At 67.4% G+C, this 44,152-nt stretch carries 41 protein-coding genes and 5 pseudogenes; 35 read left to right on the top strand and 11 right to left on the bottom strand.

Annotated features, from left to right (window positions below; translation table 11 throughout):
• A pseudogene (locus ACO1BU_RS25575) lies at positions 1-230 on the bottom strand (IS110 family transposase); the annotation flags it as partial.
• A gap of 130 nt (positions 231-360) precedes the next feature.
• Here ACO1BU_RS25575 and ACO1BU_RS25570 point away from each other — a divergent pair.
• Complete coding sequence (locus tag ACO1BU_RS25570) at positions 361-951, top strand: transposase (protein ID WP_424138802.1); 591 nt, start codon at positions 361-363, stop codon at positions 949-951.
• 108 nt (positions 952-1,059) lie between these two features.
• On the opposite strand, the gene ACO1BU_RS25565 is transcribed toward ACO1BU_RS25570, so the two are convergent.
• From ACO1BU_RS25565 to ACO1BU_RS25545, 5 genes and pseudogenes are all read right to left on the bottom strand, one after another.
• Positions 1,060-2,190 (bottom strand): zinc-binding metallopeptidase family protein, encoded by a 1,131-nt coding sequence (locus ACO1BU_RS25565; RefSeq protein ID WP_424138801.1) that lies wholly within the window; start codon positions 2,188-2,190, stop codon positions 1,060-1,062.
• A 218-nt stretch (positions 2,191-2,408) separates the two neighbouring features.
• The gene (locus tag ACO1BU_RS25560; protein WP_424138800.1) at positions 2,409-3,218 is read right to left on the bottom strand and encodes a transglutaminase-like domain-containing protein; all 810 of its coding nucleotides are present in this window, start codon (positions 3,216-3,218) and stop codon (positions 2,409-2,411) included.
• A gap of 912 nt (positions 3,219-4,130) precedes the next feature.
• Positions 4,131-4,798 (bottom strand): annotated as a pseudogene (locus tag ACO1BU_RS25555) (IS6 family transposase).
• 247 nt (positions 4,799-5,045) lie between these two features.
• Positions 5,046-6,020: a Bug family tripartite tricarboxylate transporter substrate binding protein gene (locus ACO1BU_RS25550; protein ID WP_424138799.1), complete on the bottom strand. Its 975-nt coding sequence runs from the start codon at positions 6,018-6,020 to the stop codon at positions 5,046-5,048.
• Complete coding sequence (locus tag ACO1BU_RS25545) at positions 6,017-7,615, bottom strand: class I adenylate-forming enzyme family protein (protein WP_424138798.1); 1,599 nt, start codon at positions 7,613-7,615, stop codon at positions 6,017-6,019. The genes ACO1BU_RS25550 and ACO1BU_RS25545 overlap by 4 nt, the downstream gene beginning before the upstream one ends.
• Positions 7,616-7,745: 130 nt before the next feature.
• Between ACO1BU_RS25545 and ACO1BU_RS25540 the strand changes: the two genes are divergently transcribed.
• The 20 genes from ACO1BU_RS25540 (at position 7,746) to ACO1BU_RS25445 (ending at position 27,366) form a co-directional block, all read left to right on the top strand.
• Positions 7,746-9,893 (top strand): acetate--CoA ligase family protein, encoded by a 2,148-nt coding sequence (locus ACO1BU_RS25540; protein WP_424138797.1) that lies wholly within the window; start codon positions 7,746-7,748, stop codon positions 9,891-9,893.
• A 72-nt stretch (positions 9,894-9,965) separates the two neighbouring features.
• Positions 9,966-10,406, top strand: a complete 441-nt coding sequence (locus tag ACO1BU_RS25535; protein ID WP_424138796.1) for a hypothetical protein — start codon at positions 9,966-9,968, stop codon at positions 10,404-10,406.
• Positions 10,403-10,804 carry a MaoC family dehydratase gene (locus ACO1BU_RS25530; RefSeq protein ID WP_424138795.1) on the top strand — a complete coding sequence of 134 codons (402 nt, stop codon included), beginning with the start codon at positions 10,403-10,405 and terminating at the stop codon, positions 10,802-10,804. Before ACO1BU_RS25535 ends, ACO1BU_RS25530 begins: the two co-directional genes overlap by 4 nt.
• Positions 10,801-11,640 carry an enoyl-CoA hydratase/isomerase family protein gene (locus tag ACO1BU_RS25525; protein WP_424138794.1) on the top strand — a complete coding sequence of 280 codons (840 nt, stop codon included), beginning with the start codon at positions 10,801-10,803 and terminating at the stop codon, positions 11,638-11,640. The genes ACO1BU_RS25530 and ACO1BU_RS25525 overlap by 4 nt, the downstream gene beginning before the upstream one ends.
• Positions 11,637-12,794: a thiolase family protein gene (locus tag ACO1BU_RS25520; RefSeq protein ID WP_424138793.1), complete on the top strand. Its 1,158-nt coding sequence runs from the start codon at positions 11,637-11,639 to the stop codon at positions 12,792-12,794. The genes ACO1BU_RS25525 and ACO1BU_RS25520 overlap by 4 nt, the downstream gene beginning before the upstream one ends.
• 1 nt (position 12,795) lies before the next feature.
• Positions 12,796-13,230 carry a Zn-ribbon domain-containing OB-fold protein gene (locus ACO1BU_RS25515; RefSeq protein ID WP_424138792.1) on the top strand — a complete coding sequence of 145 codons (435 nt, stop codon included), beginning with the start codon at positions 12,796-12,798 and terminating at the stop codon, positions 13,228-13,230.
• An 80-nt stretch (positions 13,231-13,310) separates the two neighbouring features.
• Positions 13,311-14,297 carry a Bug family tripartite tricarboxylate transporter substrate binding protein gene (locus ACO1BU_RS25510; protein ID WP_424138791.1) on the top strand — a complete coding sequence of 329 codons (987 nt, stop codon included), beginning with the start codon at positions 13,311-13,313 and terminating at the stop codon, positions 14,295-14,297.
• Positions 14,298-14,439: 142 nt separating this feature from the next.
• Positions 14,440-15,156, top strand: coding sequence for a TetR/AcrR family transcriptional regulator (locus ACO1BU_RS25505; RefSeq protein ID WP_424138790.1), 717 nt, complete (start codon positions 14,440-14,442; stop codon positions 15,154-15,156).
• A gap of 111 nt (positions 15,157-15,267) precedes the next feature.
• Entirely contained in the window at positions 15,268-16,533 is a 1,266-nt protein-coding gene (locus tag ACO1BU_RS25500) for an ABC transporter substrate-binding protein (RefSeq protein ID WP_424138789.1), read from the top strand.
• Between the two features lie 61 nt (positions 16,534-16,594).
• A complete protein-coding gene (locus ACO1BU_RS25495; RefSeq protein WP_424138788.1) occupies positions 16,595-17,497 on the top strand; it encodes a branched-chain amino acid ABC transporter permease in 903 nt (300 codons plus the stop codon).
• The gene (locus tag ACO1BU_RS25490; protein ID WP_424138787.1) at positions 17,494-18,462 is read left to right on the top strand and encodes a branched-chain amino acid ABC transporter permease; all 969 of its coding nucleotides are present in this window, start codon (positions 17,494-17,496) and stop codon (positions 18,460-18,462) included. Before ACO1BU_RS25495 ends, ACO1BU_RS25490 begins: the two co-directional genes overlap by 4 nt.
• Positions 18,459-19,274: an SDR family NAD(P)-dependent oxidoreductase gene (locus ACO1BU_RS25485; RefSeq protein WP_424138786.1), complete on the top strand. Its 816-nt coding sequence runs from the start codon at positions 18,459-18,461 to the stop codon at positions 19,272-19,274. The genes ACO1BU_RS25490 and ACO1BU_RS25485 overlap by 4 nt, the downstream gene beginning before the upstream one ends.
• Entirely contained in the window at positions 19,271-20,041 is a 771-nt protein-coding gene (locus ACO1BU_RS25480) for an ABC transporter ATP-binding protein (RefSeq protein WP_424138785.1), read from the top strand. The genes ACO1BU_RS25485 and ACO1BU_RS25480 overlap by 4 nt, the downstream gene beginning before the upstream one ends.
• Positions 20,038-20,757 carry an ABC transporter ATP-binding protein gene (locus ACO1BU_RS25475; protein ID WP_424138784.1) on the top strand — a complete coding sequence of 240 codons (720 nt, stop codon included), beginning with the start codon at positions 20,038-20,040 and terminating at the stop codon, positions 20,755-20,757. The genes ACO1BU_RS25480 and ACO1BU_RS25475 overlap by 4 nt, the downstream gene beginning before the upstream one ends.
• A 7-nt stretch (positions 20,758-20,764) precedes the next feature.
• On the top strand, positions 20,765-21,718 hold the full coding sequence (locus ACO1BU_RS25470; protein WP_424138783.1) for a thiamine pyrophosphate-dependent dehydrogenase E1 component subunit alpha: 954 nt from the start codon (positions 20,765-20,767) through the stop codon (positions 21,716-21,718).
• Between the two features lie 3 nt (positions 21,719-21,721).
• Positions 21,722-22,696 (top strand): alpha-ketoacid dehydrogenase subunit beta, encoded by a 975-nt coding sequence (locus ACO1BU_RS25465; protein ID WP_424138782.1) that lies wholly within the window; start codon positions 21,722-21,724, stop codon positions 22,694-22,696.
• Positions 22,697-22,705: 9 nt separating this feature from the next.
• Positions 22,706-23,491 (top strand): enoyl-CoA hydratase/isomerase family protein, encoded by a 786-nt coding sequence (locus tag ACO1BU_RS25460; protein ID WP_424138781.1) that lies wholly within the window; start codon positions 22,706-22,708, stop codon positions 23,489-23,491.
• Between the two features lie 4 nt (positions 23,492-23,495).
• Positions 23,496-24,668 (top strand): dihydrolipoamide acetyltransferase family protein, encoded by a 1,173-nt coding sequence (locus ACO1BU_RS25455; RefSeq protein WP_424138780.1) that lies wholly within the window; start codon positions 23,496-23,498, stop codon positions 24,666-24,668.
• Between the two features lie 2 nt (positions 24,669-24,670).
• Positions 24,671-25,843 carry an acyl-CoA dehydrogenase family protein gene (locus ACO1BU_RS25450; RefSeq protein ID WP_424138779.1) on the top strand — a complete coding sequence of 391 codons (1,173 nt, stop codon included), beginning with the start codon at positions 24,671-24,673 and terminating at the stop codon, positions 25,841-25,843.
• Positions 25,844-25,857: 14 nt separating this feature from the next.
• Positions 25,858-27,366, top strand: coding sequence for an AMP-binding protein (locus ACO1BU_RS25445; protein WP_424138778.1), 1,509 nt, complete (start codon positions 25,858-25,860; stop codon positions 27,364-27,366).
• A gap of 3 nt (positions 27,367-27,369) precedes the next feature.
• On the opposite strand, the gene ACO1BU_RS25440 is transcribed toward ACO1BU_RS25445, so the two are convergent.
• Both ACO1BU_RS25440 and ACO1BU_RS25435 read right to left on the bottom strand, forming a co-directional pair.
• Entirely contained in the window at positions 27,370-28,314 is a 945-nt protein-coding gene (locus ACO1BU_RS25440) for an alpha/beta hydrolase (RefSeq protein ID WP_424138777.1), read from the bottom strand.
• A 6-nt stretch (positions 28,315-28,320) separates the two neighbouring features.
• On the bottom strand, positions 28,321-29,985 hold the full coding sequence (locus ACO1BU_RS25435) for a flavin-containing monooxygenase (protein ID WP_424138776.1): 1,665 nt from the start codon (positions 29,983-29,985) through the stop codon (positions 28,321-28,323).
• A gap of 136 nt (positions 29,986-30,121) precedes the next feature.
• Here ACO1BU_RS25435 and ACO1BU_RS25430 point away from each other — a divergent pair, with 136 nt between their 5' ends.
• The 8 genes and pseudogenes from ACO1BU_RS25430 to ACO1BU_RS25395 all read left to right on the top strand — a co-directional run bounded on the left by ACO1BU_RS25430 (position 30,122) and on the right by ACO1BU_RS25395 (position 37,776).
• Positions 30,122-31,042 carry a LysR family transcriptional regulator gene (locus ACO1BU_RS25430; RefSeq protein ID WP_424138775.1) on the top strand — a complete coding sequence of 307 codons (921 nt, stop codon included), beginning with the start codon at positions 30,122-30,124 and terminating at the stop codon, positions 31,040-31,042.
• A 56-nt stretch (positions 31,043-31,098) separates the two neighbouring features.
• Positions 31,099-31,917 carry an IclR family transcriptional regulator gene (locus tag ACO1BU_RS25425; RefSeq protein WP_424138774.1) on the top strand — a complete coding sequence of 273 codons (819 nt, stop codon included), beginning with the start codon at positions 31,099-31,101 and terminating at the stop codon, positions 31,915-31,917.
• A gap of 167 nt (positions 31,918-32,084) precedes the next feature.
• Complete coding sequence (locus ACO1BU_RS25420; RefSeq protein ID WP_424138773.1) at positions 32,085-33,242, top strand: acyl-CoA dehydrogenase family protein; 1,158 nt, start codon at positions 32,085-32,087, stop codon at positions 33,240-33,242.
• Positions 33,243-33,272: 30 nt separating this feature from the next.
• Positions 33,273-34,409 (top strand): acyl-CoA dehydrogenase family protein, encoded by a 1,137-nt coding sequence (locus tag ACO1BU_RS25415; protein WP_424138772.1) that lies wholly within the window; start codon positions 33,273-33,275, stop codon positions 34,407-34,409.
• Positions 34,406-35,209, top strand: coding sequence for an enoyl-CoA hydratase/isomerase family protein (locus tag ACO1BU_RS25410; protein WP_424138771.1), 804 nt, complete (start codon positions 34,406-34,408; stop codon positions 35,207-35,209). Before ACO1BU_RS25415 ends, ACO1BU_RS25410 begins: the two co-directional genes overlap by 4 nt.
• Before the next feature lie 287 nt (positions 35,210-35,496).
• Positions 35,497-35,748 (top strand): annotated as a pseudogene (locus tag ACO1BU_RS25405) (transposase); the annotation flags it as partial.
• A 74-nt stretch (positions 35,749-35,822) separates the two neighbouring features.
• A pseudogene (locus tag ACO1BU_RS25400) lies at positions 35,823-36,768 on the top strand (IS630 family transposase).
• A 213-nt stretch (positions 36,769-36,981) separates the two neighbouring features.
• Complete coding sequence (locus ACO1BU_RS25395; RefSeq protein ID WP_424138770.1) at positions 36,982-37,776, top strand: DUF2272 domain-containing protein; 795 nt, start codon at positions 36,982-36,984, stop codon at positions 37,774-37,776.
• Between the two features lie 205 nt (positions 37,777-37,981).
• On the opposite strand, the gene ACO1BU_RS25390 is transcribed toward ACO1BU_RS25395, so the two are convergent.
• The 3 genes from ACO1BU_RS25390 to ACO1BU_RS25380 form a co-directional block, all read right to left on the bottom strand.
• On the bottom strand, positions 37,982-38,230 hold the full coding sequence (locus ACO1BU_RS25390; RefSeq protein ID WP_424138769.1) for a hypothetical protein: 249 nt from the start codon (positions 38,228-38,230) through the stop codon (positions 37,982-37,984).
• Positions 38,227-39,351 (bottom strand): IS5 family transposase, encoded by a 1,125-nt coding sequence (locus ACO1BU_RS25385; protein ID WP_424138768.1) that lies wholly within the window; start codon positions 39,349-39,351, stop codon positions 38,227-38,229. Before ACO1BU_RS25385 ends, ACO1BU_RS25390 begins: the two co-directional genes overlap by 4 nt.
• 64 nt (positions 39,352-39,415) lie before the next feature.
• On the bottom strand, positions 39,416-39,757 hold the full coding sequence (locus ACO1BU_RS25380; protein ID WP_424138767.1) for a transposase: 342 nt from the start codon (positions 39,755-39,757) through the stop codon (positions 39,416-39,418).
• 539 nt (positions 39,758-40,296) lie between these two features.
• Between ACO1BU_RS25380 and ACO1BU_RS25375 the strand changes: the two are divergent.
• The 6 genes and pseudogenes from ACO1BU_RS25375 to groEL form a co-directional block, all read left to right on the top strand.
• Positions 40,297-40,566: pseudogene (locus tag ACO1BU_RS25375) on the top strand (transposase); the annotation flags it as partial.
• 503 nt (positions 40,567-41,069) lie between these two features.
• The gene (locus ACO1BU_RS25370; protein ID WP_424138766.1) at positions 41,070-41,468 is read left to right on the top strand and encodes a phasin family protein; all 399 of its coding nucleotides are present in this window, start codon (positions 41,070-41,072) and stop codon (positions 41,466-41,468) included.
• A 332-nt stretch (positions 41,469-41,800) separates the two neighbouring features.
• Positions 41,801-42,178 (top strand): DNA-binding transcriptional response regulator, encoded by a 378-nt coding sequence (locus ACO1BU_RS25365; protein WP_424138765.1) that lies wholly within the window; start codon positions 41,801-41,803, stop codon positions 42,176-42,178.
• 69 nt (positions 42,179-42,247) lie between these two features.
• On the top strand, positions 42,248-42,496 hold the full coding sequence (locus tag ACO1BU_RS25360) for a hypothetical protein (protein WP_424138764.1): 249 nt from the start codon (positions 42,248-42,250) through the stop codon (positions 42,494-42,496).
• Between the two features lie 305 nt (positions 42,497-42,801).
• Positions 42,802-43,116 (top strand): co-chaperone GroES, encoded by a 315-nt coding sequence (gene groES / locus ACO1BU_RS25355; protein WP_424138763.1) that lies wholly within the window; start codon positions 42,802-42,804, stop codon positions 43,114-43,116.
• A 52-nt stretch (positions 43,117-43,168) separates the two neighbouring features.
• A partial coding sequence (groEL, locus tag ACO1BU_RS25350; RefSeq protein ID WP_424138762.1) for a chaperonin GroEL occupies positions 43,169-44,152 on the top strand: 984 nt, incomplete at its 3' end.

Raw genomic sequence — 44,152 nt, 5'->3', positions numbered from 1 at the left:
GGAGCGATCAGCCTCGTCTCATGCCCGCATGCCGCGATGAGACGTGCCCAATGGTGGGCTGCCCCGCAGGCCTCCAGGACCACGATGCACCTCCCCTGCTGCTCAAAGAAGGGTAGGAGCTCGCGGCGGCCCAACTTGCGCTTGAGGACAGCTTTGCCAGATTTATCCACAGCATGGATCTGAAAAACAGACTTCGCCGTGTCCAGTCCAATCATGGTGATCGGCATCATGGGGACCCCCTCTCGCCGGATTACGAAGGCCCACAGATTGGCACACCGGTGCCGCTCAGGCCGTCCACCCCATCTGAGCCGCCGCGCCGAGGCGCTGGACGTGCCACGGCCCAGCCGCGGGCGAGAGCCCGTGCACTTGCTGGTGGACAGCACCGGCCTGCGGCTGTGTGGACCTGGCGAGTGGCTGGTTGAGAAGCATGGGACACGGAGGCGTCGGTCGTGGCGGAAGCTCCACCTCGCCACGGACGCCGACACCGGCCGGATCGTCGCGTCATTGCTGACAGACCTGGATGCCGACGATGGTTCGCAGGCTGGCCCGCTGCTTGAGCGGGCCGACGTTCCCGTTGCTTCATTCACCGCCGACGGCGCGTTCGACCGTGATGACGTTTACGCCGAGGTGGCGGCGCGGCACCCCGACCCGGACGTCATTGTGCCGCCACGCTCGAGTGCCGTGCCGAGCGGCACTGCCGAGATCGACCCGACCCGGCGTGACCGTCATCTACAGGCGATCGCTGAGCGCGGGTGCATGGACGGGCAGAGGACGTCCGAATACATCTGGCGCGCTCTGGTTGAGGCCGATGCCTCGCGCTGGAAGCGCGTCATTGGTGACGGGCTGCGCTGTCAGCGCAAGGGACGTCAAACCACCGAGGTGGCCATCGCCACGAATGGCCTGAACCGGATGCTGGACCTGGGACGCGCAGAGTACGTCCGCATTGCATGAGCCTGGATGAGGGCAAGGGCGTCATGCGATTGCACCTCCGATCCATGCACCAAGGTCCCGCCGCATCAGACACTGCCACCGGCCGGCCCGGTGCGGAGGCCGGCGGCTTCAACTCGACCGGTGCTCCTGTACGAGCCCGTGAATAAAGCAAAGCTTCTCGACGGCCAGCGGGGACAGGACGAAGGGATACAGGTCCGGCTGTCCCATGGAGCGGTTCAGGCTGTTGGCGGCTTGGGACAGGGGCAGCCAGTTCTCGATCATCAGATCGAAGGCCGGGGGCCGGTAAGGGTCGAACTCGGTGACTGCCCGGAAGCGTCTGGCGCCGTTGCGCGGATGGATCTCCATGCCATGTGCCGCTGCGGTTTCCAGCGTATCGACCATATGAAGGTAGTGCGCCCAGGACTCCGCGAAGTCCTCCCAGGGGTGGGCCGTGGCGTATGCGGTGATGCAGCACGACTGCCAGCCGGCAGGGGGCCCGTCGGCGTAGTAGGTCCGCAGAGCCTGGCTGTAGTCCACACCTTCGTCGCCGAACACCGCGCGGCAGGCCTCCACTTTGTCTCCGTCGCGGACCAGCCGGTCCCAGAAGTAGTGCCCGGTCTCGTGCCGTAGATGTCCAAGCAAAGTGCGGTAGCGCTCACCTAGAACCTTCCGCATTCGCTCGCGCTCGACATCGTCGGCCTCGCGCAGCGCGATGGTGATCAGGCCGTTGCTGTGGCCTGTCACGACGCGCGGCGCATCAGGGTCGGGTGGGTCATCCAGGAAATCGAATGCCAGGCCATCCCGCTGTTTGTCTCGGGTGAGCAAAGGTAGCTGGAGCTTCACCATAGAATAGAAGAGCCGGTGTTTGGCGCCCTCGAGCTTCCGCCAGCGAGCAAGGTTTTCTCTTTGCGTCGGGTCGGAAATGCAGCGGTTGTGGCGGCATGCCAAGCAGAAGCTGTCCTTACTCTCGGCGGGAACCATCCAGTTGCAGACCTGAAGCTGGGCATTGCTGCAGAACCGGTAGCGCCGCCCAGGCCAGACACGAGCGAGCCAGACCTCCGCTTCGCTATGCAGCGCTTTGGCCGCATCCTGAAGCCCCACCTGCTGCAAGGCCTCGACGAGTTCGGGGCTCACCTCGGGCTCCAGGGCGGACATGAGACCGACCTCGGGCAGATAGCCCACATGCGAGGAGCAGGTTCCGCAGCGGGTATTCTCAAAGTAGACCGTCTCACCGCAAGCCTGGCACCTGAACAGTCTCATTCAATCCCCCAAAAGGGCGCCATCCAGAGGCGATAGTGCTCCTGGGATGCTTCGGCTCCGCCTCGTCCGGCTCGGCCAGAGCGTTCTCCCGGAGGCTGATGATCCTCCGGATCATGAGCATAGATCAGTGGGCACTCCTGGACCGGGGCCTTCCCCCGACTTTCGAGGGCGCGGCGTTCGGGCAGCTGAGGAGCCCTTCCGGAGGAGTGGGGCGCGGATCAGCCGGGAACCTCGTCCGTCTGCACAGCGAAGCTGATCAGGATGTTCGGGCCGAAGGTGGTCGTGATCGCCACATCCGTCGCATCTTGCCCGCGCGCCAAGAGGACGCGACCAATCCGCGGTGTGTTGTTACGCGCGTCGAAGACATGCCAGGCTCCACCAAGATAGACCTCAAACCATGCGGCGAAGTCAGGAACCCCCCAGGGTTGTGGCGTTCCCATGTCCCCCAGGTATCCGGTGCAGTAGCGTGCAGGAATGTTCAGGCAGCGGCAGAACGTGATGGCGAGATGGGCGTAGTCTCGGCACACGCCTGTTCCCTCACGGAAAACTTCGGCAGCAGTGCGCGTGGACCGGGCGGCTTGGTAGTCAAAGGAGATATGGGCATGAACGTAATCGCAAATCGCCTGCACGCGCGCCCAGCCTGGGGTCAGTTCACCGAAAAGCCGAAAGGCCGTATCGGACATCAGATCCGTTTCGCAGTACCGGCTGCCGAGTAGGAAACCGATTGCCTCGTCGGGCAGGTCTTCGATGCGGTGTTCCATTGCGGAAGGAGCCAGTACATCCGGCAGGCCACTGTCCTGTACCAGCGCGCTGTTGGACAGGGTGAAGCGCCCGGGAGGTGCGACCAGGCGGGTTCCAATATTTCCGAACTTGTCCGTATACGAGAAGGCCGGAACCGGTGGATCGAAAACCGGCCTCTCGGGAACAAGAATGTCACTTGCTCGACTTGGATGAACACTGAGCATCATCACCATCGGCGTGGCTTGCTGAAGCTCGTAGACGAGTTTGTATCCGACCTGGATATGCATGCGGCTTCCCTCGATGAATGGCAGCGCGCAAGTTCAGCAAGGCCCCAGTGGGCGGTGCATGGGTTCTTATCGCGGGCGAGGCCTGCTGATAGCGCAATTTCGAGGCAAATGTCGATGAACGTTAGCGGAGCGTTCCAGAATGGCAGAGGCAACCAATGAGCGCTGCTCGTGGCATTGTAGCGTCGTTTGACCCTGGCCGGAACGGAGCTGCCCGGCTGCTTTGGCCGGATGTCGTCTGAGAGCATGGGCAACGTGTCTGATGAGAAGACGAGTTAGCTCGCCCGATGGAGGGTGTGGCAAAATGACGGGTCCACTTGGACGCACGTCCCTATCGCCTGCCCCGGAAGGCTCTGCCACCGGACGCGCTGGCACTCGATGCCCGCCATCAGGTGCGGCGCGGACGTAAGTGCCCGTACATCGCGGCGTTCCGTCGCAAAGATCCATCGCCCGTAAATAGCCGTGACATGAGCGATATCACGCGGCGGGCTGGGACAGCTCGGCAGGCAAGATGGCTGGGGCCCGCATGTCTCGTCCCGAGCCTGATCCTTCCCGATCATTGCGATTGCCTCGCAGCCCGCCAGAGTTCGTCAAGATTTATGGAGACTGCCGAAGCCGAGCCCCGGTCTGACGAGGCGTTTCACGCACCGCTGGTCCTGCTGAGGGTGATACCTACTACCAGCACTGGATTTCAGCCCTGGAGGTCCCCGTCGCCACCAAGCAGGTGACAGATGGCGAAGCACTGCAGCGGCATGAGATCTGGGACCGGGCTGCCCATGCCACTGCTCAACGGTCAGCCCATCCTTCTCAATAATGATTCGCTGCACAGCCAAGCCACCCTAACGGGCGCCGTCCTCGCCTGGGATGTGTTGCAAAGTATGCGGCGGGCCGCGAACCGCCTGGATAGCAGGCGGGTCAGGCAGCAACCTGGAACAGCTCGGCGACGAAGCTGGCTTGGGCCCGGATGTCGCACCCGTCGGTCTTCCGAAGCTGCCCCTTCCTTACCATCGCCAACACCTCGTAGCCTGCCAGTGTTCGTCGTGCTGTATGGAAACCGCCGAAACCAAGCCCCGGTCTGACCAGGCGTTTCACGCGCCAGTGGTCTTGTTCCACAATATCATTGAGAATCTTGACCTGGCGTAGCTGCGAGCGTCGCCACAACCTTCCGTCCTCTTTTATTTGCTCGGCGGCGCAGGGGTGTAGGCGGGGTTCTTGTCCACCGTGATCGTGCGCGGGTTCACCGTATGTGGCTGCCCCAGCGCCTCGCGAAAGAACCGCTTCGCGGCCTCAGCATCCCGCTTGGCCGAGAGCAGGAAGTCGATGGTCTGGCCGCGGCTGTCGACCGCGCGCTACAGGTACATCCAGCGGCCCTTCACCCGAACGTATGCCTCGTCGACCCGCCACGAGCCGTTCGAGGCACGAAAGTGCGGCCGGATCCGCTTCTCGATCTCCGGCGCGTAGGCCTGGATCCAGCGAAAGAGAGTGGTGTGCGCGATCTCCGCGCCGCGGCCGGCGAGCATCAGCTCGAGATCGCGGTAACTGATTGGGAACATGAGGTACCACCGGACCGCCCAGAGGATCACCTCCGCAGTGAACTACCGTCCCTTGATGAATTGATCCGGCCTCACCAAAGCCACTCTCCGCCGTGTCGCCATGCCCAGATTTGCACCTGCCCGGGGCAGCGCCGCAAGTTCGCAACAGAACCCTTCCATCAATACCTCATGTGGACGAACGTCTCGACATTCACAGACTTAAACTCGCCACACTCCGCACCGTAGCGCAGGCTTCCGCCGGCCACCGCCTCTCAACTTGCCAATGCCCGCTCGAGCGCTATTCGAGCCGGATATTCGCGGCGCGGATGAGTTGTCCCCAGTTCTGGATCTCACGCGCGAGATAGGCGTGCAGGTCGGCGGGCCCGCTGTGCAGCAGGTCGACGCCGCGGTCGCGCATGGACCCCACCAGCTCCGGATCCGAGGTTGCGGCCTGTAAGGCCCTCGCCAAGCGCGCTATAACCGGCTCGGAAGTGCCGGCCGGCGCGAAAAGGCCCTGCCAGAACACGGCCTCATAGCCCGGCACCTGCTCGGCGATGGCGGGCGCCTCGGGAAATTGCGGCAGCCGCTCGGCCGTGCTCACCGCCAGCACCTGCGCGACCCCGTCCCGCAGCAGCGGCGCGGAATCCAGCACCGTCGCGAAGAAGGCGTGCACCCGGCCGGCGCGCAGGTCCATCAGGGCTGGCGCGCCGCCGCGATAGGCCACGTGCTCCATGGTCACGCCCGCGCGCTGATTGAGCAGTTCCAGCGCCAGATGGTTCACAGCCCCAGTGCCGGAGCTGGCGAAGTTGACGTGCCCCGGCTTCGACTTCGCATAAGCCAGGAATTCCCGCAGGTCGCGCGCCGGCACGTCTTTTCCGACTAACAGGATGAAGGGACTCCGATAGGCAAGGCCGATGGGGGTAAGATCGCGCATCGGGTCGCGCGGCGGTAGATGGGGCAGTGCCACATGGTTGGTGGCCAGGCTGTTGGAGGCCATTAGCAGGGCGTAGCCGTCGGGCGCCGACTGGACGACATGGGCGGCGGCAACGGAGGTTCCCGCGCCGGGCCGGTTGTCCACCACCAGTGTCTGCGAAAGCTCCCGCCCCATGCGCTGCGCAATGGCGCGCGTGACGACATCAGAGATGGCGCCTGGCGGGAAGCCAACGGTGACGGTGATCGGGCGCGCGGGGAATGTCCCGCGTTGCTGGGCGGCCGCGGTGCGCGGCGGCAATGGCGCCGCGAGCGCAGCGGACAGCAGGTGGCGTCGTTTCATTTGGCGTTCTCCCCTCGATTGTTCTTGGTTCCATTCCGCAGCCGGGCCTCTAGCGTGTGCCGCTGGACCTTGCCGCTGGTGCTGCGGGGGAATTCGGATTCGGGCAGGAAGTGCACGGCCTTCGGAACCTTGTATCCGGCGATCGCGCCTTGGCACAGCGCGACAACATCGGCCTCGCCCAGCGCCGCGTCGCGCGGGGCGACGAAGGCTACGGGCACCTCACCCCAGCGCGCATCGGGCTGGCGCACGACGGCAGCCTCCGCGATCCTGGGGGATGCCAGCAGGACACGCTCGATCTCGGCCGGGTAGATGTTCTCCCCGCCCGATTTGATCAGGTATTTGCGGCGGTCCACGAAGTCATAGGTGCCGTCCGGGTTGCGGCGGAAAACGTCGCCCATATGATACCAGCCGCCGCGGAAGGCCTCCACATTTGCCTCCGCATCGCCCCAATAGCCGCTGAACAGGCCGGGGCCGCGGCAGGCGACCTCCCCGGGCTCGCCATCGCGGACATCCTGCCCGTCCTCGTCCACGAGGCGCACGAGCCAGTAGGCGCTGAGCTCCTTCGAGAGCCGCTCCGGAACGACGCCGATCGGGATGCGGCCGCGGCTGAGCGGCGCAGAGCCGGTTTCGGTGGAGCCAAAGGAGTTGCGGAACGGCGCCTGGAGAAGTCTCGTGACCTCGGCGATCTCCTGCAGGGGCACTAGGTCTGCCATGCTGCCGCATACGCCGATGCCCAAGGGTTTGCGCGCGCCGCCACGGAGTTCGGCGATCATGCGGGAGAACATGCCGGGCATCAGGGCCAGCCAGCCGATTCGCTCGCGCTCGACGAGATCGGCGATGGCGGGCGGGTCGAAACCGTCCATCACGATCACCTTGGCGCCATGCATCATAGCGGCCAGGCTGCTGTCCGTGGCGCCCATGTGAAACAGCGGCGTCCAGGCAACGAAGGCGCGGTCGGGAAAGAACACCTCGTCCATCCTGGCGATCGCGCCGCGCGCGATCATCGCGCGGTGGCTGATGACGGCGGCCTTGGGCAGGCCGGTCGTGCCGCTGGCGTAGAGGATTACAAGCCCGTCCTCCGGCTCCGCCATGTCGGGCGCGGGACCGGCGGGCGTGGCACGGATCAGCGCCTCGTATTCCCCGCCCAGCACCAACGTCTCGGCCAGGGTCGGCTCGATTCCCCGTAGGCGGTCCGTGTGGCGCTCAGAGACGAAGACGAGCCGCGGCGCCACGAGGCGCAGGCAGTGGGCGAGTTCAGCGTCGGACTGCCGCCAGTTCTGACAGGCGAGAATGGCCCCGGACTGCGCGGCAGCGAGCTGCAGCTCGATATACTCCCGCCGATTCTCCGAAAGGAGGGCGATCCGGTCCCCGCGCCGCACGCCCCGGGCATGCAGAGCATGGGTTAGGCGGTGGACGCGCGCAGCGAGATCCTCGTAGCTGAGGACGCCCGAGCCATCCTCGATAGCGATGCGGCTTCCGGCCCTTCCGGCCTGCTGATGGAACAGGGCCGCGACTGTCAGGCCTGCGGCCCGGGCCGCAGACGCTGACGCGCCGACACCCTGGATCGACGGCCACATTTGGCCCGGCACCGTCATGAGGCTCCCTCCCTGGTCTTTGACACCTTCTTAGGAACTGCTTTAGCCTCATTCTTGGAAAAGAAAAGTAATTCTCGGAGCAGAATTCTGGCCGCACGGACTGGAGGCGGCGAGATGGATGGAGGACGCCATGTCCGTCGTGACCCTGCCCGCATGCTCCCGGCCGGCCGATGGTTCCAGGGGCGAGGCATGGCTCCGCAAAGCGCTGTTCCGGCCTGATTCGATCGCCATCATCGGCGCCTCATCCGATCCTGCGAAGCTTGGCGGACGGCCGGTGGATTACCTGAAGCGCTTCGGCTTCGCTGGCCGGATCTATCCCGTGAACGGCTCCGGCGGGATGGTGCAGGGGCTGCCGGCCTTCCGCAGCGTCGCCGATCTTCCGGAAACGCCGGATCAGGCCCTGGTGATCGTGCCGGCCCATGCCGTGGAGGCGGCGCTTGAAGCCTGCGCCGCACGGGGAATTCTCCTGGTGCAGGTGCTCTCTTCCGGCTTCGCCGAGGAGGGGCCCGAGGGTGCCGCGCGGCAGGAGCGGATCCTGGCCTTGGCGCGTCGCGCGGGCATCCGCATCACCGGGCCGAATGCGCTCGGCTCCGTCAGTGTGCCGGACGGGCTTTTTGCGACCTTCACCACCACGCTGGACAGCATGCGCTTCCGACCCGGCCGTGTTGCCTTCGTGACGCAGAGCGGCGCCTTCGGCTCCCATGCCTATGCCTGCGCGCATCTGCGCGGGATCGGGATGAGCCGTGCGGTCGCGACCGGCAACGAGGCCGACCTGGACGTGGCCGAATGCATCGCCCTGCTGGCCGGTGACGAGGGCACCTCGGTAATTTGCGCGGCGCTGGAGGGGTGCCGGGACGGCACGCGGCTGCGCACGGCGCTGCTGAAGGCAGCCCGGGCGGGCAAGCCGGTGATCGTGATGAAGGTGGGCGCCAGCGAGGCGGGGGCGGCCGCGGCGGCGACGCATACGGGCTCCCTGGCCGGCGAGGACCGCGTCTATGACGCCGTGCTGCGCGAGGGCGGCGCCTGGCGCGCGCAGAGCATCGAGGAGATGATTGACATCGCCCAGCTTTGCAGTCTGGGCCGTATGCCCGGCGGGCGGGATGTGGGCATCGTGTCCATCTCCGGCGGAATCGGTGTGCTGATGGCCGATGCCGCGAGCACGGCTGGCCTTTCGCTGCCGCCCTTCCCGCCGGAGGTGCTCGGCGCAGTCGCCGAAAGCCTACCCGCAGCGGCCGGGGTCAATCCGGTGGACACCACGGCCAATGCGATCCCGCGGATGGATGCCGTGGAGACGCTGATCGGCAGCGTGTTGGAGCGCACGGCCATCCCGACTGTCGTTACCTACTTTGCCCATACGCTGCGGAACCCGGCCCTGTTCGCCAAGGTGGAGCAGGGGTTCCGGCGGCTGCGGCAGCGTTATCCGGATCGCCTTCTCGTCGCGGTCACCACGCAGGACGAGACGGTGCGCGACCAGCTTGGGGAGATCGGCATTCCCGTTTTCGATGATCCCTCGCGCGCAATGCGCGCAGTGGGGGCGGCGTCGGCCCTGCCAGGGCTCCAGGCCGCGGCCGAGGCGCTGCCCGCTGTGTCGCCGCCCTACGGCGGGGCGATCGATGCGCGGCACGAGGCAGGCGCCAAGGCGCTGCTGGCCGCCGCCGGCGTCCCGGTTCTTCCCGAGCGGGTCGTGACGGATGCGGCCGGGGCAGTGGCGGCGGCCGAGGCGGTCGGCTACCCGGTGGTGGCAAAGATCCTGTCGGAGGACATCCCGCACAAGACGGAGATTGGTGGCGTCCTGCTTGGGCTGGCGGATGCCGCCTCAGTCGAGGCGGGCTTCCGGTTGTTGATGGACCGGGCGGGCGCGCATGCCCCCATGGCCCGGATCGATGGCGTGCTCATCGCGCCAATGGCGGGCAAGGGACTGGAGACCATCATCGGCGTCCAGCAGGACCCGGTCTTCGGCCCGATGGTGATGTTCGGGCTGGGTGGCATCGCGGTGGAGTTGTTCCAGGACGTCGCCTTCGGCTCCGCACCGCTCTCGCCAACACGCGCCGCGCGCCTGGTCGACCAAGTGCGGGGCGCCTCCCGGCTGCTCCAGGGCTGGCGCGGTGGCCCGCCGCTCGACCGCGATGGGCTGATCACCGCCCTGTGCCGGGTTTCGGAGCTGGCGGCCTCGCGGGCGGCGGAGATCCGCTCGGTCGAGATCAACCCACTCCTCGTGCGCCCCGAGGGGGCCGTGGCGCTCGATGCCCTGGTCGTTTCGGGGCCGCCAGCCGTTTGACACCCGCGAACCGGGCGGCCTAGTCTGTCCATAAAGAAAATAGATATTCGCTAAGGCGAATGGGAGGGCTCCTTGGAGGCAGGCACTGGTGCCGGGCGCGCGCGCCAGGAGGCGCCGCCACCGGGCGGCTCCCCGACCCTCTACGACGACTTCGTGCCTGGCCAAGTGCTGGGCAACGCGACCTACAGGCTCGATCCGGCAGTGGTCGCGCAGTGGCGCCGCCTCTTCCCGGCGGATGACCTGGGCGAGCTGATGCCGCATGGCATGGTCGCGGTCGTCTCCATGCGGGCCTATGGAGACGTGGTCCCCCGCCGTCCGCCCGGCAACATCCATGCGAGCCAGCATTTTGACCTGTTCCGGCTTCCCCGGATCGGCGGGAAGCTGGTGACCACCATGACCTGCGCCGCCAAGGAGATCCGGCGCGAAAGGCGGCGCGTCACCCTGGCGATGGAAACCAGGGGCGCCGAGGGGTTGCTTTTCACCGGGCGGATGACCGTGCTGTGGGCGGCATGACCCCCGCCCCGGCCGCGCTGCCCGCGGTGAGCCTCCACGTCGATCACGAGGCGGTGCTCGCCTATGCCGCGATCACCGACGACTTCAACCCCGTCCATGTGGATGAGGCCTTCGCCGCCGCCACGCCCTTTGGCCGTCCCATCGCGCATGGGATGCTGTCGCTGAACCTCATCTGGCAGTCGCTCCGGCAGGCCCTGGGAAGCGAGGTGGCGGTCTCCCTCGACATCCGCTTCGTGCGGCCCGTGCTGACGGGCACGCGGGTGACGGCCGGCGGCGCCGCGCGCAGCGATGGGCCCGGCTACGAGGTGTGGGTCCGCGACGAGAGCGGCGAGGCCGTGATCACGGGCGTGGCCATCCCGCGTGGGGAGGGGACAACGGCGGAGGGCCATGGGGCATGACGCGGGAGAATGAGCCGCAGACGGACGGCTACGAAGCCGTCCGCTGGGCGATGGATGACGGGATCGGGGTCCTCACCCTCCACCGTCCGGAGAAGCGCAACGCGCTGAACGCCCGCATGCGGGAGGAGATCGCCGATGTCGTGGCGCGGGTGCGGCAGGATCGCGCCCTGAAGGCGCTGGTGATCAACGGTGCGGGCGGCGCCTTCTGCGCCGGCGGCGATCTGGCGGCGCTGGAGGCGGTACGCGGCGACCTGGAGGGTGCGCGGGCGCGAATCCGGGCGCTGCACACTTGGTTCCCCGAGCTGGTGAACCTGGAGAAGCCCGTCATCGCCGCGGTGGACGGGCCCGCCTTCGGTGCCGGGTTCATGCTGGCGCTGGCTGCGGATTTCGTGCTGGCAAGCTCCCGTGCGAGCTTCTGCGCCGTCTTCGCCCGTATCGGCCTCGTGCCGGATCTCGGCGCCTTCTGGCTGCTGCCGCGCATTCTCGGCCTGCAGCGCGCGAAGGAGCTGGCGATGACGGCGCGCACGGTGGGGGTGGACGAGGCCCGCTCACTCGGCATCGTACTTGAGATCCACCCGCCGGAGCAGCTGATGCATCGCGCAATGGCTTTCGCCGGGCGCTTTCGCCATGCCTCCACCGTGGCGCTCGGCATGACGAAGAGCGCGATGAACCAGTCCTTCAACCTCGACCAGCGCGCCCTGGCGGAGATGGAGGCCTTCGCCCAAGCCATCGCGATCAACGGTTCCGACCACCGAGCCGCTGTGGACTGCTTCCTGTCCAAGCAGCCGCTAGACTTCGATTGGGACCGGATGGACCGGGAGGAGGGCGCCCGATGAGCCCTGGGCGCGCTGTCATCACCGGGGCCGCCGATACAGCGGTGGGCGAGCTGCCCGGATCGACCTGCATGGGACTCCATGCCGAGGCGGCCGGGCTCGCCCTGGCCAATGCGGGGCTGCGGCCCGGCGACATCGACGGCGTGCTCTGCGCCTATTCCTTCAGCGAGCCGCATCTGATGCTCGCTTCCGTGTTCTGCGAGTATTTCGGCGTCCAGCCCGCCTATTCCGCCGCAATCCAGGCGGGCGGCGCCACGGGCTGCATTATGATGATGCAGGCGGCCGCGCTGGTGGAGGCGGGGATCTGCCGGCATGTGCTCGTCGTCGCGGGCGACAACCGCCTGACCGGGCTTTCGCGCGACCGCGCCGTGGCGGCGCTGTCCGAAGTCGGGCATCCGCAGTTCGAGCGGCCATTCGGCGTGACGGTTCCCGCCCTCTATGCGCTGGTAGCGCGCGCCTACATGCATGAATACGGCGCGACGCCCGAGCACCTAGCCGCCATGGCGGTGGCCAGCCGCACCCATGCGGTGCGAAATCCCAAGGCGCAGATGCGGGCGCCGATTACGGTGGCCGATGTGCTGGCCAGCCGGCCGATCGCGGAGCCGCTGCGGCTGCTCGATTGCTGCCTGATCTCCGATGGCGGCGCGGCGCTGGTGGTCAGCGCGCCGGATGCGGCGTGGGACACGGCGCGCCGGCCGGTCACGCTGCTGGGAACCGGGCAGAAGAACACGCATGAGCATCTGGTCGCCGCCCCGAGCCTGACGGATTTCGGCTGCCGCGAGAGCGCGGCCCAGGCCTTCGCCCGCGCCGGGGTGAAGCCAGCCGACATCAATGTAGCCGAGATCTATGACAGCTTCACCGTGACCCTGCTCGTCGAGCTAGAATCCATCGGCTTCTTCGAGAAGGGGGAGGCGGGGCCGGCGGCGCTGGCCGGTGCGCTCGACCTCGGCGGACGCTTGCCCTGCAACACCCATGGAGGGCTGATGTCCTACGCGCATTCCGGTGCGGCGGGCGGGCTGTTTCACGTGGTGGAGGCGGTGCGGCAACTTCGCGGAGAGGCGGCGGCGCGGCAGGTGCCGGATGCGGAGCTGGCCTTCGTTCATGGCGATGGCGGCATCCTCTCCGCCCATTGCTCGCTCGTGCTGGGGAGGAGCTGAGATGGCGGAGCTCCCTGCCAAGCCGCTTCCGGTGCCCAATGCGGATACCGCGCCCTTCTGGGAGGGCGCCGCGCGCGGCGAACTACGGCTGCAGCGCTGCGCCGCCTGTGGTCAGGCCCAGTTTCCGCCGCGCGCCCTCTGCGCCCACTGCCACGCGCCGGCCCCGAGCTGGGAAGTGGCGAGCGGGCGCGGGTGGCTGGTGAGCCACACGCGCGTGCACCGCCCGCCCTCGCCGGCCTTCAAGCCCGACCTACCCTATGTGGTGGCGCTCGTGGCGATGGAGGAAGGGCCGCGGATCATGGTCAATCTCCGTGGCGCGGCGGCGGAGGAGCCGCGGCTCGGGGACGCGCTGCGTATCCGCTTCGACCCGCCCGCCGGCCCGCATAACATCGCGCTCCCCTATGCCGAAGCCGAGGAGGAGCCCGGGCAGCCGTAGGGAACCTGGCGGACCCAGAAGAGTCCCGCCGGCTGCGCAGCGAACGAACCATAACGACAGTGCAGGATGGAAACAGTCCGATGATCGTTCTTCCGCGCCGCGCCGCGCTTATGGTGCCCCTTGCAGGTCTGTTGCCTGCCACCGGACGGGCGAGCAACTGGCGGCCGAGCCAGCCGATCAAGCTGCTTGTCGCCGCGGCGCCGGGCGGCACCACCGATATCATGGCCCGGCTGCTGGCGGCGCATCTGCAGTCACGCTGGGGCGCCTCTGTAGTGGTGGACAACAAGGGCGGCGGTGGTGGCACCATCGCGGCGACCGAGGTCGCCCGCGCGGCGCCGGATATGCTGACGCTGCTGAGTTCCAATATCGGCCCGCAGAGCATCGCTTACTCGCTGTTCCGCAATCTTCCCTACAAACCTGAGAACTTCCAGCCCGTCTCTAACATGATCCGCACGGCGAATGTGCTTGTGCTGCACCCGTCGGTGCCCGCGTCCACCGTACCGGAATTCGTCGCTTATCTCCGCCGCAATCGGGGCAAGCTGACCTACGGCACGGCGGGTGTCGGTCAGTCCCCGCATGTCTGCGGTGCCTGGTTCAACCAGCTCACAGGCACGGAGGCTGCGCCAGTGCATTACCGAGGCTCGGCGCCGGCCATGCTGGACCTGATGGCCGGCAACATCCAGTTCATGTTCGACAATCTCTCCACGGCGATCCAACAGGTCAGAAACGGGAAGGTGAAGGCCCTTGCCGTCACCAGCGCGGAGCGCAATCCGCGCCTGCCCGACATTCCCGCGCTGCGGGAAACCATGCCGGAGTTGGCCGAGTACGAGATGAATTCCTGGTTCGGTATCTTCGCCCCCGCTGGCGTGCCCCGCCCCGCGCTGGAGGCAGTGAACCTGGAGATTAAGGCGCTGCTCGCGACGCCTGAGGCAAAGGCCCGGTTCGATGAGATGGCCGGCACGCCCGCCTATGGCACGCCCGAGGAGTTCACGGCTTTCGTCAACAGCGAGATCGAGAAGTGGGGCGCGGTGGTGCGGCGCGAGGGTGTGCAGATCGACGCGACCTAGCCGGGCACTCCGGATCGGGGCGGCCTTGTCGCGCATGTCGGAGGCGGGCACAAGCTTGATCTGCCCCGCCGATCCCGTCATCGATGCGTGCCCTGGGCTTTGGTGCCCGTTTCCTGGAGAATCCGCATGCTCCGGCGCCGCCATGCGTGCCCCGCCCGCCCACGAGCCGGAGCCCGGCGCGGCTGTGGCTGACCGGCGTTCCGGGGTACCTGAGACGGCCCCCCCCCGCGGCAAGCGCCAGCAGAACAGCGAGCGCGTGCGCCGCGCTCTGTTCGATGCCGCGGCCCGTGTGGTGGGCGAGTTCGGCTATGCAGAAGCCTCCATCGCACGGATCACCGAGGCTGCCGGCGTGGCGCAGGGCACCTTCTACAACTACTTCGCCTCACGGCAGGATCTCCTCGACCAGCTGCTGCCGGTCCTGGGCGAGGAGATGCTGGCGCATATCGCGGCGGAAGTTCACGGGGTGACCGGAGAGGTCCAGCGGGAGGAGCGCAGGTTCGCCGCCTTTTTTAACTTCCTGCAGCAACGCCCGGCCTTCTTCGGGATTCTGAACGGGGCGGAGCTTTTCGCCCCGGAGGGGTTCCGAAAGCATTTTAAGAACATCGCCGAAGACTACCTAGCCGCGCTCCGCCAAGCCCGTGCGCGCGGCGCGCTGCCTGGCTTCACGGACGAGGAGCTGGAGCCGCTCGTTTTCCTACTCATGGCCATGCGCAGCTACACGAGCATGCGGTACGCCTATACCGATGACGGCCAAATAAGGCGCCCTCCCGACGCGCTGTGGAGCGCCTATTCCAAGTTAATCCGTCACGGCTTGGCGGGCGCCGATCCTGCACCGGGAAAGGCGGAAAAAAATGAATGACCGCTCACCTTTCTCGTTGACGCCCGGACCTCGCGGCACCTAGCCTTCCTTTCGCGGCGCCTCGAAGCGCCCATGGTTACTGGCGGAAAGCCGGACCCAAGGGAGAGAAACATGTCCAAAGCCGATCCTGGCGGCCCGAGCCGCCGCGGCCTTCTCACGGCGTCGGTGGGAATGGGCGCCGCCTCTGTCACGGGCTTCCCCATGATCGCCCGGGGCCAGGGGCGACGACCCATCCGCATCGGCATGCCGACCATCCTCTCCGGGCGCGTCGCGCAGCTCGGTATTTCCTCCCGCGATGCGGTGCTGATGGAGGTGGAGAAGTTTAACGCCGAGGGCGGGCTGGAGGGTCGGCCGATCGAGGTGATCGTGCGCGACAGCCGCGGTGTGCCGGCGGAAGCGGCGCGGCTGGCCCGCGAGATGATCAGCGACGGCGTGGATATCCTGTTTGACGGCGAGCCCTCCTCCGGTGGCTTCGCGGTGCATGAGGTGGTGCGCGAGACGGGCACGCTGACACTGCACATCAACACCGAAACCTCGGCGATGAGCGCCGATCCGAAGCAGCGGTTCTGGAACGCGTTCCGCGTCGCGCGGCAGGGCATCCATGATTCCATCGCAGGCGGCGTCTATGCGGCGGAGATCGTCAAGGCTAAGAACCTCCGTCGCTGGATGACCGTCTCGCCGGACTACGCCTATGGCCGGGACACGACGGCCGAGTTCATGGAGTACCTGAAGTATTTTGCCTCGGATGTGCAGGTGGTCGGTGAGACCTGGCCGAAGCTGTTCCAGCCGGATTACACGGAGAATGTAACGCGCCTCGCCCAGGGGCGTCCGCAGGCTGTTTACTCCTGCCTCTGGGCCGGCGACCTCGTTGCCTTCGTGGAGCAGGCGGCGCTCTACGGGCTGTTTAACCAAGCCCAGTATTTCGCAGTTAACATGGCGGACTACACCACGCTGAAGCAGATCAAGCAGCTACCGCGCGGCGTACATTCCGGCAACCGCTACCTATCCAGCTACCCGGCCCAGCCGACCAATGCTGCCTTCGGGCGGGACTATCACCGCCGCTACAACAACTATCCCACCAACTGGGCCTGGCAGGCCGCGACGGCGGTGCATCTGACCACCGCCGCGCTGAGAAAGGTGGGCGGCACCGACCCGCGCCAGCTGGCCGCGGCGCTTCGCGGCTTGACCATCGATAGCCCCTTCGGCGCCGACGGAAAGGTGACCATGCGGGCCGAGGACCAGACGCTGGTGGGCTACGCCATAGGCTGGGGCACGACCATCCCCGCCGAGCCTTATGTTGAGGGTATTAAGACGGCCGACTGGAACCAGATCGCCCAGCTCGAGCAGGAATGGAAGAAGGGCAAGGGCTGGGCCTGAGCCTTTCCTCCGGGACCGCGTCGCACGCGGCCCTCCGCCTTTCCTGCCTGGAGCGTGCTTCATGGATCTCGGCGAACTCGTGGCCTGTATGGGCTCACTCTCCTGCGTAGTCACACAGGTTTCGGCGGGCCTCACCATCGGCCTTCTTCTCTTCCTCGTGGCCTCCGGCCTGACGTTGATCTTCGGCGTGCTGGGGCTAGTGAACTTCGCCCACGGCACGCTCTACATGCTGGGTGCCTATTTCGCCCTATCCGCCTATGGCCTGACCGAAAGCTTCCTGGTGGCGACGGCTGCCGGAGCCCTCGGGGTCGCGGTCTTCGGCCTGCTCATGGAACGCACCCTGTTCCGCCGCATTTATGGCGCGGACGTGCTGATGCAGCTCCTTGTCTGCTACGCCATCATCCTCATCATGGATGATGTGGTGAAGATCGTCTGGGGTGGCGACTTCCTGAAGATGGACATGCCGGAAACCTTTCGGCGCCCCCCGCTGCTGATCGGCGGCGGCATCGTCCCGCTCTTCTATCTAGTCCTCTTCGGGATCACCCTCGCCGTGGCGCTGCTTCTCGCGCTGGGGATGAGCCGGACGCGCTTCGGCCGCACCGTGCGTGCCGCGGCGGTCAATCCGACCATGGTGGCCTCGCTCGGGGTGAATACCAGCCTCGTCTTTGCGGCCGTCTTCGCCATCGGCGCCGGGCTGGCCGGGCTTGCGGGCGCGCTGTCTGCGCCGATCCGCTCCGTGGTACCCGGCGCGGGCGTCTCGATCCTGATCGAGAGCTTCATCGTGACGGTGATCGGCGGCATGGGCTCGATCGGCGGCGCGCTGGCCGCGGCGCTGCTGATCGGCCTTACCCGGTCCTTCGGCTCTATCGGCTTCCCTCTGTTCACGGAAGGGCTGATGTTCCTGATGATGGCCGCCATCCTGCTCGTGAAGCCGAGCGGCCTGGCCGGGAAGCACCTGGCATGAGGCGCCTCTCCGGCTGGCGCGGCGACGCGCTGATCGCCCTCGGCGCGCTTCTCGTCGCCGTCGCGCTCGTTTTCGGCCTCGGCTCGAACGGGCTGGTGGACTTCATCATCCGCTTCGGGATCTTCGGCCTCCTGGTGCTGTCCCTGAACCTGCTGATCGGAACCGCCGGCCTCGTCTCCTTCGGCCATGCTGCATTCTTCGGCAGCGGAGCCTATGCCTTTGGACTTCTGATGCAGTCGGGCGGCTGGTCAGTCCCGGCAGCCATTCTCGCGGCCCTGCTCTGGAGCGCGCTGCTCGCCCTGGTCATCGGGGCGCTTTGCGTGCGCCTGTCGGAGATCTATTTCGCCTTCCTGACGCTCGCCTTCCAGATGCTGATCCATTCCATGGTCATCTCCTGGGTCTCCCTCACGGGTGGCGACCAGGGGCTGATGGGCGGCGTTCCCAAGCCTCCCTTCCTCGGCATCGAGTTGGCACGGCCCGCGCATCTCGCGCTCTTCGCGGCCGCCTGCCTGGCTGTGGCCGCGGTGCTGCTGCGGCAGGTGATCCGCTCGCCCTTTGGCGTGGCGCTGCGGATGCTGCGCGACAACCCGCAGCGCGCAGCCTTCCTGGGCCTCTCCGTCTTCCGCTACCGCCTGGGCGCATTCGTCATCGCAGGAACCTTCGCCGGGCTCTCGGGCGTGCTGATGTCGCTCTATGTCTCCGGCGCCTTCCCGACCTTCCTATACTGGACCACCTCGGGCGAGGCGCTGTTCATGATCATGCTGGGCGGCATCGGCACCTTCCTCGGGCCGCTGCTCGGCGCGGCGACCTTCCTCTTCATCAGCGACCGGATCACCGCCTTCACCGAGCATCACGGGCTGTTCTTCGGCGCCGTGCTGCTGCTGCTCGTCCTCGGCCTGCGGAAGGGCATGCTGGACTGGGCGGTGGAAGTATGGCGCAGCCGGCGGGAAAGGCAGAAGGCATGAGCAACCCCCCTCTTGCCGGGCGCATCGCCGCCGTCACGGGCGGTGCCAGCGGCATCGGAGCCGCCTGCTGCCGCATGCTGGCCGAGCGCGGCGCCCGGGTCGCCGTGCTGGATATCGACGCGGCACGTGCGGCGGCGCTGGCCGGCGATCTGAAGGGCGCCTCCTTCGCGCTCGATGTCGGGCGGATGGATGCGAACGAGGCCGCCGCCGCCGAGGTCGAAGCGGCGCTCGGCGCGCCGGACATCCTCGTGACCTGCGCGGGCATCCTCCAGCGCCCGCTCCGCGCCGAGGCGCTGGACGAGGCGGAAGTCGAGCGCGTCATCCGGGTGGACCAGATCGGCACGTGGAACTCGGCCGTGGCCTTCGGGCGGCGCATGGCGCTACGCGGGCGGGGATCCATCGTCACCATCGCCTCCATCGCAGGCATCCGTTCCATGCCCCTGCACGCCTATTCCCCCGCGAAGGCTGCCGTCATCGAGATGACGCGCTGCCTCGCGGCCGAATGGGGGCGCTCGGGCGTGCGGGTCAATGCCGTCTCGCCGGGCTTCACCCGCACGCCGGGGCTGCAGGCCCAGATCGACCGCGGCGAGCGCGACGTGTCGCGGCTGGAGGGAGCGAGCGCCCTCGGCCGCATGGTGACGCCAGGGGACATCGCCGAGGCCGTCTGCTTCCTGGCCTCCGACGCCGCCGGGGCGATCACCGGCATCAACCTGCCGGTGGATGCCGGCTGGCTCGTCGCCGGATCCTGGGCGACCTATGGCGAGTTGCCCGGCCCGCGCGGCAATGCGACGGCGGAAGGGGGAGGGGCATGAGAGGCGGCGCGCTCGCGCTGCAGGGGCTGCGCCGCAGCTTCGGCGGAATCGTGGCGACCAACGACGTCACGCTCGATTTCGCCGCCGGCTCGCTCTCCGCGATCATCGGGCCGAATGGCGCGGGCAAGACCACCTTGTTCCACCTGATCACGGGCATGATTGCACCGAGCGCCGGCCGCGTTCTGCTGGATGGCCAGGACATCACCGGGCTCGACCGGCAGGCCATCGTCCGCCGGGGCATCGGGCGCGCCTTCCAGGTGGCCAATCTCTTCCCCAGCTTCACCGTGGCCGAGAGCCTGGCCGCAGCCATCCTGACGCATGAGGGCCGCACGGCGAACCTGTTCCGCGCCTTCCCGCCGCGCGACGTTGCCCTGCGGGCGGAGGAAGTGATGGAGCTGTGCGGCCTGCGGAACTTGGCCGGCACGGTCGCGCGCCAGCTCTCGCATGGTGACCAGAAGCTGCTCGACATCGCCCTGGCCCTCGCGCTCGACCCGAAGGTGCTGCTGTTGGACGAGCCGACTGCCGGCATGGGGCCGGATGAGCGCTGGCGCATGATCGACCGTGTCCATGGCCTCTGGCAGGCGCGGCGGATGACCCTGATCTTTATCGAGCACGACATGGACATCGTCTTCCGCATCGCGGAGACGGTGCGGGTGCTGCGCTATGGCACGGTGCTGGCGCAGGGAACGCCCGAGGAGATCCGGCGTGATCCCGCCGTCATCGAGGCCTATCTCGGCAGCGAGCACGCGCTGGAGACGGCGCCGTGAGCGGGCCGGTCATCGAGCTGTCGGTGGACGGGCTGGACGCCGCCTATGGTGCGAGCCAAGTGCTGTTCGGCGTCTGCTTCGAGGTCGGGCGCGGCGAGACGCTGGCGCTGATGGGGCGCAATGGAGCGGGCAAGAGCACGACCTTCAAGGCGATCGCCGGCGTCCTGCCCCCGCGCGCCGGCCGCGTCAGCCTGCGCGGCGAGGATGTGGCGGGACGCAAGCCCTATCACATCGCCCGCTGCGGCATCGCCTATGTGCCGGAGGACCGCCAGGTCTTCCCCGAGCACACGGTGGAGGAAAATCTAGAGATCGCGCAGAAGCGCGGCCCGGATGGCGGCGCGAACTGGACCGTGGCCCGTGCCTTTGACAGCTTCCCGCTTCTGGTGCCGCTGCGCCGGCGCCTGGCCGGGCGCCTTTCGGGCGGAGAGCAGCAGATGCTCACCATCGCACGCGCGCTGATGGGAAACCCTGCCGTGCTTCTGCTCGACGAGCCCTCTGAAGGACTGGCGCCGCTGATCGTGGCCGAGATCGGCCGCCTGATCCGCGAGCTGCGCGCCGCCGGCACCACCATCGTCCTCGCTGAGCAGAACAGTCGCTTCTGCCTGGCCGTCGCGACCCGCGTGGCCGTCATCGACAAGGGCAGCATCGTCTGGAGCGGCAATGTCGCGCAGTTCCAGGCCGACCCCACGGTGCAGAGCCGATACCTCCAGGTGTGAATTCGGAATGACAGACAGGGTTTCGCTGTTCAGGGTGATGTTGACCATCCGCGAGGCTGAGCTGGCGTTGGCGCGCCTCTTCGCCGATGGAGAGGTGCCGGGCTTCATTCATCTCTCCGTGGGGCAGGAGGGCGTCGCGGCGGGCGTATGCGCCGCGCTCGACGCGCAGGACAGCCTAGCCTCCACCCATCGAGGGCATGGCCATGCCATCGCGCGCGGCATCGCGCTGGACGGCTTTTTTGCGGAGGTAATGGGCAAGGCGAGCGGCATCTGCCGCGGCCGGGGCGGCTCGATGCATGTGGCCGATCTCGCCCGCGGGATGCTGGGCGCGAATGGCATCGTCGGCGCGGGCGCGCCGATCGCGCTCGGCGCGGCCCTGGCGCATCGGGTCGCGGGCGACGCGGGTGTTGCGGTCGCCTTCTTCGGGGATGGCGCCCTGGCCGAGGGTGCGATGCACGAGACGATGAATTGCGCGGCCCTCTGGCGCCTGCCCCTGCTGCTGGTCTGCGAGAACAATGGCTGGGCGGAGTTCAGCCGCACGGACACGCAGGTCGCGGCCAGGCTTTCGGCCCTGGCGGCCGCCTTCGGCATCCCGCATCGCGAGGTGGACGGCAATGACGTCTTCGCCGTCTCGGCGGCGGCGGCCGGGGCGGTGGAGGGGCTGCGGCGCGGGGAGGGGCCCTTCCTACTCGAGGCGCGCACGCGGCGCTGGCGCGGCCATTACGAGGGCGACCCGCAGCGCTATCGCGATCCGGCGGAGGCGGCGGAGGCGGCCGGGCACGATCCGATCGCCCGCGCCCGCTCCATCCTGCTGGCCGAGGGAAGGCCGGAGGCCGAGCTGGAGGCGATCGAGGCGGCGGTGCGGGAGGCCGTGCTGGCCGCCGTCGCCGCCGGACGCGCGGCGCCGGAGGCGGCGTGGGAGGATGCGCGCGACGCGGCCTATGCGGCGGCGGAGGCCTGAGCCATGGCAGAGACCCGCTATGTCCAGGCCATCAACCGCGCTTTGGCGGACGCCATGGAGGAGGATGCCGGCGTCATCCTCCTGGGCGAGGATATCGGCGCAGCCGGCGGCCCCTTCGGCGTCACGCGCGGCCTGCATGCCCGCTTCGGGGCGGAGCGCGTGCGGGACACGCCGATTGCCGAGGCGGCGCTTGTGGGCGCGGCCGTCGGCGCGGCGCTCTCCGGCCTGCGCCCGGTGGCCGAGATCATGTTCATGGATTTCGTCACCCTGGCCATGGACGCGATGGTGAACCAAGCGGCGAAGGCGCGCTTTATGTTCGGGGGCCAGCGTGGCGTGCCGATGGTGCTGCGCACGCCCCATGGCGGCGGTGTCTCGGCCGGGCCGCAGCATTCGCAATGCCTGGAGGCCTGGTTCTGCCACATCCCAGGGCTGAAGGTGGTCTGCCCCGCCACGCCGGCCGATGCCTATGGGCTGCTGCGCGCCGCCATCGCGGATCCTGATCCGGTCGTCGTGGTGGAGCACAAAGCGCTCTACTCCATGAAGGGCGAGTTGTCGGACACGCCGGAGTCCGTGCCGATCGGTCGCGCCCGGATCGCGCGGCCCGGGCGGGACGCGACCATCGCCTGCTACGGTGCCGCCGTCCATTGGGCGTTGGATGCGGCGGAGATCCTCGCGCGTGACGGCGTAGAGGCGGAGGTGCTGGATCTCCGCTCTCTCCAGCCCTGGGATGAGGCGGCGGTGCTCGAGAGCCTGTCGCGCACGCATCACCTCGTCATCGCGCATGAGGCGGTCGAAGCCTTCGGCGTGGGTGCCGAGATCGCGGCGAGCATGGCCGATGCAGGCTTTGACGAGCTGGACGGGCCGATCCTTCGCGTCGCCGCCCCCTTCACCCCGGTGCCTTTTGCCAAGCCGCTGGAGGCCGCCTGGCGCCCGGATGCGGCCCGTATCGCCGACGCTGTCCGGCGCAGCCTGACCTAGGAGCCGAGCATGGCCGAGCCCCTTATCCTGTCCGAGACCCGAGGCGCCGTGGCGCTGCTGACGATCAATCGGCCCGCCGCGCTGAACGCGCTGGACCTGGCCACGCTGGATGCCTTCGAAGCCGAGTTCATGGCCGCCGAGGCGGATCCATCGGTGCATGTCATCGTCATCACCGGCGCGGGCGAGAAGGCCTTCGTGGCCGGCGGCGACATCCGCGACCTGGAGAGCCGCCAGGGCCTGCCGCATTACCTGGAGTTGGGCGAGGCGCTACACCGCGCGTTTAACCGCGTGGAGCGCTGCGACAAGCCGACCATCGCCGCGGTGAACGGCTTCGCGCTTGGCGGCGGCACTGAGCTGCTGCTCTGCACGGATATCCGCCTTCTGGCGGAGACGGCCCGGCTGGGCCTGCCGGAGATCAATCTCGGCCTCTTCCCCGGCGCCGGCGGCAGCCAGCGCCTGATGCGGCAGGTCGCGCCCTGCCGCGCGCGGGAGTTGATGTTCACCGGCGACCAGATCACCGCCGCGGAGGCGGTGACGCTGGGCCTGGCAAACCGGGCCGTGCCCAGGGCCGAGCTGCTGAAGGAGGCGATGGCGCTGGCCGAGCGTGTCGCCGCCAAATCCCCGCTGGTGCTGAAGCTGCTGAAGCGCACGCTGCGCGATGGTGCGGAGATGCCGCTGCCGCAGGCTCTGGCGCATGAGCAGGCCATGATCGGCCTCGTGCTCGACAGCGCCGACGCCCATGAGGGCTGCCGCGCCTTCGCCGAGAAGCGCCCGGCGAGCTTCCGTGGGCGCTGACGCCATGTCGACCCTCTCCGACATCCTCATGCCCAAACTCGGCCTGACCATGACGGAAGGGCTGCTGGCCGAATGGCGCGTGAAGCCCGGCGACGGCGTGCGGAAGGGCGATGTTCTCTTCGTAGTCGAGACCGACAAGATCGCAACCGAGATCGAGGCCACGGGCAGCGGCGAGATCCGTGAGAGGCTGGTGGGCGAGGGCGAGACGGTGCCCGTCGGCACGACCGTGGCACGCTGGACGGGAGGAGGCCAGGAGGCAGGTGCGGGGGAATGCGAGGCGGCGGCCCCCGAGCCGCCTCGGTCAGCTGTCTCTGTCCCGCGCATCCTGGCCACGCCCTTGGCCCGTCGCATGGCGCGTGGGGCCGGGCTGGAGCTGGCGACGGTGCGCGGCACCGGGCCGCGCAACCGCATCAAGGCTGCCGACGTGGCCAAGGCACTTGCCACCCCGCCGGCCGTTCCTGCACCTGCACCTGCAGGCCGTGCCGTGCCGCTCGACCGCGTGCGCCTGACATCCGCGCGCCGTCTTGCGCAGGCCAAGCGGGACATCCCGCATTTCTATGTCGGCGCGGCCGCCGAAATCTCGCGCCTGATGGTTCTGCGCGATGAGCTGAATGCCCATCCGGGCGCGGCGCGGCTGACCGTCACCCACGCCATCGTCGCCGCCACCGGCCGGGCCCTGCTCGAGGAGCCCGCGCTGAACCGGGTCTGGGCCGAGGATGCCTGGCTCCAGCTTTCCAGCCCGGATGTCGGGGTGGCCATCGACACGCCGCGCGGCCTCTTCGCCCCCGTGCTGGCGGAGGCCGGGTGCTGCCCGCTGGATGTCGTCGCCGCGCGGATGGGGGCGCTGGTGGAGCGGGCGCGGGATGGAAGGCTTGCGCGTGACGAGATGAGCGGTGGCGCCATCACCGTCTCGAATGTGGGCATGCATGGCGCGCGCTTTCTCGTCCCCATCGTCAATCCCGGCCAGTCCATGATCCTCGGCGTCGGTGCGACGGAGGAGCTGTTCCGCCCCGATGCGGAAGGGCGCCCCGCGCTCCGGCGGGAGCTGACCCTGGTTCTGGCGGCCGATCATCGCGTGGTGGATGGGGCCGCCGCGGCAGGCTTCCTCGCCCGCATCGTGGCCTGTCTCGAGCAACCGCTCCGCCTTCTGCGAACCCCTATCGAGGGAACGAACTGATCATGGATTTCCAGCTTTCGGACGAGCAGCGGATGCTGGTGGAAACCGCGCGCAAGGTGGGCGAGCGCTTCGGCCCCGAATACTGGCGCGACCTGGATGCGCGGAAGGCCTATCCCGCGGAGGCGTGGAAGGCGATCTGCGAGGCCGGGCTCTGCGGCATCGCGTTGCCGGAGGAGCATGGGGGATCCGGCCTCGGCATGCTCGAGATGGCGCTGGCGATTGAGGCGCTGACCGCCGCGGGCGCCGGGGCGACGCTCGCGCAGATGTTTATGCTCAACCCGATCTTCGGCGGCGTCAGCATCGCGCTCTGCGGCACGGAGGAGCAGAGGCGCGAGCTGCTGCCCCGCTTGGCCAGTGGCGACATCACCTTCTGCATGGCATTGACCGAGCCCGACGCCGGCACGAACAGCCTGGAGATCCGCAGCTTCGCCCGGCGGGACGGCAATGGCTGGCGTCTTTCCGGCCGGAAAGTTTGGATCACCGCCGTGCCGCAGGCAAGGAAGATGCTCGTCGTTGCGCGCACCAGGAAGGTCGAGGAGGTGCGGCGCAAGACAGAGGGCATCTCCCTTTTCCTGATCGATGTGGAGCGGGAAGGACTGTCGCACACCCCCATCGACAAGCTCGGCACCAACACCCTGCCGTCCTCCTCGGTCTTCTTCGACGACGTGCGCGTCCATGCGGACGAGCTGCTGGGCGAGGAGCACCAGGGCTGGGCTGGGCTGCTGGAAGTGCTGAACACCGAACGCATCGTGACCACGGCGGGGCTGACCGGCACGGTCGATCTCGCCCTGCGTCTGGCCGTGAACTACGGCGCCGAGCGCAAGGTCTTCGGCGGGCGGCCGATTGGCAGCTATCAGGGCATCCAGTTCCCGCTCGCCCAGGCACATGCGACCTCCGAATGCGCTCGGCTGATGAACCACAAGGCCGCCGTGCTCTGCGACCTCGGCCAGCCCTATGGCGCCGAGGCTAACCGGGCGAAGTTGCTGGCCGCCCAGGCGGCGGCGCAGGCGACGGAGCGTGCCATGCAGACCATGGGCGGCATGGGCTATGCCAAGGAGTTCCATGCGGAGCGCCTGTGGCGCGATGCGCGCCTGTTCCGCTTTGCCCCGGTTTCCGAGGAGATGGTGCTGAACTTCATCGCCCAGCACGACCTGGGCATGCCGCGCAGCTACTAAAGGAGGGCTCCGCCATGCAGAACCTCTCCGCGTTCGTCGGTTTCCACGCGCGACGTACGCCGGATGCGCTGGCGATCCTCTATCGGGGCCAGCGCATCACCTATGCCGCGCTGGAGGAGCGCACCGGCCGGCTCGCGGGGCTGCTCGCCGCCCGCGGAATCGGCGTCGGCGACGTGGTCGCGGCCTTCATGAAGAACTCCATCGCCTTCGTGGAGTTAGCGATCGCGGTCAGCCGCCTCGGTGCCGTCTTTCTGCCCGTTAATTTCCGTCTGGCGGCTGATGAGGTCGCCTATATCGTGGCGAATGCGGAGGTCCGCTTCTTGGTGGCGGATGAGGAATTCCTGCCAGTCGTTTCGGGCCTTCCCTCGGTGCTGCTGCTGGACCAGGAGGCTCAATCTGACCCCTCGCGCCTTGCGCCGCCCGGCCCACTGCCGCTGCCGGTGCGGCGGACGGAGGAGGATCTGTTCCGCCTGATGTACACCTCCGGCACCACTGACCGGCCGAAGGGGGTGATGCACAGCTACGGCAACTTCTACTGGAAATGCATGGAGCATGTGGTGGCGCTCGGCCTGTCGGCGCAGGACCGGCTGCTCGTGACCGGCCCGCTCTACCATGTGGGTGCGTTCGACCTGCCGGGCATGGCCGTCCTCTGGGTAGGGGGTTCGCTCTGTATCCTCCGTGATTTTGATGCGGCGGCGGTGGTCCGCGCGATCGCCGGGGAGCGGCTGACCGGTGCCTGGCTCGCCCCCGTCATGCTGTCGCGCACGCTAGAGTACGGGAATCCCGAGGGGTTAGATCTGTCCTCCCTGCGCTGGGTGATCGGTGGCGGCGAGCGGACGCCGGAGAGCCGCATCCGCGCCTTCCGCAACCTCTTTCCTTCGGGCCGCTACGTGGATGCCTATGGCTTGACCGAGACCTGCTCCGGCGACACGATGATGGAGGCAGGCTTCGAGATCGCGAAGATCGGTTCCACCGGCCGTGCGACACCACATGTGGAGATCACTATTCGCGACGATGCCGGTCATGTCCTGCCGGCGGGGCAGGAGGGCGAGGTGTGCCTGCGCGGCCCCAAAGTGTTCAAGGGGTACTGGAAGGATCCCCAGAAGACGGCGGCGAGCTTCCATCCGGAAGGTTGGTTCCGGAGCGGCGATGTCGGCTATCTCGATGCCGATGGCTTCCTCTTCCTGACCGACCGGAGGAAGGACCTTATCATCTCCGGCGGGGAGAACATCGCCAGCTCCGAGATCGAGCGCGTGGTCTATGCCCTGCCCGAGGTGAACGAGGTGGCCGTGATCGGCCTGCCCGATCCGCAATGGGGCGAAAAGCCCGTGGCCGTTGTCGTCCTGCGCGAGGACGCGGCGCTAGACCTGCCAACGCTGCAGCGCCATTGCCGCGGCCACTTGGCCGGCTTCAAGGTGCCGCGCGACCTAGTGGTGATGGAAGCGCTGCCCCGGAACCCCTCGGGCAAGGTGCTCAAGCGCGTTCTGCGTGAGGAACTGGCGGTCAGGTCGCCTTCCGGATAGGCATCAGCGCCAGGCATCCCGCAGCATCGCCGCCACGAAATTCAGCAGCGCCGCCGCCGGCCCGATTGCCTTGTCCATGGTCAGCACGGCATGGGGCAGGTCTGACACGTGCAACGCTGTCACGCGCACCCCCTCCCGCTTCAGCCGCTCGGCATAGAGCCGCCCCTCGCGGGCTAGGGGATCATGCCCGCAGGTCAGCACCAGCGCCGGCGGCGTGTCGCGCAGGCTGGGCGCCCGGAGCGGGGAGGCTCGCCAGTCGGACCGCATGGCGGGATCGGGCAGGTAGTGGCCGATGAAGTAGTGCATCGTCTCGGCTGTCAGGACCATGCCGGGGGTGCGCGGGCCATATCCGCCCTCCACCACGTCCAGGTCCACCGCCGGGTAGAGCAGGGCCTGGAAGATGCTAGGCGGGGCCATGCCGTCCCGCCCCATCAGCGCCAGCACGGCCGCGAGATTGCCCCCGGCGCTGTCGCCCCCCAGGGCGATGCGCGCCGGATCGATGCCGAGCGCCCCAGCCTCCCGCGCCAGCCAGCGCAGTGCGGCCAGGGCGTCGTCCACCGCAGCGGGAAAGGGGTGCTCCGGCGCCAGCCGGTAATCGACGGAAAGCACGCATCCGCCGCTCTCCCGCGCCAGCCGGCGGCAGACCCAGTCATGCGTCTCCAGGCTGCCCAGAACCCAGCCGCCGCCATGCAGGAAGAGGAGGCAGGGCATGAGCGCGCCCGGTGCCGCTGCCGCAGGGCGGTAGAGGCGGACCGGCACGCGGAATTCGCCGTCCCTGGCCTCCATCTCCCGGATTCCCGCCATGGGATCGGGCTCGGATTGCAGCGCCCGCCCGCGCGCCGCATGGGCCAGCCGCGCCTCGGCGGGCGGCAGGCTTTCATAGGTCGGGCTGCCGGCCGCCCGGATCTGGTCCAGCAGCCGCAGTGCGTCGGGGTGGACTGCCTGCATCGGGTGCTAGCCCGCCATGGCGCCTTGGTCCGTCTCCTGTCCGGCACGCTCGGGGGCGCTCAGGACGAAGCCTTCATAGCCCTTGGCGGTGACCTGCTCGCAAATCGCGGCATAGTTCGCCATGCCCCCGGCATAGGGCATGAAGACCCGCGGCTTCCCCGGCACGTTGGCTCCCAGATACCAGGAGCTGTTGGCCTGCGGCAGCAGTGTCGCATTCGCCGCGTCATTGGCATGCGCGACCCAGCGCTCCACCGCCGCCGGATCGGCCTCGATGCGGGTCAGCCCCTGGTCCCGCATGTCCCGGATGCAGCGCGTGATCCAGTCCACATGCTGCTCGATGGCAACCGGCATGTTGGTCAGCACCGAGGGGCTGCCGGGGCCTGTGATGGTGAACATGTTGGGAAAGCCCGCGACCTGCAGGCCAAGATAGGTGCGCGGTCCCGCGGCCCAGGATTCCTTGAGCGTGAGCCCGTCCTGCCCGCGGATGTCGATGGACAGCAGCGGGCCGGTCATGGCGTCGAAGCCGGTGGCGAAGACGATCATGTCCAGCTCGTACTCGGCATCCTGCGTGCGGATGCCGGCCGGCGTGATCTCGACGATAGGCGAAGCCTTGATGTCAACCAGCGACACGTTGTCCCGGTTGAAGGTCTCGAAATAGTTGCTGTCGATCGGTGGGCGCTTGGTGGCGAAGGGATGGTCCTTCGGCGTCAGCTTCTCCGCCGTGACCGGATCCTTGACGATGCTGCGGATCTTCGCGCGGATGAAATCCGATGCGGTGTCATTTGCCGCCTTGTTGACCAGCAGGTCCCGGAAGGCCGCGCGGAAGCGCAGCCCGCCGCGCTCCCAGGCCGCCTCGTAGCGGGCCAGCCGCTCCTCCGGCGGCACCTCCAGCGCGGATTCCGGCGCTACCAAGAAGGGGTGCCCGTTCTGGGACTTGCGCCCCAGTTCGCGGATGGCGGCGTAATCCGCCTTGATCGCGCGCTGCTCTTCCTCCGGCACGGGGCCGTTCCGCGCGGGGATGCTGTAATTGGCGGTGCGCTGGAACACTGTGAGATGGGCTGCCTGCTCCGCGATGACCGGCGTGGCCTGGATGCCCGTGGAACCTGTGCCGATCAGTCCGACGCGCTTGCCCGTGAAGTCCACGGGCTCATGCGGCCAGCGTCCGGTGTGGTACCATTCGCCCTGGAAGCTCTCCAGGCCCGGGATCTTCGGGATATTGGCCGAGGAGAGGCAGCCCACCGCGGTGATGAGAAAGCGCGCGGACAGGCGCTGCCCGTCCTCGGTTTCGACATGCCAGAGATTGGCGGCGTCGTCGAAGGCGGCGCGGGCGACGCGCGTGTCGAATCGGATGTCCCGGCGCAGGTCGAACTTGTTGGCGACGAAATTCAGGTAGCGGCGGATCTCCCCATGCTCGGGATAGCGCTCGCTCCAGCCCCATTCCTGCTGCAACTCGTCGGAGAAGGAAAAGGAGTAGTAGTAGCTCTCGGAATCGCAGCGCGCGCCGGGATAGCGGTTCCAGTACCAGGTGCCGCCGACGCCGCTGCCCGCCTCGAGCACCCGCACGCGCATGCCGAGTTTGTCCCGAAGCGTATGGAGCTGGTAGAGCCCCGCAAACCCTGCCCCGATCACCAGGGCGTCGAGCTGTTCCGAGGCGGCCTGCAGCTTGGGCATCCGTGTCGCTCCCATTCATTCATTCTTGCCCGGCCCCGTGGGGCCGGGCGCTTGCGGGCACGCTACGGTCTTGCCCACGGCCCGGCAATTTCCAATGGTGACAAGCTGAGGTGAACGCCTTTCACAGGGGGGACAGGTGGACCGTCTGAGGGACATGCAGGTTTTCGTGCGGGCGGTCGAGGACGGCGGCTTCTCCGCGGCCGGGCGCTCGCTGTCCCTCTCGCCCTCCGCCATCAGCAAGGCCATCGCGCGGCTGGAGAACCGGCTGGGCGTGGCCCTGTTCAACCGCTCCCTGCGGAGCCTGGCCCTGACGCCGGAAGGCGAGGCCTTCTACCCCGCCGCTCGCCAGGCGATCGCGGCGGCGGAGGAGGCGGAGGCGCTGTCCCTCGCCAGCCTGCGCGTGCGGGACGTGCTGCGCATCCGCTCCGTGCCGACCTTCGCCATCCACTGCCTCGCGCCGCTCGTGCCTGCCTTCCGCGGGCAGCATCCGGCGCTGCGGCTCGAATTCATGCTCGGCAACGAGCCCGGAAACCTGCTGGAGGGCGGGGTGGACGTGGCTATCTCCATCGGCGAGCTGCCGGACTCCTCGCTCGTCGCCAGGCCGGTGATGGAGATGCGCTGGGTAATCTGCGCCGCGCCTTCCTATCTGGCGGCACACGGCACACCTTCCAGCCCTTCCGACCTGTCGGAGCACGAGTGCCTGAACTTCAACAAGCGGATGCCCTGGAGCACCTGGACCTTCCGGGACTTCGACCGCTCCGTCCATCGCATCCGGGCGGATGGCAGCGTCACCGCCAATCAGGGCGAGATGCTCATGGCCCTCGCCCGCGCCGGGACAGGCATCGCCCGGCTGGCCGACTTCCAGGTCCGGCAGGACCTGATCAGCGGCCGCCTGATCCGGCTCTTCCCGGAGCATGAGCGCCATATGGCGGACACGGTCCATGCCGTATACCAGAGCCGGCGCCACCTCGCGCAGCGTGTACGGGTTTTCTTGGACTTCCTCGAAGCGTCCTTCGCCCGGCAGGAGGGAACACCGAATCCGCCCGGCGGCGATTGACAGCGCGCTAGGGGTTTCTATTCTCGCAGGAGAATAGATGTAAGGCTTCGATGAGGATGGACGAGGCCGTTCCCGGCAAGCTGGTTGGCGCGGTGGTCAGTGGCTTCAAGGTCGTGCGGCACCTGGCGCGTGCCAGGGCGCCGCTGGGCGTGAACCAGGTGGCGCGGGAAACCGACCTGAACCCGAGTACCTGCTTCAATATTCTGAGGACGCTGGTTCACGAGCGGATCGTGACCTTCGACCCTGTCCGCAAGACCTATGCAATCGGCCTGGGATTCGTGGAGATCGCGAAGGGCTCGCTAGAGAAGGCCAGCTTCGCTCGCCTCGCCCGGCCGCATCTGGACACGCTCGCCGCCCGCTTCAGCGTGACGATGACCCTCTGGCAGCGGACCGGGGAGGATCGGATGGTGCTGGTGGAGCGGGCCGACAACGACGCGGCGATCCGCGTGCACATGAATCTCGGCCAGCGCCTGCCCATGCTGATCGGCGCCTTCGGCCGCTGCATGGCGGCGCACGACCGGCGACCCGAGGCGGAACTCCGCAAGGTCTTCGCCACGCTGCGCTGGCAGGACCCGCCCTCCTTCGAGGTCTGGCTGGAGGAGGTCAGCGCGGCGCGAAGTTCCGGCTATGCCATTGACGCCGACCGCTATGTGCGCGGTGTGACCACCGTCGCCGCCCCGGTCTTCGGTGACGGGGGCAGGCCCGTCATGGCGGTCAGCGCAATCGGCTTTAGCGGGCAGTTCTCGCCCGTCAGCCTCGCCGGGCTCGCTGCGGGGGTGAGGGATTGCGCGGCGGCCCTGAGCGTGGCGATCGCCGGCGAGATCGCCCAGGAGACTGAGCCCTCGCGGCGTCGCGCGCCTAACTTCCCGGGCTGACCCGGGAATCCAGCGCAGATCCGCCTCCTTCCCTACCGGACCATCCGGGCGGGGTGTTCCATGCCGATATGTTTGACAGGCCAAGACAGCCCTCATAGCCTCTTCTAGCGAGAATAAAATTCCGCATCAAGAATACCGAAGGACACGGTAAGGAGGGAGCGGAGCCCATGAGCGAAGCTTCGCGCAGACGGCCAGGCAACTCGATTATCGCGGCGGAGTTCCGCGGGCTCTGCGCTACCTTCGCCCGGAAGGAGATCGTACCGCGCTGGAAGGCCGCGGACCGCGACCGTGCCTTCCCACGCGATTTCTACCACGCCGCGGCCGCGGCCGGGCTGATCGGCGTGGCCTCGCCCGAGACGGTCGGCGGCGCCGATCTCGGGGCCACGGAGGAGGCCATCCTCCTGGAGGAGACGGCGAAAGCGAATCCGAATCTGGCCGTCGCTCTGCTGGTGCAGGAGATCGCGGGCGGACTCCTCGCCGAATTCGGCCGTGGTGAGCAACTGGACATGGCCCGCGCAAATATCGCCGGAGATTGCCTGCTCGCCATCGCGGTGACGGAGCCCGAGGCGGGCAACGACGTGCAGAACATCCGCACCCAGGCCACCCGGCGGGGTGGCGATTGGGTGCTGTCGGGGATGAAGTCCTTCATCACCCTTGGCGGCGAGGCCGATGTGCTGGTGCTGCTCGCCCAGACCGATCCCGCGCAGGGGCGGCGTGGCATGCGCTTCTTCGCTGTGGACCGCGCGAGCGCCGGCCTGCACGCGTTACAGATCGGCACCTATGTGAACCGGCCGGCGCCGACCTATCGCATCACACTGCAGGATGTGCGCGTTCCCGCGAGCCGCATGATCGATGCGGGCTTCCGCGAGATCATGGCCGGCTTCAACCGCGAGCGGATCATGGTGGCCGCGCGCTGGCTCGGCCATATGCAGACGGCCCTGGCCTGGGCGGTGGAATATGCGCGCACGCGCATGCAATTCGGGCGCCCGATCGGTGCCAACCAGTCCATCGCCTTCAGCCTCGCCCAAGCCCATGCGGAGATCGAGGCGGTGCGGCAGCTGACCTATCACGCCGCCTCGCGCTGGGATTCCGGCGCGCCGTTGGAGGACATCATTCTCGACGTCTCCTCGGCCAAGCTGCTCGCCACCCAGGCGGTGACGCGCGTCACGCAGACTGCGCTGCATGTTGGCGGCGGCTGGGGCCTGACAGACGAGTTGCCGGTCATGGGCATGGCCATGGACGCGCTGGTGGCGCCGGTGACGGTGGGAAGCTGGGAGATCCAGCTCCGCGCCATCGCCCGGCAGATGGGGCTGCCCTGCGACTGACGCCTTCCCCTTTCACGGATCGAGGAACTCATGGATTTCTCCTTCACCCCGGAACAGGAAGCGCTGCGGGACACGGTGCGCCGCTTCGCCGAGACCGAGATGGCTCCCCTCGTCCGTGCGGCGGAGGAGGAGGAGCGCTTCCCGAAGGAGCTGTTCCGGCGCTTCGGTGAGCTGGGGCTGATCGGCGTGCGCTACCCGGCCGAGGATGGCGGGGCGGGCTTCGACAAGGTGTCCGACTGCATCCTGCGCGAGGAGATGTCGCGGGTCTGTCAGTCTTTCTCCTCCTCCTGGTCCGGCCACAGCCATCTGGCGATTTGGCCCATCTGGAAGGCGGGCACGCCCGAGCAAAAGGCGCGCTTCTTCCAGCCGGCTCTGCAGGGCGAGAGGATCGCGGGCTTCGCTCTGTCGGAGCCCGATGGCGGATCGGATATTCGCGCCATGCGGACGCGCGCCGAGAAGGTTCCGGGCGGATGGCGTCTCAAGGGCTCCAAGCTCTACATCACCAATGCCCCAATCGCCGGTTTCCTCACCCTCGCGGCTCGCACGGCGCCGGAGTTGACGCCCGATGCCGTCAGCCTCTTCCTCGTCGAGTTGCCCAACCCGGGCATCGAGGTCAGCCGGCTCAAGAAGGAGGGTATTCGTGCGTCGGATACCGGGCTGGTGCATATCGAAGATGCCTTCGTGCCGGACGAGGCTCTGCTAGGAGGGCGGACCGGCACCTATCCGGTGATCCTGGCAAGCCTCTCGGAAAACCGCGTCGGCGTGGCGGCCAATGCCCTCGGTATGGCGCAGGGCGCCTTCGAAGCGGCGCTCGACTATGCCCGCAACCGCCAGGTGCGCGGGCGACCAATCGGCCAGTTCCAGGCCATTGCGCACAAGCTGGCGGACATGGCTGCGGAGATCGAGGCGGCGCGCTGGCTCGTCTATTACGGCGCCTGGCGCGTGGACCAGGGCACGCTTGACGCGGCCACTGCGGCCAAGGTGAAGCTCGTCGCCTCCGAATGCGCCGTGCGTGTGTCGGAGGCCGCCATCCGCATCCATGGAGGCGCCGGGATCATGCGGGAATACCCTGTTGGCCGCATCCATCGCGACGCGCTGGTCTATGTCATCGGGGAGGGCACCTCGGAGATCCAGCGCAACCTGATCGCGCGGTCGTTGAAGCTTTGACGGCCGGCCGCATCGCCGAGTGCGAGGCGAATGGCGTCCTTCGGATGACGATCGAACGGCCAGAGAAGGTGAACGCGCTGACCGCCGCGATGATGGATGACCTCGCGGCGCGGCTGCACCGGACCGCGGAGCGGAACGACCTGCATCTCGCGGTGATCGGGGGCGCCGGCCCCAAAGGCTTCTCCGCCGGGGCCGATATACGGGAATTCGCCGCGGGCCCCGATGCGCTGCGGCGACAGCTTGATGCCCTGACCGGGCTGATGCTGGCGATGCGCGCCTGCGCCGTTCCGGTCGCCGTGCTCGCGCATGGCCGCTGCTTTGGCGCGGGCGGTATGATCCTTGCGCAGGCGGATCTGGTCCTGGCGGCCGAGGACCTCCGCCTGGGCTTTCCGGAAATCGCCTTCGGCCTCTATCCGGGCGTGGTCCATGCTGTGCTGCGGGAGCGGCTTCCCGAGGCGGTGGCGGCACAGCTCTGCCTCGGCGGCCGCCTCCTTTCGGCCGGGGAAGCCCAGGGGCTGGGGCTGGCGACGGAGATCCTGCCCGCCACGGATTTCGGCGCGGAGGCGGAGTGTCGCCTAGCCTATTACGCCGCCCGCTCGGCCGCGCTGCGCACCGCCCGCGGCATGCGCCCGGTGGGAGGGTTAGAGGCCGGGTTGCGGGAGGCAGGGCTCGCGCTTCTTGCCAACTATGCCGATCCGCACGCTCGGGCCCTGCTGCACGGCTTCCTTTTGGGGACATCTCGCGCTGCTGGACCTCATCCTCCTGCACGCGCCATTTCGTCTTCGGCAGTTTGTAACTGACAAGGCTTCGTCGCCAGTACAGCGCCGGGGTCATGGCGGCGCTCGCGCCGGGGGGCTCAGATAGCCGGTCGCATCGGTGCGCCACACTCGGGACCCTGTCTCACTCCAGCAGCGCTCAGAACCCAGGGCTGACGAACGCGGCACTCCGGGCTTTGCTGTAGCGGCTGAGTGAACTCTGGTTCTCCCGCATTGGTGCTGTCGCAGGTGTGGTGGGAAATTGGGGGACGTAGCCTCCGGCTTGTTCAACGAGCCATAACCGGCGTCGGCGCGCCGGCGGAGACCACGCCATGGACAAGGATAGCAGCAAGGGGCCTGGGGAGCAGGCGCTGTTTGCCGGAGAGGCTTGGTTCGACCCGATCGAAGCGGGGCTGAGGGGCCGGATCCGCTGCCTGATCGAGAAGCTGGCGGAGCAGGAGCTCGAGGCAGCGCTGGGGCGCGGACGCTATGAGCGAGCTTGCGGGGCAGTTGGACATAGGCATGGCCACCGCAGCCGGCAGCTGACCGGCTCGTTTGGGCCGGTTGAGTTAGAGCGTTTTCCGGCCTGACTGAATCGTTTGTGATCCACGGGGTTGGCGGGAGGTGATTCAGTGTTCCTCACGAGGAGGTCGGGGGCATGTCGAAGGCGCTGTCAGTGGATCTGCGGGAGCGGGCGGTGGCATCGATCACGGCCGGTGCGTCTTGCCGGTCGGCGGCGGCCCGCTTCGGGGTGAGCGCTTCGAGCGCGATCCGTTGGGCCGCGCTGGCGCGGGAGGCGGGCTCGGTCGCACCAGGGCCGCTTGGTGGGGATCGTCGGACAGCACGGATCGAGGCGCATGCCCGGCTGATCCTGCGCTTGGTCGAGAGGACGTCCGACATCACCCTCAAGGAGATCCGGGCCGAGTTGGCCAAGGCGGGCGTGTCGGCCGGGATCGGCACGCTGTGGCGCTTCTTCGACCGGCGCCGGATAACGTGGAAAAAAAGTCAGCCCATGCCGCGGAGCAGGACCGGCCCGTCGTCCTGAGGCGTCGCTGGGCATGGTTCGAGGGCCAGCTCGACCTTGATCCCGCCCGGCTGGTCTTCATCGACGAGACCTGGGCCTCGACAAACATGGCCCGCACCCGTGAACGAGCGCCGCGGGGCGAACGCCTGCGGGCTGGCATCCCGCACGGGCACTGGAAGACCACCACCTTCGTCCCGGATTGCGCAACACCGGCATCGTCGCGCCGATGGTGCTGGACGGTCCCATCAACGGCCGGGCCTTCCAGGCCTATGTCGACCAGGTCCTCGTGCCTGAACTGAGGCCCGGCGACGTCGTCATCATGGACAACCTGGGTAGCCACAAGGGTGCGGGCGTCAGGGCTTCCATCGAGACTGCAGGCGCGAGCCTGCTCTATCTCCCGCCCTACAGTCCCGACTTCAATCCGATCGAGAACGCCTTCTCCAAGCTGAAGGCGCTGCTCCGCAAAGCCGCCGAGCGCACCCTCGACGGCCTCTGGGACACTATCGGTCAGCTCATCTCAACCTTCACACCAGTCGAGTGCACCAACTTCTTCGCCGCGGCTAGCTACGACCCAGACTGATGGGAGACTCTCTGGGAATAGGCTTTTGCCACGACAAAGCAATCTTTATCGCTGGATTCTAACATCGTAAGTCTGACATCGTCTGGGGAACCGAAGAAAGAGAAAGACATGTGGCGTCTCAGAATGGCTTTCGCGGCGGCCACCGCGATGCTGGCGGTAGGGTGCGCACCCTCGGATCCCTTCCCTTATGGTCCCGAAACGCGCCAAAGGGTGATGAGCAACGCTTCGATCGAGTGGCAGCGGTGGGGATCCCCGACCTTTGACCCGAACAAAAATCTCGTGAGCCGAACCGGGGCAAGTCCGGTGCTGACCGAATCCGACCCTAGGGCTTTCTCGAACGTGCTCGCCTACTGGTCCATTTTCAGCGACAAGTCGGATTACATCGGGCGACAGAGAGAAGTCCTCGACGGAGGACGGCGGGGGAACGAGATCTGTACTCAGGCGGAAAAAGACAGCGGGGACGCCGACCTCCATCTTTGGGGCTGCGTCCCGTGGTCTGCCGCCTTTATCTCCTACATCATGCAAACGGGCGGCATAGACCAGCGGGAATTCTCGCGAGGATCGGCGCACGTAAGCTACGTCAACTTTCTTCTTCGTGAGGGCCAGCGCGAGCCGATCTTTAACGCTCACGAAGCCAACGACTATACTCCTCAGGTGGGCGATCTGATCTGCGCTGACCGTACTGCTTCGCCGATTACCACCCTGGCCCAGCATAGGAGCGGCGGCCGCAACGCAGCCACGAAGACGCATTGCGACTTGGTGATGAACGTGAGCTATGTCCCGGGACGGTCCGACAACGCAGTCTACGTCATCGGCGGCAACGTGGAAAACACGGTCGCCTGCAGCATCGTTCCTTTGAACAGCGACGGAAGGCTGGTCCGCACGCCCAAGCGATCCTGGTTCGTGATCTTCCAAAACCGGATCCCGCAACTCCCTTCGGCGGCACCCACATCCAATGTCAGGGGATGCGGCACCGCCACCGGAGCCCTAGTCGCCAGCCTGCCCTAGCGGCTTCCTGAACTCAGAGACCTCTAGAAAGAGGATGCGTCGTCGAAGACATATCCGCTCGTTGAAACATAGTGCTGAAGCGTTTGCAGTGAGCCAAGGCGAACGGAAAACGTTCTAGCAGGCTGCTGAAGAAGTCGGACGGATGGCTTTGAGGGTGGCTTCGTCGCCGTCCTGGTATTCGATCTCGATCTGAAGGGAGCCGTCGTCAAGGAGTTCGGCGTAGCCCGAACCCTGGACCTCGTCCCCTTTCGGAGCCCTCCCAGGTGAAGTCGATGTTGTCGAGGCCGTAGCCGATGCGGAGACTGGCCTGCATGGCCCCGAAAGTGATCTCGCCCGATCCGTCGGCCTGGACTGTGAGACTGGCTGGTCCGACGAGGTCGAGGTAGTCCCTGTCCCACAGGTCGGCTTGGATGATGCACCAGTGCCCCAGGAGTGGGTTGTTCTTCTCCTTCACGGAACTGGCTTTGCCAGGAGGCCAGGCAGCCGGACGAGGTTGTAGGCAGCCACCGCGAGAGTGAAGGTGCAGGCAACGCGGTGGAGGCCGCGGTGTCGGGTCTGACGCAGACCCGCACCCTGTTTGATCCACCCGAAAACTTCTTCGATGCGCTTTCGGATGACTTGGCTGATGCCATAGGCCGGGTGGCGCGTGGTGCGACCGTCGATGGCCAAGCGCCGTCGCTTGCCGGTCTTGGTGATGTGGTCGTTGCGGGCGATGTGCGGCGTGACGCGAAGTGCCCGCAGCTCTTCCACGTGCTCGCGGACATCGTAGTTCTTGTCGGCCCCGAGAGTGATCCGCCGCCGCATCGTCCGGCGTAGCCGCCCGACCAGACCAAGGGCCGCATCGCGTTCGGCGGTGCCGCTGGCCCGCGTCAGGCAGGCCAGGCGGACCAGGCCGGAGCGATTTTCCATCAACACGTGCCCGGCATAGGCCAGCAGACTGGACTGCCCGTCCGACTTGCGGGCGAGCCGTGCATCGGGATCAGTGGTGCTGGCATGGGTCTCGTTGCTGCGCCGCTCGCCGCGCCAGTCGGCCTCCGCGTTGCGCCCGTTGCCCATGGGCGGGTCCCGCCCATCGCTGGCTCTCTCCGTCTTGGGCCGGAAGGACTTCTGACTGGCCCAGGCCTGGATCAGGGTGCCATCCACCGAGAAGTGCTCGTCCGACATCAGCGCTTTGACCCTGGGCTGGGCCACCACGGCCGCGAGGAAGGCGTGCGCGACATCTCCCGCGAGCAGGCGGTCGCGGTTCTTGGAGAAGGTCGAAGCGTCCCAGACCGGGGCATCCATCGACAGCCCCACGAACCAGCGGAACAGCAGGTTGTAGTCCAGCTGCTCCATCAGCTGCCTCTCCGAGCGCACGGAGTAGAAAGCCTGCAGCAGCAAGGCCCGTAAGAGCTTCTCCGGCGCGATCGAGGGGCGACCCACCCGCGCGTACAGCCCTTCAAACTCGCCCGACAGCGCCTCCAGTGCCTCGTCCACCACCGCCCGGATCAGCCGGAGCGGGTGGCCCGCCGGAATGCGCGCCTCGCAACTAACGTAACTGAACAGCCCCTCCGTCTGCTCGTCCGCACCCCGCATGACAGGCCGCCCCCCTCCAGCAAGCCCGAGTGAATCACGACCAGCACCACATCGCGAGTGTTTTTCAGCAGCCTGCTAGGTCCTTCTGCCGCCGCGAGAGCGTGCTGTAGCGCGGTACCCGCCAGTCCAGGCCCGCCAGACGGATCAGGCCTCCCACCATGCCCTGGGCTGCGCGTAGGGGCGGCTGGTACAGCACCTTCAGCGTCAGCGCCGTTTGGATTGCCGCATCCGTGAAGACCTGCGGCCGGCCACGCCTGCCTGTTCCTTTCCCGGCGTGCCAGTCCAGATCGGGCGAGATCCAGACCGCCAGGTCGCCGCGCGCGACCAGAGCCATGTCGTACTCACGCCAGTTCCGCATCCGGTACCGCCGCCGCGGCCGGCCAGACCCTGTCGCTTCCTCGACCATGGCGCCTCTCCCGGCGTTTTATGCAACAACGCCATGCAGGAGTGCCGACACTCATCGCAGTGAAAGGCGCCCGGCCATTGTTGACCAGGCGCCCTTCGCGAGCGGTCCAAGCGAGTTGCAGCGCAGAAGGACCGCCCCTTCAGGCCTTCACCATTGATGAAGGCGCTGGCTCACGATCCGATGGGGCTTGGCGGCAGCTTCGGAATACTTCCGCGATGCATGGTGACCCTGACGCTAAGGTGAGCCGCAATGAGAGCGACCAGGGCGAGCAAGGAGATCAGTTCGAGCATAGGCAGCATCCTTCTGCTGATCCTCCCTAAGCCTGAGCTAGACTGTGGATGCTGCGCCGCAACAAAACAAGCGAATGCAGTCCGCTTTGTACGGTATCTCGCATACGTGAGAAGTGGCAGCTTAGCTGCCCCATACTGGCCAATTAGTTCGGCTTAACTGTCTGGTCGCGGCACATTGTTGGAGTCTGGTCGGGCTGGCCATCGTAGACTACGCGTACCGCTTCAAGCGCCTGAGGCGCGCCGTGCAGCTACCAGTCCGGCGAGGAGGACTACAAAGGCCATATCTCCCGCTGTGGCGACAAGCTGCTGCGCACCTACCTGTACGAGGCGGCGGGCATCATCCTCCACCGTGCTTCGCGCTGGTCAGCGCTGAAGGCCTGGGGCACGCGGCTGGCCAAGAGGATTGGGACCAAGAAGGCCACCGTTGCCGTAGCTCGGAAGCTCTCGGTCATCCTGCATCGCATACTGCGCGACCGAAGCGAGTTCCGCTGGTCGGCCAAGGAGGCAGCCGCAGCATGAACTGAGCCTGGAGAAGGCACGAGATCCGCTGGCAGCGGCGGAAGGGTGTCCCTGTCGGGACGGGGTCCGGCACTGCGTGCGCGTTGTTGCGGCCCTAACCCTACTGGAGCACGACACCGCGTACCTGACATCACGAGTCCGGGGCTTCCGACACCATCATGCGGCGGCTCACGCCGACCGCGGAGAGAACCATGACCCGACAGGACCACCCATCAACGCTTCGCGGTGAGCAACGGAGGGCTTGACCCCCGAACCGGCCATAAGAGAACAACGCCTCCCAATGTCCTTCTACTGGCGCTCCGGTTCCAGCAGCGAAGGCGGTAGCTTCCTGCGGACGACAAAGTGCCGCACGGCGACGGATTGCCCGAGGGAGATCGCATCGAATGCTGCACTGCACAATTTTCTTGCAAACGCTGGGTCGCTGCGCCTAGACACCTTCATGTTGCGTTGCAGCAAGGTGAGCGTCAGCTCTCCAGCGGCGCAGGCAGATGGAGGAACCAACCATGTTCATGCAGAGCGGCCTGCCCCAGACGAACGACATGATTGCCAGCATTTCGAAGGCCGCCACCGAACTCAACTGCGCTAATCTTGAGGCCGCCGCCCGCTCGGCGCAGCTCTGGACGGCGGGAATGCAGGACATCGGCCAGCGCTACCTCGTGACGTACCAGAGCATGGCCGAGGGCTTCGTCGCTGGCGCCAAGGCGATGACCTTCGCGAAGTCCGCGAAGGAGGCCGCTGCGATCCAGAGCTCCTACTTCAAGACGGCCCAGGAACTGGTTACCGGCCAGGCCGTCCAGATTGGAGCGGCCACCGCCCAGCTGTTCAAGCAGGCGTCCGCGCCGATGGCCGACCAAGCCGCTGCCGCTTCAGCGATGATGGCGCTCCGCAAGCTCGCCGCCTGACGTCCACGACGCGGCCAGCCGGAGGATCCGTCCAGCGGCTGGGCGACGCCGGGCCGTGATCGCCCGGGCCATTGAGGCGGAGGCCGCCCCGCGTGCCGTTGCGGCGGCACCTGCGCGGACGGCAGCTGCTCCGCACCGACGTCGATCCTGATTGCCTTTTCTGCCCGCCTGCCTTCCGTTGGTGATGCACCGGCGCCGTTCCATGCAGCCGCGAGGCCTCTGATATCTCTCACCGAAAAGGCCGCGGTTCCGCAGGCTGACAAGCCGTCCCTTCTCTCGCGTTCAATTCCGCGGCTTCCGTGTCTTCTCTGGAGGCCCGGAGGGAGTTAAGCATGAGTGTTATCGTCCTCATCGAAGATGGCTTGCCCATCACGGATCGCCTGGTCACCACCTTCGCTGCGGCGGGCATCGACGTGCTGAAGGCCGACTGCCCCGGCAGCGCCGTCGCCCTCGCCAATTCGACCCCCGCCTGCACGGCAATCGTCTCCGACAAGGATCTGAGCGTCAGCGCCGATGGCGGGGATGCCGCGGGGCAGGTGCTGCGGTCCGCAGCCGACCTGCCGCTCATCCTCATCGACGGCGGCTACGAGCACCGGCACAGGCGGGAAGCGGCGAGATGGAGGCGCTCAATTGCCAAGCCATTTGACCCAGGGCAGCTTGTGCAGGCCCTCCGCGAACTGGCAAGCGCGGTGGAGCAGCCCCGCTCGTGAGGCACAGCCAAGCGCTGGCTCGGTGAGAACCTGCCAGCCGTCGGTGTCCACTTTACGCTGCACCTCGACATGTTCACCGGGCCGATCGCCGTGCTCCAGCCGCTGCTGGCGGGGTTCTGTCAGCTCTCTGGCCCGAGCTGCCGTCACACGCCGGCTGATGCTGTCGGCCTAGGTTGCGGCGAGAATGGCGCGGGCAGTTGCCGCTCCGCGGAGGTGAAGCACGCGACGGCAGTTGGCGGAGACATGCTGATTGTAACGGACGTGAGGGCGGAGGTGGCTGCGGAGTTCGTCGTTATTGCGATTGAACGGGTCAGCTGAGGTGAAGCTCTTGAACCCGCGCATAGATGGTCCTGTCAGGGCTTGCGCCATCTGAGCCTGCTTGGCCGGCCCGGGGTGCTGCGAGTAGCTTCGGAAGACCATCGTCACATTGGGAACTGTAGCCGGAACCAGCTGGCGCACCCTGATCGGAACAGATCTACACCGACCTTGTAAGTACGTCTTGGCCGCGCCATCTCGCTAGCACTCCCTCGCGCAGAGTGCCAAGAGCCAGATGCGTCTGGCCGGCCCTCTCCGACCAGGCAAGCAGGCCAGCTCGGTGCTGGTTCTCAGAAAGCATCCGTCCGATGAAATTCCGCCCTCTTCACGACCGTGTCGTCGTTCGCCGCATCGAGGCTGAGGCAAAGACGTCCGGCGGCATCATCATCCCGGACACCGCCAAGGAGAAGCCGCAGGAGGGCGAGGTCGTGGCTGTCGGTCCCGGCGCCCGTGACGAGCAAGGCCAGATCGTCACGCTGAACGTGAAGGCCGGCGACCGCATCCTGTTTGGCAAATGGTCCGGAACCGAGGTGCGCCTTGATGGCGAGGACATCCTGATCATGAAGGAGTCCGACATCATGGGCATCGTCGAGACCTCCGCCGTGACGGCCAAGGCCGCCTGACCGCTCTCCCGGACACGCCTAACCGTTCCACCAGATCAGGATCCCCTGCACCATGGCAGCCAAGGACGTTCGCTTCGGCGAAGACGCACGCAAGCGGATGCTTCGCGGCGTGGATACCCTCTCCGACGCCGTGAAGGTCACGCTGGGCCCGAAGGGCCGCAACGTCGTGCTCGACAAGAGCTTCGGCGCGCCTCGGATCACCAAGGACGGCGTGACCGTCGCCAAGGAGATCGAGCTGGCCGACAAGTTCGAGAACATGGGCGCCCAGATGGTGCGGGAAGTGGCCTCGAAGACCAATGACATCGCGGGAGACGGTACCACCACGGCGATCGTGCTGGCCCAGGCCATCGTGCGTGAGGGAATGAGGGCGGTCGCCGCCGGAATGAACCCGATGGACCTGCGGCGGGGCGTGGACACGGCCGTACTGGCCATCAGCGTGGAGCTGGCCGCGCGCAGCAAGGCCATCAGCACCGAGGCCGAGACAGCTCAGGTCGGGACGATCTCCGCCAATGGCGAGACCGAGATCGGCGCGATGATCGCCCGGGCGATGGAGAAGGTCGGCAACGAGGGCGTCATCACGGTCGAGGAAGCCAAGAGCATCCAGACCGAGCTCGACGTCGTCGAGGGCATGCAGTTCGACCGTGGATACATGTCCCCGTATTTCATCACGAATGCGGAGAAGATGATCGCCGAGCTCGAGAACCCCTACGTCCTGATCCACGAGAAGAAGCTCTCCCAGCTGCAGCCGATGCTGCCGCTGCTGGAAGCCGTCGTGCAGTCCGGCCGTCCGCTGGTGATCGTGGCCGAGGACGTCGAGGGCGAGGCCCTGGCCACGCTCGTCGTCAACAAGCTGCGTGGCGGCCTGAAGATCGCGGCCGTGAAGGCCCCGGGCTTCGGCGATCGTCGCAAGGCGATGCTCGAGGACATCGCCATCCTGACGGGTGGTGAGGTGATCTCCGAGGATCTCGGCATCAAGCTCGAGAGCGTGACGCTGAACCAGCTCGGCCGGGCCAAGATGATCCGGATCGAGAAGGAG

Origin of the sequence: Roseomonas chloroacetimidivorans (assembly GCF_049629625.1) — a bacterium.
Taxonomy (GTDB): Bacteria; Pseudomonadota; Alphaproteobacteria; order Acetobacterales; family Acetobacteraceae; genus Roseomonas; species Roseomonas chloroacetimidivorans.
The sequence above is the reverse complement of the archived record's forward strand: the minus strand, read 5'-3'. Positions and strand labels throughout refer to the sequence as shown.

Coding starts and splice junctions, on each gene's coding strand:
- ACO1BU_RS25525 (WP_424138794.1), top strand. CDS start 10,801: ATGACGCGGGAGAATGAGCCGCAGACGGACGGCTACGAAGCCGTCCGC.
- ACO1BU_RS25450 (WP_424138779.1), top strand. CDS start 24,671: ATGGATTTCCAGCTTTCGGACGAGCAGCGGATGCTGGTGGAAACCGCG.
- ACO1BU_RS25465 (WP_424138782.1), top strand. CDS start 21,722: ATGGCAGAGACCCGCTATGTCCAGGCCATCAACCGCGCTTTGGCGGAC.
- groES (WP_424138763.1), top strand. CDS start 42,802: ATGAAATTCCGCCCTCTTCACGACCGTGTCGTCGTTCGCCGCATCGAG.
- ACO1BU_RS25550 (WP_424138799.1), bottom strand. CDS start 6,020: ATGAAACGACGCCACCTGCTGTCCGCTGCGCTCGCGGCGCCATTGCCG.
- ACO1BU_RS25365 (WP_424138765.1), top strand. CDS start 41,801: ATGAGTGTTATCGTCCTCATCGAAGATGGCTTGCCCATCACGGATCGC.
- ACO1BU_RS25500 (WP_424138789.1), top strand. CDS start 15,268: ATGTCCAAAGCCGATCCTGGCGGCCCGAGCCGCCGCGGCCTTCTCACG.
- ACO1BU_RS25460 (WP_424138781.1), top strand. CDS start 22,706: ATGGCCGAGCCCCTTATCCTGTCCGAGACCCGAGGCGCCGTGGCGCTG.
- ACO1BU_RS25440 (WP_424138777.1), bottom strand. CDS start 28,314: ATGCAGGCAGTCCACCCCGACGCACTGCGGCTGCTGGACCAGATCCGG.
- ACO1BU_RS25565 (WP_424138801.1), bottom strand. CDS start 2,190: ATGAGACTGTTCAGGTGCCAGGCTTGCGGTGAGACGGTCTACTTTGAG.
- ACO1BU_RS25510 (WP_424138791.1), top strand. CDS start 13,311: ATGATCGTTCTTCCGCGCCGCGCCGCGCTTATGGTGCCCCTTGCAGGT.
- ACO1BU_RS25490 (WP_424138787.1), top strand. CDS start 17,494: ATGAGGCGCCTCTCCGGCTGGCGCGGCGACGCGCTGATCGCCCTCGGC.
- ACO1BU_RS25545 (WP_424138798.1), bottom strand. CDS start 7,615: ATGACGGTGCCGGGCCAAATGTGGCCGTCGATCCAGGGTGTCGGCGCG.
- ACO1BU_RS25455 (WP_424138780.1), top strand. CDS start 23,496: ATGTCGACCCTCTCCGACATCCTCATGCCCAAACTCGGCCTGACCATG.
- ACO1BU_RS25395 (WP_424138770.1), top strand. CDS start 36,982: ATGAGCAACGCTTCGATCGAGTGGCAGCGGTGGGGATCCCCGACCTTT.
- ACO1BU_RS25515 (WP_424138792.1), top strand. CDS start 12,796: ATGGCGGAGCTCCCTGCCAAGCCGCTTCCGGTGCCCAATGCGGATACC.
- ACO1BU_RS25480 (WP_424138785.1), top strand. CDS start 19,271: ATGAGAGGCGGCGCGCTCGCGCTGCAGGGGCTGCGCCGCAGCTTCGGC.
- ACO1BU_RS25420 (WP_424138773.1), top strand. CDS start 32,085: ATGAGCGAAGCTTCGCGCAGACGGCCAGGCAACTCGATTATCGCGGCG.
- ACO1BU_RS25385 (WP_424138768.1), bottom strand. CDS start 39,351: ATGCGGGGTGCGGACGAGCAGACGGAGGGGCTGTTCAGTTACGTTAGT.
- ACO1BU_RS25485 (WP_424138786.1), top strand. CDS start 18,459: ATGAGCAACCCCCCTCTTGCCGGGCGCATCGCCGCCGTCACGGGCGGT.
- ACO1BU_RS25520 (WP_424138793.1), top strand. CDS start 11,637: ATGAGCCCTGGGCGCGCTGTCATCACCGGGGCCGCCGATACAGCGGTG.
- ACO1BU_RS25360 (WP_424138764.1), top strand. CDS start 42,248: ATGTTCACCGGGCCGATCGCCGTGCTCCAGCCGCTGCTGGCGGGGTTC.
- ACO1BU_RS25435 (WP_424138776.1), bottom strand. CDS start 29,985: ATGCCCAAGCTGCAGGCCGCCTCGGAACAGCTCGACGCCCTGGTGATC.
- ACO1BU_RS25560 (WP_424138800.1), bottom strand. CDS start 3,218: ATGCATATCCAGGTCGGATACAAACTCGTCTACGAGCTTCAGCAAGCC.
- ACO1BU_RS25425 (WP_424138774.1), top strand. CDS start 31,099: ATGGACGAGGCCGTTCCCGGCAAGCTGGTTGGCGCGGTGGTCAGTGGC.
- ACO1BU_RS25505 (WP_424138790.1), top strand. CDS start 14,440: ATGCGTGCCCCGCCCGCCCACGAGCCGGAGCCCGGCGCGGCTGTGGCT.
- ACO1BU_RS25445 (WP_424138778.1), top strand. CDS start 25,858: ATGCAGAACCTCTCCGCGTTCGTCGGTTTCCACGCGCGACGTACGCCG.
- ACO1BU_RS25370 (WP_424138766.1), top strand. CDS start 41,070: ATGTTCATGCAGAGCGGCCTGCCCCAGACGAACGACATGATTGCCAGC.
- ACO1BU_RS25380 (WP_424138767.1), bottom strand. CDS start 39,757: ATGGTCGAGGAAGCGACAGGGTCTGGCCGGCCGCGGCGGCGGTACCGG.
- ACO1BU_RS25470 (WP_424138783.1), top strand. CDS start 20,765: ATGACAGACAGGGTTTCGCTGTTCAGGGTGATGTTGACCATCCGCGAG.
- ACO1BU_RS25540 (WP_424138797.1), top strand. CDS start 7,746: ATGTCCGTCGTGACCCTGCCCGCATGCTCCCGGCCGGCCGATGGTTCC.
- ACO1BU_RS25495 (WP_424138788.1), top strand. CDS start 16,595: ATGGATCTCGGCGAACTCGTGGCCTGTATGGGCTCACTCTCCTGCGTA.
- ACO1BU_RS25415 (WP_424138772.1), top strand. CDS start 33,273: ATGGATTTCTCCTTCACCCCGGAACAGGAAGCGCTGCGGGACACGGTG.
- ACO1BU_RS25530 (WP_424138795.1), top strand. CDS start 10,403: ATGACCCCCGCCCCGGCCGCGCTGCCCGCGGTGAGCCTCCACGTCGAT.